This window comes from Pedobacter sp., assembly GCF_031119335.1.
Taxonomy (GTDB): Bacteria; Bacteroidota; Bacteroidia; order Sphingobacteriales; family Sphingobacteriaceae; genus Pedobacter.
Map to the genome: position 1 here is coordinate 1 of NZ_JAVHXT010000018.1, position 57,671 is coordinate 57,671.

At 37.2% G+C, this 57,671-nt stretch carries 57 protein-coding genes (1 of these 57 running past the window's edge); 35 read left to right on the top strand and 22 right to left on the bottom strand.

What is annotated here, in order from left to right; genetic code table 11:
• Positions 1-268: 268 nt before the first annotated feature.
• The gene (gene metK / locus REI64_RS16130) at positions 269-1,555 is read right to left on the bottom strand and encodes a methionine adenosyltransferase (protein WP_308851174.1); all 1,287 of its coding nucleotides are present in this window, start codon (positions 1,553-1,555) and stop codon (positions 269-271) included.
• 224 nt (positions 1,556-1,779) lie between these two features.
• Between metK and REI64_RS16135 the strand changes: the two genes are divergently transcribed.
• The 30 genes from REI64_RS16135 to REI64_RS16280 all read left to right on the top strand — a co-directional run bounded on the left by REI64_RS16135 (position 1,780) and on the right by REI64_RS16280 (position 28,718).
• Positions 1,780-2,667 carry a diacylglycerol kinase family lipid kinase gene (locus REI64_RS16135; protein WP_308851175.1) on the top strand — a complete coding sequence of 296 codons (888 nt, stop codon included), beginning with the start codon at positions 1,780-1,782 and terminating at the stop codon, positions 2,665-2,667.
• 120 nt (positions 2,668-2,787) lie between these two features.
• The gene (locus REI64_RS16140; RefSeq protein WP_308851176.1) at positions 2,788-3,144 is read left to right on the top strand and encodes a translation initiation factor; all 357 of its coding nucleotides are present in this window, start codon (positions 2,788-2,790) and stop codon (positions 3,142-3,144) included.
• Between the two features lie 134 nt (positions 3,145-3,278).
• On the top strand, positions 3,279-4,886 hold the full coding sequence (pckA, locus tag REI64_RS16145) for a phosphoenolpyruvate carboxykinase (ATP) (RefSeq protein ID WP_308851177.1): 1,608 nt from the start codon (positions 3,279-3,281) through the stop codon (positions 4,884-4,886).
• 268 nt (positions 4,887-5,154) lie between these two features.
• Positions 5,155-5,985, top strand: a complete 831-nt coding sequence (locus tag REI64_RS16150) for a MotA/TolQ/ExbB proton channel family protein (RefSeq protein WP_308851178.1) — start codon at positions 5,155-5,157, stop codon at positions 5,983-5,985.
• Positions 5,986-6,073: 88 nt separating this feature from the next.
• Positions 6,074-6,691, top strand: coding sequence for a biopolymer transporter ExbD (locus REI64_RS16155; RefSeq protein ID WP_308851179.1), 618 nt, complete (start codon positions 6,074-6,076; stop codon positions 6,689-6,691).
• Positions 6,692-6,701: 10 nt separating this feature from the next.
• Complete coding sequence (locus REI64_RS16160) at positions 6,702-7,250, top strand: biopolymer transporter ExbD (protein ID WP_308851180.1); 549 nt, start codon at positions 6,702-6,704, stop codon at positions 7,248-7,250.
• A 29-nt stretch (positions 7,251-7,279) separates the two neighbouring features.
• On the top strand, positions 7,280-8,095 hold the full coding sequence (locus REI64_RS16165) for a TonB family protein (protein ID WP_308851181.1): 816 nt from the start codon (positions 7,280-7,282) through the stop codon (positions 8,093-8,095).
• A 7-nt stretch (positions 8,096-8,102) separates the two neighbouring features.
• Entirely contained in the window at positions 8,103-8,336 is a 234-nt protein-coding gene (locus REI64_RS16170; RefSeq protein WP_308851182.1) for a hypothetical protein, read from the top strand.
• Positions 8,337-9,257: a substrate-binding domain-containing protein gene (locus tag REI64_RS16175; RefSeq protein WP_308851183.1), complete on the top strand. Its 921-nt coding sequence runs from the start codon at positions 8,337-8,339 to the stop codon at positions 9,255-9,257.
• A 69-nt stretch (positions 9,258-9,326) separates the two neighbouring features.
• Positions 9,327-11,057 carry a hypothetical protein gene (locus tag REI64_RS16180; protein ID WP_308851184.1) on the top strand — a complete coding sequence of 577 codons (1,731 nt, stop codon included), beginning with the start codon at positions 9,327-9,329 and terminating at the stop codon, positions 11,055-11,057.
• A gap of 78 nt (positions 11,058-11,135) precedes the next feature.
• Positions 11,136-11,507, top strand: a complete 372-nt coding sequence (locus tag REI64_RS16185; RefSeq protein WP_308851185.1) for an NADH-quinone oxidoreductase subunit A — start codon at positions 11,136-11,138, stop codon at positions 11,505-11,507.
• Between the two features lie 122 nt (positions 11,508-11,629).
• The gene (locus REI64_RS16190; RefSeq protein WP_308851186.1) at positions 11,630-12,172 is read left to right on the top strand and encodes an NADH-quinone oxidoreductase subunit B; all 543 of its coding nucleotides are present in this window, start codon (positions 11,630-11,632) and stop codon (positions 12,170-12,172) included.
• Complete coding sequence (locus tag REI64_RS16195) at positions 12,172-12,672, top strand: NADH-quinone oxidoreductase subunit C (RefSeq protein ID WP_308851187.1); 501 nt, start codon at positions 12,172-12,174, stop codon at positions 12,670-12,672. Before REI64_RS16190 ends, REI64_RS16195 begins: the two co-directional genes overlap by 1 nt.
• 1 nt (position 12,673) lies before the next feature.
• The gene (locus REI64_RS16200) at positions 12,674-13,888 is read left to right on the top strand and encodes an NADH-quinone oxidoreductase subunit D (RefSeq protein WP_308851188.1); all 1,215 of its coding nucleotides are present in this window, start codon (positions 12,674-12,676) and stop codon (positions 13,886-13,888) included.
• Positions 13,881-14,393 carry an NAD(P)H-dependent oxidoreductase subunit E gene (locus REI64_RS16205; RefSeq protein ID WP_308851189.1) on the top strand — a complete coding sequence of 171 codons (513 nt, stop codon included), beginning with the start codon at positions 13,881-13,883 and terminating at the stop codon, positions 14,391-14,393. The genes REI64_RS16200 and REI64_RS16205 overlap by 8 nt, the downstream gene beginning before the upstream one ends.
• Positions 14,393-15,766, top strand: coding sequence for an NADH-quinone oxidoreductase subunit NuoF (gene nuoF, locus REI64_RS16210; RefSeq protein WP_308851190.1), 1,374 nt, complete (start codon positions 14,393-14,395; stop codon positions 15,764-15,766). Before REI64_RS16205 ends, nuoF begins: the two co-directional genes overlap by 1 nt.
• Before the next feature lie 2 nt (positions 15,767-15,768).
• Positions 15,769-16,779, top strand: a complete 1,011-nt coding sequence (locus tag REI64_RS16215; RefSeq protein WP_308851191.1) for a 2Fe-2S iron-sulfur cluster-binding protein — start codon at positions 15,769-15,771, stop codon at positions 16,777-16,779.
• Entirely contained in the window at positions 16,779-17,816 is a 1,038-nt protein-coding gene (gene nuoH / locus REI64_RS16220) for an NADH-quinone oxidoreductase subunit NuoH (protein ID WP_308851192.1), read from the top strand. The genes REI64_RS16215 and nuoH overlap by 1 nt, the downstream gene beginning before the upstream one ends.
• Positions 17,817-17,823: 7 nt before the next feature.
• Positions 17,824-18,324, top strand: coding sequence for an NADH-quinone oxidoreductase subunit I (locus REI64_RS16225; protein WP_308851193.1), 501 nt, complete (start codon positions 17,824-17,826; stop codon positions 18,322-18,324).
• A 94-nt stretch (positions 18,325-18,418) separates the two neighbouring features.
• Positions 18,419-18,925: an NADH-quinone oxidoreductase subunit J gene (locus REI64_RS16230; RefSeq protein ID WP_308851194.1), complete on the top strand. Its 507-nt coding sequence runs from the start codon at positions 18,419-18,421 to the stop codon at positions 18,923-18,925.
• Positions 18,918-19,247 (top strand): NADH-quinone oxidoreductase subunit NuoK, encoded by a 330-nt coding sequence (nuoK, locus tag REI64_RS16235; RefSeq protein WP_308851195.1) that lies wholly within the window; start codon positions 18,918-18,920, stop codon positions 19,245-19,247. Before REI64_RS16230 ends, nuoK begins: the two co-directional genes overlap by 8 nt.
• 18 nt (positions 19,248-19,265) lie before the next feature.
• The gene (nuoL, locus tag REI64_RS16240; RefSeq protein ID WP_308851259.1) at positions 19,266-21,164 is read left to right on the top strand and encodes an NADH-quinone oxidoreductase subunit L; all 1,899 of its coding nucleotides are present in this window, start codon (positions 19,266-19,268) and stop codon (positions 21,162-21,164) included.
• A gap of 20 nt (positions 21,165-21,184) precedes the next feature.
• Positions 21,185-22,651, top strand: a complete 1,467-nt coding sequence (locus tag REI64_RS16245; RefSeq protein WP_308851196.1) for an NADH-quinone oxidoreductase subunit M — start codon at positions 21,185-21,187, stop codon at positions 22,649-22,651.
• 2 nt (positions 22,652-22,653) lie between these two features.
• Entirely contained in the window at positions 22,654-24,027 is a 1,374-nt protein-coding gene (locus tag REI64_RS16250; protein ID WP_308851197.1) for an NADH-quinone oxidoreductase subunit N, read from the top strand.
• A 47-nt stretch (positions 24,028-24,074) separates the two neighbouring features.
• Positions 24,075-24,746 (top strand): VTT domain-containing protein, encoded by a 672-nt coding sequence (locus REI64_RS16255; RefSeq protein ID WP_308851198.1) that lies wholly within the window; start codon positions 24,075-24,077, stop codon positions 24,744-24,746.
• Positions 24,739-25,281, top strand: coding sequence for an inorganic diphosphatase (locus tag REI64_RS16260; RefSeq protein WP_308851199.1), 543 nt, complete (start codon positions 24,739-24,741; stop codon positions 25,279-25,281). Before REI64_RS16255 ends, REI64_RS16260 begins: the two co-directional genes overlap by 8 nt.
• A 6-nt stretch (positions 25,282-25,287) precedes the next feature.
• Entirely contained in the window at positions 25,288-26,709 is a 1,422-nt protein-coding gene (locus REI64_RS16265) for a hemolysin family protein (RefSeq protein ID WP_308851200.1), read from the top strand.
• Positions 26,710-26,791: 82 nt separating this feature from the next.
• Positions 26,792-27,499 (top strand): 16S rRNA (uracil(1498)-N(3))-methyltransferase, encoded by a 708-nt coding sequence (locus REI64_RS16270; RefSeq protein WP_308851201.1) that lies wholly within the window; start codon positions 26,792-26,794, stop codon positions 27,497-27,499.
• 127 nt (positions 27,500-27,626) lie between these two features.
• Entirely contained in the window at positions 27,627-28,211 is a 585-nt protein-coding gene (locus REI64_RS16275) for a DUF4159 domain-containing protein (protein WP_308851202.1), read from the top strand.
• A gap of 6 nt (positions 28,212-28,217) precedes the next feature.
• Positions 28,218-28,718 (top strand): biotin/lipoyl-containing protein, encoded by a 501-nt coding sequence (locus REI64_RS16280; RefSeq protein ID WP_308851203.1) that lies wholly within the window; start codon positions 28,218-28,220, stop codon positions 28,716-28,718.
• A gap of 58 nt (positions 28,719-28,776) precedes the next feature.
• Here the strand turns inward: REI64_RS16280 and REI64_RS16285 are convergent, their stop codons facing one another.
• Positions 28,777-30,348 carry an SUMF1/EgtB/PvdO family nonheme iron enzyme gene (locus REI64_RS16285; protein ID WP_308851204.1) on the bottom strand — a complete coding sequence of 524 codons (1,572 nt, stop codon included), beginning with the start codon at positions 30,346-30,348 and terminating at the stop codon, positions 28,777-28,779.
• A 442-nt stretch (positions 30,349-30,790) separates the two neighbouring features.
• Here REI64_RS16285 and porV point away from each other — a divergent pair, with 442 nt between their 5' ends.
• Complete coding sequence (gene porV, locus REI64_RS16290) at positions 30,791-31,963, top strand: type IX secretion system outer membrane channel protein PorV (RefSeq protein WP_308851205.1); 1,173 nt, start codon at positions 30,791-30,793, stop codon at positions 31,961-31,963.
• A gap of 9 nt (positions 31,964-31,972) precedes the next feature.
• Entirely contained in the window at positions 31,973-32,458 is a 486-nt protein-coding gene (ispF, locus tag REI64_RS16295) for a 2-C-methyl-D-erythritol 2,4-cyclodiphosphate synthase (protein ID WP_308851206.1), read from the top strand.
• 88 nt (positions 32,459-32,546) lie between these two features.
• Here ispF and REI64_RS16300 read toward each other — a convergent pair whose 3' ends face one another.
• The 9 genes from REI64_RS16300 to REI64_RS16340 form a co-directional block, all read right to left on the bottom strand.
• Positions 32,547-33,419 (bottom strand): pirin family protein, encoded by an 873-nt coding sequence (locus REI64_RS16300; protein ID WP_308851207.1) that lies wholly within the window; start codon positions 33,417-33,419, stop codon positions 32,547-32,549.
• Positions 33,420-33,437: 18 nt separating this feature from the next.
• Positions 33,438-33,968, bottom strand: coding sequence for a YceI family protein (locus tag REI64_RS16305; RefSeq protein WP_308851208.1), 531 nt, complete (start codon positions 33,966-33,968; stop codon positions 33,438-33,440).
• 127 nt (positions 33,969-34,095) lie between these two features.
• A complete protein-coding gene (locus REI64_RS16310) occupies positions 34,096-34,683 on the bottom strand; it encodes a Crp/Fnr family transcriptional regulator (protein WP_308851209.1) in 588 nt (195 codons plus the stop codon).
• 3 nt (positions 34,684-34,686) lie between these two features.
• Entirely contained in the window at positions 34,687-34,848 is a 162-nt protein-coding gene (locus REI64_RS16315) for a FeoB-associated Cys-rich membrane protein (RefSeq protein ID WP_308851210.1), read from the bottom strand.
• 222 nt (positions 34,849-35,070) lie between these two features.
• Positions 35,071-36,267, bottom strand: a complete 1,197-nt coding sequence (locus REI64_RS16320) for a hypothetical protein (protein WP_308851211.1) — start codon at positions 36,265-36,267, stop codon at positions 35,071-35,073.
• 83 nt (positions 36,268-36,350) lie between these two features.
• The gene (locus REI64_RS16325; protein ID WP_308851212.1) at positions 36,351-37,175 is read right to left on the bottom strand and encodes a GMP synthase; all 825 of its coding nucleotides are present in this window, start codon (positions 37,173-37,175) and stop codon (positions 36,351-36,353) included.
• Between the two features lie 4 nt (positions 37,176-37,179).
• Entirely contained in the window at positions 37,180-38,280 is a 1,101-nt protein-coding gene (locus tag REI64_RS16330; protein ID WP_308851213.1) for a carboxylate-amine ligase, read from the bottom strand.
• Between the two features lie 22 nt (positions 38,281-38,302).
• A complete protein-coding gene (locus tag REI64_RS16335) occupies positions 38,303-39,373 on the bottom strand; it encodes a hypothetical protein (RefSeq protein WP_308851214.1) in 1,071 nt (356 codons plus the stop codon).
• 146 nt (positions 39,374-39,519) lie between these two features.
• On the bottom strand, positions 39,520-40,224 hold the full coding sequence (locus REI64_RS16340; RefSeq protein ID WP_308851215.1) for an alpha/beta hydrolase-fold protein: 705 nt from the start codon (positions 40,222-40,224) through the stop codon (positions 39,520-39,522).
• 186 nt (positions 40,225-40,410) lie between these two features.
• On the opposite strand from REI64_RS16340, the gene REI64_RS16345 reads away from it, so the two are divergent.
• Complete coding sequence (locus REI64_RS16345) at positions 40,411-41,172, top strand: alpha/beta hydrolase-fold protein (RefSeq protein WP_308851261.1); 762 nt, start codon at positions 40,411-40,413, stop codon at positions 41,170-41,172.
• A 304-nt stretch (positions 41,173-41,476) separates the two neighbouring features.
• Positions 41,477-41,926, top strand: a complete 450-nt coding sequence (locus REI64_RS16350; RefSeq protein WP_308851216.1) for a VOC family protein — start codon at positions 41,477-41,479, stop codon at positions 41,924-41,926.
• A 7-nt stretch (positions 41,927-41,933) separates the two neighbouring features.
• Here the strand turns inward: REI64_RS16350 and REI64_RS16355 are convergent, their stop codons facing one another.
• From REI64_RS16355 to xerA, 9 genes are all read right to left on the bottom strand, one after another.
• On the bottom strand, positions 41,934-42,107 hold the full coding sequence (locus REI64_RS16355; RefSeq protein WP_308851217.1) for a hypothetical protein: 174 nt from the start codon (positions 42,105-42,107) through the stop codon (positions 41,934-41,936).
• A gap of 119 nt (positions 42,108-42,226) precedes the next feature.
• The gene (locus REI64_RS16360) at positions 42,227-43,138 is read right to left on the bottom strand and encodes a hypothetical protein (RefSeq protein ID WP_308851218.1); all 912 of its coding nucleotides are present in this window, start codon (positions 43,136-43,138) and stop codon (positions 42,227-42,229) included.
• A 635-nt stretch (positions 43,139-43,773) separates the two neighbouring features.
• The gene (locus tag REI64_RS16365; protein ID WP_308851219.1) at positions 43,774-44,241 is read right to left on the bottom strand and encodes an effector binding domain-containing protein; all 468 of its coding nucleotides are present in this window, start codon (positions 44,239-44,241) and stop codon (positions 43,774-43,776) included.
• A 369-nt stretch (positions 44,242-44,610) separates the two neighbouring features.
• Positions 44,611-46,359, bottom strand: a complete 1,749-nt coding sequence (locus REI64_RS16370) for a helicase HerA domain-containing protein (protein WP_308851220.1) — start codon at positions 46,357-46,359, stop codon at positions 44,611-44,613.
• Between the two features lie 6 nt (positions 46,360-46,365).
• Complete coding sequence (locus tag REI64_RS16375) at positions 46,366-47,385, bottom strand: SIR2 family protein (RefSeq protein ID WP_308851221.1); 1,020 nt, start codon at positions 47,383-47,385, stop codon at positions 46,366-46,368.
• Positions 47,386-49,224 (bottom strand): Eco57I restriction-modification methylase domain-containing protein, encoded by a 1,839-nt coding sequence (locus REI64_RS16380; protein WP_308851222.1) that lies wholly within the window; start codon positions 49,222-49,224, stop codon positions 47,386-47,388.
• Between the two features lie 4 nt (positions 49,225-49,228).
• Entirely contained in the window at positions 49,229-52,339 is a 3,111-nt protein-coding gene (locus REI64_RS16385) for an Eco57I restriction-modification methylase domain-containing protein (protein ID WP_308851223.1), read from the bottom strand.
• Positions 52,336-52,647 (bottom strand): helix-turn-helix transcriptional regulator, encoded by a 312-nt coding sequence (locus tag REI64_RS16390; RefSeq protein ID WP_308851224.1) that lies wholly within the window; start codon positions 52,645-52,647, stop codon positions 52,336-52,338. The genes REI64_RS16385 and REI64_RS16390 overlap by 4 nt, the downstream gene beginning before the upstream one ends.
• Before the next feature lie 347 nt (positions 52,648-52,994).
• A complete protein-coding gene (xerA, locus tag REI64_RS16395; RefSeq protein ID WP_308851225.1) occupies positions 52,995-54,047 on the bottom strand; it encodes a site-specific tyrosine recombinase/integron integrase in 1,053 nt (350 codons plus the stop codon).
• A 236-nt stretch (positions 54,048-54,283) separates the two neighbouring features.
• On the opposite strand from xerA, the gene typA reads away from it, so the two are divergent.
• Entirely contained in the window at positions 54,284-56,092 is a 1,809-nt protein-coding gene (gene typA / locus REI64_RS16400) for a translational GTPase TypA (RefSeq protein ID WP_308851226.1), read from the top strand.
• Between the two features lie 312 nt (positions 56,093-56,404).
• On the opposite strand, the gene REI64_RS16405 is transcribed toward typA, so the two are convergent.
• Together REI64_RS16405 and REI64_RS16410 are read right to left on the bottom strand one after the other, a co-directional pair.
• Positions 56,405-57,556, bottom strand: coding sequence for a TonB family protein (locus REI64_RS16405; protein WP_308851227.1), 1,152 nt, complete (start codon positions 57,554-57,556; stop codon positions 56,405-56,407).
• A 79-nt stretch (positions 57,557-57,635) separates the two neighbouring features.
• Positions 57,636-57,671 carry the 3' portion of an energy transducer TonB gene (locus REI64_RS16410; RefSeq protein WP_308851228.1) on the bottom strand. 381 nt of this gene lie beyond the right edge of the window, so the window shows 36 of its 417 coding nt (coding positions 382-417); its start codon lies off the right edge, out of view — the gene reads right to left on this strand; it ends in the stop codon at positions 57,636-57,638.

A 57,671-nucleotide genomic window follows, 5' to 3' on the forward strand; every position in this document is an offset into this window, starting at 1 on the left:
CGCAATGTCATTATTTAAGGAAATCCGTAGGATTTTAATGTTTATAGCATAAGGTTAATGTGTTTTATGATGCGACCCCATCGGGGTCGAACGGGTAAAATAATGCTTTTCTATAAATATTGGACCCCCGTTGGGGTCTGCTACACACTTAACTTAATGACATTGGACGCAAGCGTCCGCTCATGCCAAGTATAAACAAAACAGCCACAGATGCGCAGAATTAATCTGTGTATCTGTGGCTAAATCTATGTTCCTATGTGGTTAAAAACTACAAACCGAAAGCGGCCTTCACTTGATCAACAAAATCTAGTTTCTCCCAAGTAAATAACTCAACACTTACAGTTTTTTCTTCACCATTTGGTGATTTGAAAGTTTTGGTAACTGTTTCCGCTTTGCGGCCCATGTGCCCATAAGCAGCAGTTTCGCTGTAAATTGGGTTTCTTAACTTCAAACGTTGCTCAATAAAGTAAGGGCGCATATCAAAAATGCTTTCTACTTTTTTGCTGATTTCTCCATCAGTTAAGTCAACTTTTGAAGTGCCATAAGTAACTACGTTAATAGAAGTTGGTTTGGCCACGCCGATAGCATAAGAAACCTGTACCAAAACTTCATCACATAAACCTGCAGCAACCAAGTTTTTAGCAATATGACGGGTAGCATAAGCCGCACTTCTATCTACTTTACTTGGATCTTTTCCAGAGAATGCACCACCACCGTGAGCACCTTTACCACCATAAGTATCTACAATAATTTTTCTGCCGGTTAAACCAGTATCACCATGTGGACCGCCAATTACAAAAACACCCGTTGGGTTAATGTGGTAAGTGATATCATCATTAAACAAATGAGCGTATTGCGGGTATTTTGCCTTAACTCTAGGAATTAAGATGGAAATCAAATCGCTTTTGATTTTAACCAACATCTCATCGTTAGCCGCGTTTTTGTCTTCTTTCGAATCAGATTTAGCTTTTACGAAATCATCATGCTGGGTAGAAATTACAATCGCATCAATTCTTTGTGGTTGGTTATCATCAGCATATTCTAAAGTAACTTGAGATTTCGCATCTGGGCGCAAATAAGTAATTTCAGTATTTTCCCTTCTCAAAACTGCTAATTCTCTTAACAAAGCATGAGATAAATCTAGCGCCAATGGCATATAGTTTTCAGTTTCGTTAGTAGCATAACCAAACATCATACCTTGGTCGCCAGCGCCTTGCTCTTCTTTGCTGCTTCTGTCTACACCTTGGTTAATATCTTGAGATTGCTCGTGAATGGCAGATAGTACCCCACAAGAATTGGCTTCAAACATGTACTCGCTTTTGGTGTAACCAATTTTCTTGATCACATCTCTAGCAATTTGTTGTACATCTAAATAGGTTTTTGATTTAACCTCGCCGGCCAAAATCACCTGGCCAGTAGTTACCAAAGTTTCGCAAGCTACTTTAGATTCTGGATCGAAAGCTAAGAAATTATCAATTAATGCGTCAGAAATTTGGTCAGCAATTTTATCTGGGTGACCTTCAGATACAGATTCTGATGTGAATAAGTACGACATTTTAAGTTTTTTATTAAAATAAACAAAACAATAAAGTTAAAATGAAAGACCCCTTTACAGGCTGTAAAACAGAAGTGTAGAAATACATTAGCACTTTTTTTTACGTGGTTGCAATCAGTCCCGATGTAATCGGGATTAGCAAATCGATCCACTCTAACGGCGCAAAACTACTATAATAAATTTTAATACTCAAAAATTATCAATTATTTTGTGCGCTAATAAATATGTCGTCGAGCAAGTCAAATATCCTTTTTATCATTAACCCTATTTCTGGCGGCAAGAAGAAAACTGACCTGCCGGTACTGATAGATCAATATCTTGATAAAGAGAAGTTTGCTCCCATATATGCTTTTACCGAATACGTTGGTCATGCCGCAGAACTTACTGAAGAAGCAGACAAGAAAAACTATGACATTATTGTGGCTGTGGGAGGCGATGGAACCATCAATGAAGTAGCCAGTAAATTGGTGCATAGCGATAAAGTATTGGCAGTTGTTCCGTTTGGTTCTGGCAATGGATTGGCGAGGTTTCTAAACATCCCCCTAAAAGCAAAAAAAGCAATTGAATTAATTAATATAGGAACAAGCCAAACCATAGACACTGCTGAGCTAAATGGAAAAAAGTTTTTTAACATGGCAGGAATGGGATTTGACGCACATCTGAGTTCGGTTTTTGCAGGAAATAAAAAACGCGGTTTAAAAAGCTACGTAGAGCTAGGCTTTAAGGAAATTACTACCTACAAAGCGCAATCCTACCATATAGAAATAGACGGTAAAGCTTACGACAAAGATGCTTTTGCTATCAGTATCGCTAATTCGTCGCAATACGGCAATAATGTATATATTTCGCCGAAATCTTCATTAACAGATGGTTATTTAGATGTCTGCATTATTCATCCGATATCATTGGTGAAGTTGCCGATCCTAGCTTTTCAAATGATTACCGCTAAAACGCACCAGTCTAGTTTGGTAAAAATCATAAGAGGTAAACATATTAATATCATAAGAAAAGCTCCAGATGCTGTTCATTTAGATGGCGAGCCTTTGCAATTAGGCGAACAACTTGAAATAAAGATAATTCCCGCATCGTTAAAAATATTAACCGGAGTTTAGGCAGCCAAGCAATTAACCAATTTAAACGATTAAACAATTAACCTAAAGCAAAAAAACAGGTAGACGATTTGAAAGGCAAACATTACAACCTTCCAATCTTCTAACTTTTCAACCTCCAAAATGAGTAAGCAAAAGAAAAATACATTCAACGATTTTAGCGGCATCATGTTCTCTACGGATCCCGATTTTGTGTACGAGGATCATTCGGCAGAAAAGCAGGAAACTTTGCCAAATGCCCAACAAGATTTGCGGGTAATGTTAGATCGCAAAAACCGTGGTGGTAAAACAGTAACCCTTATTACAGGTTTTGTAGGTGCCGATGCCGATTTGGAAAAATTGACTAAAACGCTTAAAACTAAATGTGGTGTTGGTGGTAGTACCAAAGACGGAGAAATTATCTTACAAGGTGACTTTAAGGAAAAGGCATTTTTATTCCTTCAAAAAGAGGGTTATAAAGTAAAAAAATCTGGCGGATAATTTCTGTTTAATTTATTGAAAATCAATTAGTTAATTCTTAGTGTAATTGCCACAATAAGTAAAATTTTTGTGGCAAAATGGTTGTTTTTTGGATAAATATCTCTTTAGCTTTGCGGGATATTTAAACCAAAAATATGACCAAATATAGTGTTCAAAAACCTCATTTAGATTATCTGGGAATGGGCTCGCTGAAGTTTAAATATCAGCTCAGCATCCCAGAACTTGTAGAAGATGCCGTCAATAACGGAGAAGGTACATTAGCCGATTCGGGAGCCTTGGCTATCGATACGGGGAAATTCAAGGGGCGTTCGCCTAAAGACAGATTTATTGTTGCCGACGATGTAACTAACGATACCGTTTGGTGGGGCGATGTCAATATCAAAATTAGTACCCAACATTTTGATCAGCTTTATCAAAAAATGCTTAGCTATATAGGTAATAAGGAACTATATGTAAGAGATGCTTATGCCTGTGCCAATAAAAACTATAGCACAAGTATCAGGGTAATTACAGAACATGCCTTCCAAAGTATTTTTGCTAATAATCTATTTTTAAGATATCAAGATGGCGAAGAATTGCCTCAACAGCCAGAGTGGACAATTATTGCTATTCCATCTTTTTTAGCAGATCCTACAACAGATGGTACTAGACAATCTAACTTCTCCATTCTTAATTTTTCTAAAAAGATAATTCTAATTGGCGGTACAGCTTATACTGGAGAAATCAAAAAGGGAATATTTTCGGTCTTGAACTTTGTTTTGCCTGAACAAAAGAACACACTTTCTATGCACTGTTCTGCCAATGTGGGTAAAGACGGAGACTCTGCTGTGTTTTTCGGTCTGTCTGGAACTGGAAAAACTACGCTTTCTGCCGATCCAAATAGAGCATTGGTTGGAGATGATGAGCATGGATGGGGCGAGGGCACTATTTTTAATTTCGAAGGTGGTTGTTATGCGAAGTGTGTAGATTTAACTGCTGAAAAAGAACCGCAAATTTACAACGCCATCAAATTTGGTGCGTTGCTAGAAAACATCAACTACTTTCCTGGTACACGTTCAGTAGATTTTGCCAATATTGATAAAACGGAAAACACGAGGGTAGCGTACCCATTACATCATATAGAAAATGCATTGGAACCCTCTGTAGCGCCAGTTCCTAAAAATATTTTCTTTTTAACAGCTGATGCTTTCGGTGTATTGCCGCCAATTTCGAAACTAACTCCCGGTCAAGCGATGTTCCATTTTATTTCTGGTTATACAGCTAAGGTAGCTGGTACAGAAACCGGGGTAACCGAGCCTCAGTTAACATTCTCGGCCTGCTTTGGTAAGGCCTTTCTGCCCCTACATCCAACTGCCTACGCAAAACTGTTAGGCGAAAAAATGAAAAAGCACCAAGTAAATGTATGGCTTGTAAATACCGGATGGAGCGGAGGCGCCTATGGCGTAGGTAACAGAATGAAGCTTTCGTATACCAGAGCAATGATTACAGCAGCTTTGAACGGAGAACTGGAAAATGCAGAATTTGTGCAGCACCCAGTTTTTGGTTTGGCAATGCCGCAAGCCTGTACTAATGTTCCTTCAGAGATATTAAATCCTAAAAATACTTGGAGCAATCCGCAAGAGTACGATACCAAAGCGAATGAACTGGCATTGGCATTTTTAAATAACTTTAAGGATTTTGAAGCTTTTGCTGACGAAGAAATGAAAAAAGGGATGCCTAAACTAGCGGAAATAGTCGCTTAACACTTTTTTTTCTTTCAAAAATTTGCATTTAATTAAATTTTTAGTTTTAATTGCGTTAAGATTGCCTCTGCGGCAATCTTTTTTAGTTATACACTTTTTATAAAAGCTTAAGTAACGAATTAATTGTGTAATGAATATTTAATTTGTAATTTAAATCAAAATTATAAATTTGCTTCCGCAACAATTCGGCCTAGGCTGCGTTGAGTGTATTAACTTATATTTATTTAGAAATTTTAAAAACAAGTACTAAAACTAAAAATCAAAAAAAATGGCAAACGCACCAAAACCTACACCAGCTAAAAAAGAGGGGAGCTCATCAGCATCTAACTTATTTGCAACGCTAGTTATTCCTATTTGTATCGTTATTGGTATTTTAATCTTCAAATTCGTTTTGGGTGATGCAAATAACTTTATCGATAACAATGTTGACAACCTACCTAAGCAAGGAAACTATGCTGGTATGGCTTACAAAGGTGGTCCAATCGTGGCAATCTTAATCGGATTATTATTAATGACAATCGTTTTCTCTGTAGAGCGTATGATCGTTATTGGTAAAGCAACTGGTAAAGGAAGTTTACAAGCTTTCGTTACTAAAATTCAAGGTTTCTTGAAAACTAACAACATTTCTGCTGCTATCGCTGAGTGTGATAAACAACAAGGTTCTGTAGCTAACGTAATTAAATCAGGTCTTAAAAAATATAGCGAAGTAGAAGGCGACGACAGATTAGATGTTGAGCAATCAGTATTAGCTATCCAAAAAGATATTGAAGAGGCAACTACTTTAGAGATGCCAATGTTAGAGCAAAACTTAACTGTAATTGCTACATTAGTATCTATCGGTACGTTAACAGGTCTATTAGGTACAGTAACAGGTATGATCAAGGCCTTCGCAGGTTTAGCAAACTCTGGTGCTCCAGATCAAGCAGCGTTAGCGGTAGGTATCTCTGAGGCCCTAATGTGTACAGCTACTGGTATCGGTACTTCTACATTAGCGATCATCATGTATAACATCCTTACTTCTAAAATTGATAAGTTAACTTATGCTATCGACGAAGCTGGATTTAGCATTGTTCAAACTTATGCTAGTACCCATAAATAAGAATTATTAAAAAATCTTTTCCCGGCTTTATGGAAAACCGGAACAATTAACATCATTAATAAAAAAAGATTTAAATAATTTATAAATTATGGCTAAAGCAAAAGTAAAAAGAACCAGTACCTCGATTGATATGACCGCTATGTGCGACGTATCCTTCTTGTTACTTACGTTCTTTATCTTAACGGCTACGGCTCGTCAGCCAGATCCGTTAGAAATTGCAACGCCTTCCTCTACAGTGCAATATAAATTGCCAGATAAAGGTGTTGTAATTGTAAGCGTTGGTAAAGGCAAAGTGTTTTTAGATATCGTTGGACAAGACGTTAAAAGAGCTACGCTTCAGAAAATGGGAGCTGCTTACAATGTTAATTTCACCGAGGAAGAATACAAACGTTTTTCTGTATTACCAGCATTTGGTGTTCCTTTTGGAAGCCTGAAGCAGTTCTTGGCAATGGATGGCCCAGCCCGTGAGAAATCTGGTTTGCAAAGTGGTATTCCGTTAGACTCTACAAAAAACAACGAACTTTTCAATTGGTTGAAAGAAGCTCGTATGGCAAATGGAGAGATTTATGGTATTGACTTGAACGCAGCCATTAAGGCAGATTCAAAAACAGAATATCCTGCAGTTCGTAAAGTGATTGAGGTGTTCCAGAACCAAAAAATTAACAAATTCAGTTTAATTACATCGTCGGAAGGCGGCGGAGAATAATTTTTAAGCTATGGCAGAATTAGACACCTCGTCCGGCGGAGGTAAAAAAGGCGGTAAGGTAAGAACCAAGAAGCAGGCTACCAAGGTAGATTTAACTGCGATGGTTGATTTAGCTTTCTTGTTAATTACGTTCTTCATGCTAACCACATCATTATCTAAGCCTGCTGCTATGGAAATAGCGAAGCCAGATAAAGATGCCAAAGATGAGAACAGATTAGAATTGAGGGAATCTCAAACTATGACCATTTTGTTAGGAAAAAATGATAAAATAGCATGGTATATGGGGCAGCCTTCAGCTACAAATGCTCCAACAATTGAAGGTTTTGGTGATATCAAAAGTTCATTGTTGAAGAACAAAAAGGAAGTTAAGGATAAAACAGGTCGTGATATTGTAATTATCATTAAACCAACAGATGGTTCTACTTATAAAAACTTTGTAGATATCATGGATGAAATTGCTATTACAAAAACCAACATCAGTGCGCCTGCTGTTGATGATGATCCTGCTCATATTTTGGATGGGGAGAGAGATTTCATGAAATCTAACGGAATTTGGTAGCGATTATTAACAAATTAAAAAATTGAACAATGTCTAAAATAGATTTATATAATAAGAAGTGGATCGACGTTGTGTTCGAAGACAAGAACAAAACTTACGGAGCATATAAGCTTCGTCAGGAGAATTCTTGGAACACAACCAAGTCATTGCTTATGGCTGGTTCGGTTTTCATTTTCCTTTTCTTTACACCGAAAATTTATGCGTTGTTAAAGGGAATGGCTCCAGAGCCACCAGAGGAAGTGATAACAGAAGTGGTTATGGCACCTCCACCACCAATTAACCCTGAGGTTCAAACACCTCCACCGGTTGAGCCACCACCACCAAAACAGGATCAAATTAAGTTCCCTCCTCCGATTGTAAAACCGGATAACCAGGTAACTGATGAGAAACCACCAACCGTTGAGGATTTGAAAAAAGCAGATCCTGGACAAAAAACAATGGAAGGTGACCCAACCGCAGATGTAGTGCAAATTACTGCTGCTGGTGAAGGACCTAAGCAAGCGGTTGTTGTAGAAGATAATACCGTATATAGCTTTGTTTCTATGGAAAACCCTCCAATGTTCCCAGGTGGTATCGATAAATTCTACAAGTTTTTGGGAGATAATATTAAATATCCTCCAATGGCTGCAGAAAACAATATCCAGGGTAACGTATTCGTTTCTTTCACTGTTGAGAAAGATGGTTCTTTAACCGATATCAAAATTGATAGAAAATTAGGATATGGAACAGACGAAGAAGCTATTCGTGTATTGAAATTGAGTAAACGTTGGAACCCGGGTATGCAAAATGGTAAGCCTGTGCGTGTTAAATATAACATTCCAATTAAATTTAGCTTAGCTAACTAGTTAAAGCATGTTTAATTCAGATTCTTCAAAGCAGAAATCGCCTCAACAGCGATTTCTGCTTATTTTAGGGGTTGCGATGATTATTCTCTTTTGTACCCTAGCTGTTGTGGTTGCTTTTTTTGGTGATTTGATTAACTTAGACCCACTGAAATTTCCACAAGAATATCGAGTAGCATTTGCTGTGGTATTGATGATTTATGCTGCAATCAGATTTTTCAGGATATTAAGAGATAATAGATAGATGAGAAGAATATCATTTTTAGCGCTCATTCTAATCTCTGTATTGGTATGGACTTCTTGTAATAGAAATGCAAAGGAAAATGTAGGCGAGAAAAGAACTTCTGGTAAAACAACAATATTGGTCGACGAAACGTATTCACGAATTTTGGATGATCAAATTTTAGTTTTTTCATCCGACTATCCAGATGCAAAAGTAGAAACCATTACTGGCAATGAGAGTGAGATCCTGACCAAGTTTAGAAGCGGTGAAGTAAAGATGATCGTGCTATCCAGAGTATTGAAGCCGGCTGAGGAAGCTTTCTACAAAAAAAGGGAAAGCGGTATTTATACAAGTAGATTTGCGATAGATGGCTTGGCATTGATTACAAATGTGGCCGACAAAGACTCTACAATAACAACAGAAGAAGCCTACAAAATTATGCAGGGAACTTCTACAAGCGGTAAAAAATTGGTATTTGATAATGCCTATTCTAGTACCATAAGATATTTTATAGACTCCGCACGTATACAGGAATTGCCTAAAACGGGAGTTTATACCTTAAAGACAACTAACGATGTGATTAAATATGTAGCTGACAATAATGGTTACATTGGTGTAATAGGGGTAAACTGGTTGTTAAAAAATGTTAAAGAGTCGTCGGCCTATTTGCCTAAGGTGAAAGTATTGGCAGTAAAGAATACGAAGGCAAAAGAGGGTGCTGACGCCTTCTACAAGCCTACTCAAGAGAATTTGATCAATGGAAAATATCCCTTTTTAAGGAATGTGTGCATTATCAACGCAGAAGGAACTAACGGTTTGGGCACGGGTTTTGCAAACTGGTTATTAAGCCCTAGAGGACAATTGATAGTACTGAAGTCGGGACTAGGTCCACACGAAGTAGCGAGCAGAGACATTAAATTAAGAACTAACAACAAAAACTAAAAACTAATTATCAACTAAAGAAGTAAAAACTGTATGATAAGTGCAGTGAAAGTTATTTCAAATTAACAAATGCAGACAATGAAAATGATTAAGAAGAACATAGCCTTGGCCACAGGCTTATTATTGATGGGTAGCACTGCCTCATTTGCTCAGAGTTTAGCTGATGCCAAGAAGGCAATTGATGCTGAACAATATCAAAAAGCAACATCTATGCTGAAAACTTTGGTGGCAAACCAAGCTAAATCTGGAGATAACTACTTTAACCTAGGTAAAGTTTATTTATTAACAGACGATATCGATTCAGCTAGAGCAGCTTTCACTAACGGAACAACTGCTGACCCTAAGAATGCATTGAATTTTGTAGGTTTAGGACAAGCTGATTTAGCACAAGGAAATGCAACAAATGCAAAAACCAACTTCGATAAAGCAATTAACCTAAGAGGTAAGGATCATACTACGTATTTAGCCATTGGTAGAGCGTACATCGATCAACCAAATGTTGATTATGCACAAGCATTGCCAAACTTGCAAAAGGCTGATGAATTGGATTCGAAAGATAAAGATCCAGAAACCTTCTTGGCTTTAGCTGACTATTACGCACAGCAAAGGAAAAATACTGAAGCTTATCCAATGTATTTAAGAGCTTTAGATATTACACCAAATCTGTCTAGAGCACACGTACAAATAGGTAAGATGTACAAAGATGCTTTCGCATTTCCAGAAGCCGAAGCAGAAGTGAAGAAAGTTGTAGAGACTGATCCTAACTATGGCCCTGCTTATAGAGAGTTAGCAGAAATTCAAATGCGTTGGTCAGATGCAGACCCTAAAAATGGTCCAGCTAAAAAAACGGAAGCGTTGGCTAACATGAGAAAATATCTAGATTTAACTGATAAATCTTTTGATTCTCGTTTACGTTATGCGCAGTTTTTAGTGTATGCAGGTGATTTTGCGACATTAGGACAAGAGGTTGCTACGTTGAATGCTCCAGATCCTAATAACCCTAAAAACTTTGTTGTAGCAAGGATGAGAGGTTATTCAGCTATCGAGAACAAAAATTATGAGCAAGGTGTAAAGTATATGAACGAGCTTTTTGGTAGAACGCAAGATGCTTCTCGTATCATCGGTTCAGATTATTTATACTTGGGTAAGGCACAACAGAATTTAGGACAAGATAGTCTTGCTGTTATTAACATTACTAAAGGTGTAGAGCTTGATTCGACTAAAGTAGAAGAATTAGCAGCAATTGGCTTGAAATATTTTACAGACAAAAAGTTTCCTAAATCAGCTCAGGTATATGATAAAGTGGTGAACATTAACTCTAAGAATCCTAACATAGCGATGAACTACTATTATTTAGGTGCTTCTCATTATTTCGCTTATGCTTTTGATGTTAGAGATAATAAAAACCCAACTAAAGATGCATTGGTAAAAGCGGATACAGCTTTTTCACGATTGATTAAGCTAGCTCCTGAATATGAAACAGCACATTTATTTAGAGCTCGTATCAATAAGAATTTAGATGATGCTGAAAGCACTCAAAAATTAGCTGTCCCATTTTACGAAAAATTCATTGAATTGGTAACTGTTACTAAGCCAGAGAAAGCAGCTGCTAATAAAACAGGATTAATTGAAGCTTATAACTATCTAGGTGCAATTTCAGCATCAACGGATAAAGAAAAAGCCAAAGAATATTTCAACAAAACTTTAGCACTAGATCCAGCTAATGCTTTAGCAACAGATAACTTAAAATATTTAGCTGGTCCGGCCACTCCAGTAAAAAAGGCTCCTATTAAGAAATAATCTTTATAAGCAATATCAAAAAGGCAGGATTTGTAATCCTGCCTTTTTATTTTAATTTTGCCACAAATCATTATTATTATGCAAGCACATAGTACAGCACAAGATTTCATTCCTATTATATTTCAGGTAATTGTAGCCTTAGGTTTCGTGGTAGTTACCTTACTTGCAACCCATTTGCTTGGCCCAAAAAGAAAAACAGATGATAAGTTAACTACTTTCGAATCTGGAGTTAAAGTAATAGGTAATGCTCGTCAGCCATTTTCTATTAAGTATTTTTTGGTGGCGATATTATTTGTGCTTTTTGATATAGAGGTAATCTTTATGTACCCTTGGGCGGTTAACTTTAGAGAACTGGGATGGAATGGTTTAATAGAGATGTTTATATTCATGGGTACACTCTTATTAGGTTTCATCTACATCTTAAAAAAGAAGGCATTAGATTGGCATTAGAAAGGTAAAAACAATTATTTAGATTGTTTCTAAATGATAAGGATGTGAGCTAAATCATCCTAAATATCGTAGATTTGCTGCTTGTCCTAATTATATTTGGACAAGCATTTTTGTTTATAAGCATGAGTGAAATCAAAATAGTTGAGGCGCCTCCAGGCATAGAAGGAAATGGCTTTTTTGCTACTTCTTTAGACAAGGCTATCGGTTTGGCCCGTTCACATTCGTTATGGCCTTTGCCCTTTGCAACCTCTTGTTGCGGTATCGAGTTTATGGCTACCATGGGGTCGCATTATGATTTTGGACGTTTTGGTGCAGAAAGGTTGAGTTTTTCTCCTCGTCAGGCCGATGTTTTAATGGTAATGGGAACTATTGCTAAGAAAATGGGGCCTGTATTGAAGCAAGTTTATCTTCAAATGGCCGAGCCTCGTTGGGTAATGGCAGTTGGAGCTTGTGCCTCTAGCGGTGGTATTTTCGATACCTATTCGGTATTGCAAGGTATAGATGAAATTATTCCTGTAGACGTTTACGTGCCGGGTTGCCCACCAAGACCAGAAGCAATTTTGGATGGTTTTCAGCGCATCCAAGATTTAGTGAAAAACGAATCTGGCAGAAAAAGACATTCTCCAGAGTATAAGGAACTTTTAGCAAGTTACGGAATACAATAATGGCTAAAGCAACAAATACAGAGTTAGTAGAACTTTTAGGCGATAAATTCGGCGAACAGCTTTTTGATGTTTCTGAACCTTATGGATTGCTTACATTTTCTGCTGTAAAAGATAAAGTAATTGAGGTGCTGTCTTTTTTGAAGGAGAACGGCAGGATTAACTTCAATTTTTTAACTGATATCACTGCGGTACATTATCCCGAAAAGGAGCAAATTGCAGTAGTTTATCACTTACATAGCATGGTAAGTGGTATTAGGGTAAGGTTAAAGGTTTTTTTGAACGAAAAAGATCCCCGTATTGCTACTGCTACAGTGTTATGGAACGGTGCTAACTGGATGGAAAGAGAAACCTACGATTTCTTTGGCGTTAAGTTCGAAGGGCATCCAGATTTGAGAAGAATATTAAACATGGACGACTTAGGTGTGCATCCAATGTTAAGACAATATCCGTTAGAAGATCCTAACAGGGTAGATAAAAAAGACGAATATTTTGGTAGATAATATGAGTGTAAATCAACCAGTATATACAGATAACGATCCGCAAAGCGAATTGGTAACCCTAAACTTAGGGCCTACGCATCCTGCAACACATGGTGTGTTCCAAAATGTTTTGCAAATGGATGGCGAGCGAATTGTAAGTGGTGTTTCTACCATTGGCTATATTCACAGAGCTTTTGAAAAGATTGCTGAGCACCGTCCATTCTATCAAATTACTCCATTAACCGACCGTTTAAACTACTGTTCGTCGCCTATCAATAATATGGGCTGGCACATGACAGTGGAGAAACTTTTAAATATCCAAATCCCCAAAAGGGTAGATTATTTAAGGGTGATCATTATGGAGCTTTCTCGTATTGCCGATCATATCATTTGTAATACCATCATTGCCCAAGATACCGGCGCAACAACTACTTTCCTTTATCTTTTCCAATACAGAGAACACATCTATGAGATTTTTGAGGAAATCTGCGGTGCTCGTTTAACAACTAATATTGGTCGTATTGGAGGTTTAGAAAGAGATTTTAATGAAGTAGCTTTTGCTAAAATCAATAAATTTCTAAAAGAGTTTCCTATTGCGTTAAAGGAGTTTGAAAGCTTGTTGAATCGTAATAGAATTTTTATTGATCGTACTAAAGGTGTGGCTGAAGTAACCGCAGAAAATGCATTAAGTTACAGCTGGACAGGACCTTTATTGCGTGCTACAGGTATTGATTATGATGTTCGAGTAAGCGAGCCATATTCGTCTTATCAAGATTTTGATTTTGAAGTTCCGGTAGGTACAAGTGGCGATGTTTTTGATCGCTATTTGGTACGTAACGAAGAAATGTGGCAAAGTGTGCGCATTATTGAGCAAGCTTTAGAAAAATTAAAATCAGAGCCAAAAGGGATATTCCACGCTGACGTTCCTGATTTTTACTTGCCAGGAAAAGAAGAAGTTTATAATAATATGGAAGCATTGATCTATCACTTTAAAATTGTGATGGGTGAAATTGATGCGCCAAAAGCAGAAGTTTACCACGCTGTAGAAGGTGGTAATGGTGAGCTTGGTTTCTATTTGATTAATGACGGGGGAAGAAGTCCTTATCGTTTGCACTTTAGAAGACCTAGTTTTATTAACTACCAAATGTACGCGAAAATGAGTGAAGGCATGCTGTTATCAGATGCCATCATTAACATGAGTAGTTTGAACATTATTGCAGGAGAATTAGATGCTTAAAGTAGAAGAAACACAGCCTGTAGAATTTTCATCAGCTTTGCTAGCTAAGTTTGATGAAATTATAAAACGCTATCCAGAAGGAAAGCAAAAATCAGCTTTGCTACCATTGTTACACTTGGTACAAGCAGAATTTGGATGGACGAGTGTACCAGCAATGGATAAAGTTGCGGAGTATTTAAACATTCAACCAATTGAAGTATATGAGGTGGCGAGTTTTTACACCATGTACTTTTTGCAACCAAAAGGAAAATATGTTTTGGAGGTTTGCCGTACTGGACCTTGTTGTTTAGTGGGTGCCGAAAAAATTATGGATCATCTAGAGAAAAAACTAGGTGTGAAGGAAGGCGAAGTAACTGAAGATGGCTTGTTTAGCTGGAGAGGTGTAGAGTGCTTAGCAGCGTGTGGTTTTGGTCCGGTTTTACAAATTGGCCCAGCATATACTTTCTACGAAAATTTAACCGAGCAATCGGTAGATCAATTAATTGACGATTTACGCAAAAAATAATGGCTCGTAAACTATTATTAGAACATATCAATGTGCCTGGCATCAATACGCTGGCGGTTTATCGTGAAAAAGGCGGTTACCGTGCGGTTGAAAAAGCATTGAAAACCTTAACTCCAGAAGAGATTGTAGAAGAGGTAAAGAAATCTGGATTGAGAGGTCGTGGTGGTGCAGGTTTCCCTACAGGCATGAAATGGAGCTTTTTGGCTAAGCCAGAAGGTGTGCCTCGTTATTTGGTTTGCAATGCAGACGAATCTGAACCAGGTACTTTTAAGGATAGATATTTAATGACACACATTCCTCATGCCTTAATTGAGGGAATGATTGTTTCTAGCTTTGCTTTGGGTGCAAATACTTCTTACATCTACGTAAGAGGTGAAATGATGCCGCAAATTAGAATATTAGAAAGAGCAATTGAAGAAGCGAAAGCTGCTGGCTTGTTAGGTAAAAATATCTTGGGAACAGGATATGACCTAGAACTTTATGTTCAACCAGGTGGTGGTGCTTATATCTGCGGTGAAGAAACTGCGCTTTTAGAATCGCTAGAAGGAAAAAGAGGAAATCCTCGTATTAAACCACCATTCCCAGCTATTGCGGGTTTGTATGGTTGTCCAACGGTTGTTAACAACGTAGAATCTATTGCAGCTGTAGTTCCAATTATCAATGATGGTGGTGATGAATACGCTAAAATCGGTATTGGAAGAAGTACAGGAACGAAATTAATATCAGCTTCTGGCAACTTGGTAAAACCAGGAGTTTACGAAATAGAATTAGGCTTACCGGTTGAAGAATTTATCTACTCTGATGAATACTGTGGTGGTATCGCCAATGGCAAAAGACTAAAAGCAACTGTTGCTGGAGGTTCATCGGTGCCAATTCTGCCTGCTAACTTAACCTTAAAATATGCTAATGGCGAGCCTCGTTTAATGAGTTACGAGTCGTTATCTGAAGGTGGTTTTGCTACAGGTACCATGTTGGGTTCAGGTGGTTTCATCGCTTTTGATGAAGATCAGTGTATCGTTCGCAACACTTGGAATTTCTCTCGTTTCTATCACCATGAAAGTTGCGGACAGTGTTCGCCTTGTAGAGAAGGAACGGGTTGGATGGAGAAAATCCTTCACAAAATTGAACACGGACATGGTTCGATGGAAGACATCGATCTTTTATGGGATGTACAACGTAAAATTGAAGGAAACACCATTTGTCCGCTAGGTGATGCGGCAGCTTGGCCGGTAGCTAGTGCAATCAGACATTTCAGAGATGAGTTTGAGTGGCATGTGAAAGAGCCTATGAAGAGCCAAAGCACCAATTACGGTTTAGCGAATTATGCTAATCCAATCGAAAAGAAAGAAGAAGTTAAACAGGAAAACCTTTAACCATGAGTGATTTAGTTAAAGTAACCATAGATGGAATAACAGTAGAGGTAGAAAATGGCACCACCATTTTAAATGCTGCCCGCCAAATTGGAGGAGACATTGTGCCTCCTGCAATGTGCTATTATTCTAAATTGAAGGGTAGTGGAGGTAAATGTCGTACCTGCATTGTGAAAGTGAGCAAAGGTTCTGAAAAAGATCCTCGACCGATGCCGAAATTAGTAGCCTCTTGCCGTACTACAGTAATGGATGGCATGGAAGTACTTAACATTACTTCTCCAGAAGTTTTGGAAGCTCGTGCTGGTGTTGTAGAGATTTTGTTGATTAACCACCCCTTAGATTGCCCTGTTTGTGACCAAGCTGGTGAGTGTGATTTGCAGAATTTAGGTTATGAGCACGGTTTACAAAAAACAAGATACGAGTTCGAGCGTAGAACGTTTGATAGAATTGATATTGGTGATAAGATCCAGTTGCATATGAACCGTTGCATTTTGTGCTACCGTTGTGTGTTTACTGCTGATCAAATCACAAACAAACGTGTTCACGGTATCTTAAATCGTGGAGATCATTCAGAAATCTCAACTTATATCCAAACAGCGGTTGATAACGATTTTTCAGGAAACGTAATTGATGTTTGTCCAGTTGGAGCTTTAACCGATAGAACTTTCCGTTTCAAAAACCGTGTTTGGTTTACAAAACCCGTGGATGCACATAGAAACTGCTCACACGAAAAATGCAATGGCAAAGTAACGTTGTGGTACAAAGGAGAGGATGTTTTACGTGTTACAGCAAGAAAAGATCAGTTTGGTGAAGTAGAAGAATTTATCTGTAACGAGTGTCGTTTCGATAAGAAGAAAACTTCAGATTGGACTTTAGAACATCCAACACACATCTCTGATACTTCGGTGATTGCATCAAATCATTACGAAACATTTAAGCCACTTCCTGTAATTAAGGAAAACCTGGCTTTACAAGAAGCAAATCAACGCGAATTAGAAAAAACCTTTAAAATCTAATGGAAATCGATTTCGTCATAGAGAAATTTATATTGGTTACTGCCATATTTGCGATTAGTTTGCTAATTGCAATGTATTCTACCTACGCTGAGCGTAAGGTGGCAGCTTTTTTACAAGATAGGCTTGGTCCAGATAGAGCTGGTCCTTTTGGTATTTTACAGCCTTTGGCCGATGGTGTAAAGATGTTCATGAAAGAGGAAGTTATTCCGGCAAATGCCAATAAATGGTTATTCATGTTTGGTCCTGGTTTAGCAATGCTTTGTGCTTGTATTGGTACAGCGGTTATTCCCTGGGGACAAGACATGATGATAGGGGATAGACTGGTAAAATTACAAGTGGCCGATATTAACGTTGGCTTACTTTATATTTTCGGTGTTATTGCTTTAGGTGTTTACGGTGTGATGATTGGTGGTTGGGCATCTAACAATAAGTATTCGTTGTTAAGTGCTATCCGTGCGGCGTCGCAAAATATCAGCTACGAAATTGCGATGGGTTTATCTATCATCGCTTTGCTATTGGTTACCAATTCGCTTAGTCTAAGAGAAATTGTAGCACAACAACACGGTTGGCATTGGAATGTGCTTTATCAGCCGCTAGGCTTTATCATTTTTATGGTATGTGCTTTTGCAGAAACTAACCGTGCACCATTCGATTTGCCTGAGTGTGAAGCCGAGCTAAACGGTGGATATACCATTGAATATTCGTCAATGAAATTGGGTTTCTACCTTTTCGCTGAGTATATCAACATGTTTGTGTCATCAACAATCATGGCGGCTTTATATTTTGGAGGTTACAATTATCCAGGGATGGATTACATGGCTGAGTTGCTAGGACCAACTTGGGCTCCACTTTTCGGTACTTTAATCTTCTTCCTAAAAATATTTGGATTCATCTTCTTCTTCATGTGGGTACGTTGGACCATCCCTCGTTTCCGTTACGATCAGTTGATGAATTTAGGATGGAAAGGTTTAATCCCTTTAGCTATCGCGAACATCATTATCACAGGTATCGTTATCGCTATCGTAAACAAATTTTAAGAGAGACATGGAATCATTAAGCAATAAGAAAAAAGTATTGGTTTCCAAGCCGCTTAATTTGGCAGAGAGACTGTATCTGCCTGCTATTGCAAGTGGCATGGCAACTACTATTGGTCACTTTTTTAAGAAACCAGCAACGATTAAATATCCAGAGCAAGTGCGTGAATTCTCTATCAACTGGAGAGGAATGCACTCGTTGAAAAGAGACGAGCAAGGTAGAGAGCGTTGTACTGCATGTGGTTTGTGTGCATTGTCTTGTCCGGCAGAAGCAATTACCATGATTGCTGCCGAACGTAAGAACGACGAGAAGCATTTGTATCGTGAAGAGAAATACGCATCGGTTTACGAAATCAACATGTTGCGTTGCATTTTCTGCGGTTTATGTGAGGAGGCTTGCCCTAAAGAGGCGATTTACTTAGATGGACCAATTGTGCCAGCAGATTATTTACGTAAAGATTTTATTTACGGTAAAGATAAATTGGTAGAAGCTCCTTTAGAGGTAAAATAGTTTGTCATTCTGAGCGCAGCGAAGAATCTCTATCAAAACAGATGCTTCCTTCGTCAGCATGACAGTTGAACAAATAACAACTAAATAAAAATTAATGGGTACATCAGTATTCTATTTCGTAGCAACACTAAGCGTAATTTGTGCGCTAATGGTGGTTTTTGCAAAAAATCCAATCCATAGTGTGCTATACTTAATTCTAACGTTCTTTACGTTTACAGTTCACTATGTGCTTTTAAACGCACAATTCTTAGCGGTAGTTAACTTCATCGTTTACATGGGAGCCATCATGGTACTTTTCCTTTTTGTACTGATGTTGCTTAACCTCAATAAAGAAAGTGAACCCAATAAATCGGTTTTCCTGAAAATTATTGGTGTAATTGCTGGCGGATGTTTAGCTGTAACCCTAATTGGGTCTTTAAAATCAGTAGCAATTACTAGTCCTTTGGTATTGAAAAACCCAAGTTTAGGTTTAGTAGAAAGCTTAGGTAAAGAGTTATTCGGTCCGTTTATGTTACCATTCGAGTTATCGTCATTACTATTGTTAAGTGCAATGGTTGGTGCGGTACTTTTAACCAAGAGGGAGGAAAAAACTAATGGGTAGTTTATTCGAAAATATGCAAGCTGTGCCATTGAACCATTATATTTGGTTCTGCGCACTTATTTTCACCATTGGTGTTATTGGTGTGTTGGTACGTAGAAATGCCATCATCATTTTCATGTCGGTAGAGTTGATGTTGAATGCAGTTAACTTGCTTTTAGCAGCATTCTCGGTTCATCACAATGATCCATCGGGACAAGTATTTGTGTTTTTCATTATGGCTTTGGCTGCTGCAGAGGTTGCAGTTGGTTTAAGTATCATTGTGATGGTTTACCGTAACACACAATCAGTAGATATTAATGTATTAAATCGCCTTAAGTGGTAATTCTAATAAAATAAAATGATTACAAGTTTACTTTGGTTAATTCCAGTTCTTCCGCTTTTAGGCTTCGTGATTAACGGTTTAGGCCGTAATACATTGAGCAAAGGTGCCGTTGGTTTCATCGGCAGCGGAGTGGTTTTAGCTTCATTTATCCTAAGCGTTTGTTTTTTCTTCGAATTAAATTCAAGTGTAGAAAAACAGTTTACCGTTAATTTCTTCGATTGGATTAGTGTTGGAGATCTAAAAATTCCTTTGTCGTTTTTATACGATCCATTGAGTGCAATTATGCTCTTGATCATCACTGGAATTGGCTTTTTAATCCACATCTACTCTACAGGCTATATGCACGAAGATGCTGGCTTTGGAAAGTTCTTCGCCTACTTAAACCTATTTATCTTCTTCATGTTGATTTTGGTTTTAGGATCAAACTACATCGTAATGTTTATTGGATGGGAAGGCGTAGGTTTATGTTCATACCTATTAATCGGTTTCTGGTTTACCAACAGCAGTTATGCAAGTGCAGCTAAAAAAGCATTTGTAATGAATCGTATTGGCGATTTAGGTTTCCTTTTAGGTGTGTTCTTAATGTTCCAAGTTTTTGGAAGTTTAGAGTTTGCAAAAGTATTCCCTCAAGCAGCTAACATGTTGCCAGGAAATGATACGATAACCATCATCGCGATATTGTTATTTATTGGTGCTTGTGGTAAATCTGCACAATTGCCTTTGTTTACTTGGTTGCCAGATGCAATGGCTGGACCAACTCCAGTTTCAGCGTTAATCCACGCAGCAACGATGGTAACTGCAGGTATCTACATGATTGCTCGTTCTAGCGTAGTGTTCGACTTGGCGCCAATTGCACAAAATATTATTGCTATTGTAGGTGCAGCGACTGCTTTGGTTGCGGCTTTAATTGCCTTAACACAAACAGACATCAAAAAAGTATTGGCTTATTCAACCGTATCTCAATTGGGATATATGTTTTTAGGCTTGGGCGTTGGTGCTTATACAGGTTCATTCTTCCACGTATTAACTCACGCATTCTTCAAAGCTTTGTTATTCTTAGGTGCTGGTGCGGTAATTCACTCTTTACACCACGAGCAAGATATGCGCCACATGGGTGGATTGAAAGTTAAGTTGAAAACTACTTTCGCAACCATGATGGTGGGTACCATTGCCATTGCGGGTTTACCTCCATTCTCTGGTTTCTTTTCAAAGGACGAAATTTTAGCCCATACTTATCAATTCAGTCCGGTACTTTGGGGCGTAGGTGTGTTGACAGCATTTTTAACTGCTTTCTATATGTTCCGTATGATGTTTTTGACTTTCTACGGGAAATTCAGGGGTTCTCACCATACAGAAGAACACATTCACGAATCACCAAAAGCTATGACTATTCCATTGGTGGTACTGGCAATTTTGGCTGCTGTTGGTGGTTTATTAAATATACCTCATGTATTCGGTGGAAACGAGTGGTTAGCACATTGGTTAACGGGAGCGAAGGTTACTCAGAACCATTTGGAGCTAGACCACACTACAGAATTTACTTTGATGACCGTTTCGGTATTGGCTGCAATTGTTGCAATACTTTTAGCTTACAGCAAATACGTTAAAAAGGCAGATATTCCGGTAGCGGATGAAGCACCTCGTACTGCTTTAGAAAAATTATCGTACAACAAATTCTATTTAGATGAGATTTACGATACCATTATTAGAAAACCTTTAGATGCATTCTCTAACTTCTTCTATAAAATCATCGATAACAAAGTAATTGATGGTTTGGTAAACGGTTTAGGCTGGACTGCCAATGAAGGGAGCAAGAGTTTACGATTATTGCAGTCGGGTAACGTTGGTTACTACATCATTATGATGGTTGTTGGTGTTGTGGCACTGTTGCTTTACACTTATTTGTCTATCGCTTAAAACTAGTTCAAATATCATAAATGGAACTTTTAATACTCATATTTCTACCCTTAGTTGGCGCAATTGCCACCGCTTTATTTGCCAAGCAAAACACAGCTAAGGTAGCAGCACTAGCTTTTTCACTTTTCTCATTGGCTATTGCCATTGGCGTATTGTGTAAATTTACTCCAGATGCAAGCACGCAGTTTGTTGTTAATTTCCCTTGGATTGAACAATTAGGCATTAACTTCCATGCAGGAATTGATGGAATTAGCATGATTACCGTTTTGCTAACGAATGTTTTAATGCCGTTAATTATTCTGGCTAGCTTTAAACATGAATATAAAAATGCGAATGCTTTTTATGCACTAGTATTATTTATGCAGACTGGTTTGTTATTGGTATTTACGGCTTTAGATGCTTTCTTGTTTTACATTGGATGGGAAGCTGCTTTAATTCCAATTTACTTTATTTGTGCTACTTGGGGAGGTAAAGACCGCATCAAGGTTAACATGAAGTTTTTCGTATACACCATTGCAGGTTCTCTATTCATGCTTTTGGGTATCATTTACTTATATCTACAAAACCCAGCTAACAATTTCGAGCTAGCTGAATTTTATAAAATTGAATTGGACGCTACACACCAAGGCTGGATTTTCTGGGCTTTCTTTATCGCTTTTGCTATTAAGATGCCAATTTTCCCATTCCACACTTGGCAGCCAGATACTTATACCACAGCACCAACGCCAGGAACAATGTTGTTATCAGGTATCATGTTAAAAATGGGTATTTACGGTGTCATCAGATGGTTGTTGCCAATTGTGCCTCAAGGTGTTCAAGACTGGAGTTGTTTAGTAATGATTTTGGCAATTATCGGCGTGGTTTATGCCGCTATCATTGCTTTCATGCAGAAAGATGCTAAACGTTTGGTTGCTTATTCATCAATCAGCCACGTTGGTTTAATTGCAGCAGGTATTTTCACTTTAAGTCACCAAGGCTTACAAGGTAGCATGATACAGATGTTAAGTCACGGTATCAATGTTATCGGTTTGTTTTTCGTATTGGATATCATTAACTCTCGTTTAGCAACTAACAAAGTTGATGAATTGGGTGGTTTAGCTAAAGGGGCCCCACAATTAGCAATCACTTTCTTAATCATCCTTTTAGGTACAGTAGCTTTACCAGGAACTAATGGATTTATTGGAGAGTTTTTATTGCTGATGAGCGTTTATAACTATAACGCTTGGTTAGGTGCAGTAGCAGGTTTAACCATCATCTTCGGAGCGGTTTATATGTTCAGAAGCTATCAAAAAATTATGCTAGGCGAAACGAATGCGCTTACCGCTAGCTTTAAAGATATCAACGGAACGGAGAAAGTAGTATTGTACACTATCTGTGCATTGATCATTGCAATTGGGGTTTATCCAAAACCATTGATGCAGATTTCAGACGCTTCGGTACAACACTTATTGGAACAGATTAATCATAAATTAACAGGGATTAACTAAGCATGAATATCATTATCACCATTGCCGTAACGGCATTAGTAGTACTTTATACAGGTTTATTTAAAGCTAAAAAAGCTTTGTTGCCTATCACCTTGCTTGGTCTTTTGGTTGCTTTAGGCTTCACTGTTTGCTCTTGGGATCAACCAACGGTTCACTTCCAAATGATGCAGATAGATAACTTTGCATTAGCTTTTGCAGCAATTTCTATTATAGGAACATTCTTAATTTTCCTTTTAACACAGCGCTATTTTGCTGAAAACAGCCCTAACACAGCAGAATATTTCACGTTGATACTTTTTGCTTTGTGCGGTATCATCATCATGGTTTCTTACAAGAACCTTTCTATGCTGTTTGTGGGTTTAGAAATCATGTCGGTATGTCTATATATCTTGGCGGGTATCAGAAAGCAAAATTTTGCCTCAAACGAAGCATCGTTGAAATACTTTTTAATGGGTGCTTTTTCAACAGGTTTCTTGTTGTTTGGTATCGCTTTAGTTTATGGCGCTACTGGCTCGTTTGATATCGATGTAATTCAGACCAATTTGGTAAATAACGTTACTAATGTATCGCCTTTATTTTATCCAGGTATTATTTTAATGATGGTAGGCTTGTGCTTTAAAGTTGGTGCGGCTCCTTTCCACTTCTGGACACCAGATGTGTACGAAGGCTCTCCTTCATTAATCACTGCTTTCATGTCTACGGTGGTTAAAACTGCAGGTTTTGCAGCTTTCTTAAGATTGTTTGCGGGTGCTTTTGAGCCACTACACGATTTCTGGATGCCAGCATTATTGGTAATTGTTATCATCACACTTTGCGTAGGGAATATTACAGCCTTGTTCCAAAGGAACTTCAAGAGGATGTTGGCTTACTCAAGTATTTCTCACGCAGGTTATCTGTTGTTCTCACTAATCGTATTAACAGCAAATTCTGCAAGTAATGTATTGGTTTATGCAGCGGCTTATACTTTTGCAAGTATTGTTGCGTTTGCAGTATTGATCAACGTAAAGCAGAAAACAGGTAGCGATGATATCGAAGCTTTTGATGGTTTAGCAAAACGTAATCCACTAGCTGCATTGGCTTTAACCATTGCTATGCTTTCATTGGCAGGTATTCCGCTAACAGCAGGTTTTATTGGTAAATATGTGATGTTTCTGAACGTTTTAGAAAACTATCAAGTTATTTTAGTAGTAATTGCTATCCTAAATGCTTTGATTGGCTTCTATTATTACTTCAGAGTAATTATAGCCGTTTACTTTAAGGAAGGTAAAGAAGTAGAGTTAGATACACCTATGCAGTACAAAGTGGTGCTGGTTGTTTCAACAATAGTGATCTTAGTTTTAGGTATTTATCCTTCGCTTATTTTAAACTTGATATAGCATAGCGATATAGAATTTTATTTGTAGTTTTACGAATAATCGGAACTATGCAACAATTCTGGAATCATCTACAACATCTCATAGATCCTGAGAAACTGCTGCACCAAGGCGGTTTCTATCTTGTTGTGTTCGTGATTTTCGCAGAGACCGGGCTGTTTTTCGGTTTCTTTTTACCTGGAGATTATCTACTCTTTTTGGCAGGAATGTTTGTTGCAACTGGTAAGCTAGATGTAAATATTTATGTATTAGTTTTCTCTTTGATCGTTGCCGCTATCTCTGGAAATTTCACAGGCTATTGGTTTGGAAGAAAAACAGGGCCAGTATTACATACCAGAAAAGATACTTTCTTCTTCAAGAAAAAATTCCTTAAAACCGCAGAAGAATATTATCGTAAGCAAGGTGCTTTTGCCTTAATCATGGGAAGGTTTGTGCCAATAGTAAGAACCTTTGCGCCAATTGTAGCTGGAATTATCAGAATGGATTTTAAGAAGTTTGTACTCTATAACGTTTCGGGTGCACTTTTATGGATTTGTTCCTTAACTTTGCTGGGCTATTTTTTAGGTAAAAGTTTTGCCAAACAGATTGAAGAATATTTGGGTTATATCATTTTTGGATTTATTGCAATAACAACTATCCCATTAGTGATTACCTTTGTAAAGAATAAAATAAAAAACAAGAATAATTTAGAAGAAACAGAGTTTCAAAAGAAAGATGATTAAAGAGGAAACCCATCCGTGGCACAGCGTATCTCCTGGTGAAAATTTACCAGAAACAGTAAATGCAATTATAGAAATCCCAAAAGGATCAAAAGCGAAATACGAAATAGATAAAGATTCTAACCTAATTAAGTTAGACAGAGTATTGTTCTCATCAGTAATGTATCCAGCAAACTATGGCTTTATTCCACAAACTTATTGTGATGATAAAGATCCATTGGATATATTGGTATTGTGTTCGGTAGATGTATATCCAATGACTATTATCGAAGCTAAAGTTATTGGTGTAATGCACATGATTGACAATGGGGAGCAAGATGATAAAATTATCGCGGTAGCTAAAAACGACCCATCAGTTAATTACATTAACGATTTGGCCGAGTTACCTCCACACACCATGAAAGAAATTGTAAAGTTCTTTCAAGATTATAAAGCGTTAGAGAATAAACAAGTTACCATTGAGCATCTTTTAGGCGTTAGATATGCCCACAAGGTGATTAATGAGAGCATTGAGCTCTATAATAATACATTTAGATAATTCTTAATGATTTACTCCGTCGGTACGCCCCTAGTGGCACTATTAAATGCATATTTTCCAACATCGGTATTGGCAGTGGTTACTCCTGCTGATAGCGATGGAGGATCGATTGGACTACGCGTTTTATTCGCGTTGTTTTTGGTGTTTTTGAACGGCTTCTTTGTCGCCGCCGAATTTGCAATTGTAAAGGTTAGAGCTTCCCAAATAGAAGTGAAGGCTAAATCAGGTAGCAGAATTGGTAAAATGGCAAAAAACATCGTTCATCATTTAGATGGCTATTTGGCGGCCACACAGTTAGGTATTACACTAGCTTCGCTAGGTTTGGGTTGGGTAGGTGAAGGTGTAATGCACACCATCTTTCTAAACATGTTTAATAGCTTCGGTATCGAAGTTAGCGATGCGGCTTTACATACAGCTGCCACAGTAGTTGCGTTTTCGGTTATTACGATTATGCACATCGTTTTTGGTGAGTTAGCGCCAAAATCATTAGCTATACAAAGGCCGGTTGCCACGACACTTTTTATTGCAGCTCCTTTGCAGGGCTTTTATATTCTGTTTAGGCCCTTTATTTGGGCATTGAACGGTTTAGCTGCCATTATTTTGAGACCTTTTGGGATAGATACCAGTGCTGGGCACGAATCTATCCATAGTAACGAGGAACTGCAATATATCTTAGACCAAGGAAAGGAAAGCGGCGCTTTAGAAGATAATGAACACGAATTGATTAAAAACGTATTTGATTTTAATGAGCGTGTAGTGAAGAATATCATGGTGCCACGTACCAAAATTTCGGGAATTGAAAAGAGCGCTCCTAAAAATGAAGTGGTAGAAAAAATCATTTCTGAAGGATATTCTAGAATGCCGGTGTATGATGAAATCATTGATAAGATTATCGGAATTATCCATGCTAAAGACGTACTTCCATTGTTAGCCAGTCAGAAAGATTGGACACTGGCAGATATCATCAGAAAACCCTATTTCGTTCCTGAAACAAAGAAAATCAATGATTTGTTAAGTGAACTGCAACAAAAGCGCATTCAAATTGCTATTGTTTTAGATGAGTTTGGTGGCACCGCAGGTATGGTTACACTAGAAGATATTGTAGAGGAAATTGTAGGTGAAATACAGGACGAGTACGATGAGGAAAAACCTATTGTTGAGAAAGTAACAGATACAGAGTTTATTGTAAATGCATACGCTACCGTTTATGATGTAAATGAGTATTTGCCACACGATTTGCCAGAAGATGAAGATTTTGATACCGTAGGGGGCTTAGTGTCCCATGCTTTCGGTAAAATTCCTGAAGTTGGCGATAATGAAGAATGTTATGGATATCTGTTCACCATCCTTAAAAAAACAGAGCAAAATATTGAAACCGTAAAGCTTGAAATTTTAATTAATAAGAGCGATATGGTCGACTTGCACTAGACGCCCCTCTAAATCTCCCCAAAGGGGAGACTTTTTTAGAAGTCTATAGATATTTTGTGCTCTTGGTTACTTTATTTTTACTATGTACTTATTCTATACTCCAGATATTACTTCAAATAGTTATACCTTAAATGAAGAGGAGAGTAACCATTGTAATAAGGTACTTCGCTTAAAGCAAGGTGACAAGGTGCATTTGATAGATGGTGTAGGAGGATTATATACGGCAGAAATTTCCGAAGTAACCAAAAAAGCTGTTCATTTAATCGTTATTGAAAAGCAAAGCGAATTTGGTAAACGTAACCACCACCTTCATATTGCTATTGCGCCTACGAAGAATAACGATAGGCTAGAGTGGTTCCTCGAAAAAGCAACCGAAATAGGAATTGACGAGATTACACCAATCATTTGCGAACGCTCGGAGCGAAAAATCGTTAAAGAAGAACGTTTGGAAAAGGTAGTTACTTCGGCGGTTAAACAATCGTTAACGGCGTATCATCCAAAAATAAACACAGCCATTTCTTTTAAAGATTTCATTAAACAGAGCAAAGCAGATGATAAGCTGATTGCACATTGTATTGATGAAGACGACAGAAAGGCAATTTCACAGCTCATCAAACCTCATCAACGATATTTAATTTTAATAGGTCCCGAAGGCGATTTTACTCCCAAAGAAATTGAACTTGCTTTGCAAAACGGATTTAAACCAGTAACTTTAGGCAACACCCGCCTACGTACAGAAACTGCTGGTTTGGCGGCTTGTTTTGAAGTTAATTATACCAATAGAGATTAAGTTGTCAGTTATCAGTTATCATTTGTCTGTTTTCAGGACTTTGGTCTTTAGGCCTTGGTGTTTGGTCTTTAGTCTTTTTGCTTTAGTCTTGCTCCTCTCTGCTTTTACCTGCCCGCCAACCTACAAGATGGGTAAACTGAAATATGCCGGTGGTGGCGATTGGTATGCCAACAGAACTGCTTTACCCAACCTTATCGCTTTTTGCAATAAAAATATTTCTACCAACTTTGCCGCAGATGAAGGTATCGTTGATGTGGGCAGTGCCGAGTTGTTCAATTATCCATTTGTGTATATGACTGGCCACGGAAATGTGACTTTTAATACGCAGGAAACGGCCAATCTTAGAAAGTATCTAATTGGCGGAGGCTTTCTTCATATCGATGATAATTATGGCTTAGATAAGTTCATTCGTCCGCAAATGAAGAAGGTATTTCCCGAGTTGGATTTTGTAGAATTGCCAGCTAACCATAAAATCTACCATCAAAAATTTAAGTTTGCTAACGGCTTACCAAAAATCCACGAACATGATAATAAACGTCCGCAGGGTTTTGCGTTAGTTTACAAAGGAAAGGTAGTTTGTTATTATTCGTATGAAACGGATTTGGGCAATGGCTGGGAAGATTATGGCACTTACCCTTCCGATACGCAAGAAAGTAGAACTAGTGCGCTTAAAATGGGTGCAAACCTAGTGCAGTATGCGCTAACCAATTAATAGCTTATGAACAAAGTTATCGTTAACGATCACTTCCAATTTGATATTGATATTGTGAACGACGTTTTACAAGTCAATCAGCAGTCCGTAACAATAGATAAACTAAAATTAAGTGGTAGTTCTAGCCATATTATCCATCAAAACCAATCTTACAACGTAGAGGTGGTTAATTTTGATGCTTCGGAAAAACTGGCTAAAATTAAAGTGAACGGAACCGAGTATGATGTTCAGGTTACTACCGAATTAGACCAATTGTTGAAGCATTTAGGTATGGATAATTTGAATGCCAATAAAATTGCCCAAATTAAAGCACCTATGCCGGGATTGGTGTTAAACCTTTTGGTTAAAGCGGGCGATGAAGTGAAAAAAGGAGATAGCTTAGTGATATTGGAAGCCATGAAGATGGAAAATATCATTAAAGCTCCAGTCGATGCTGTTGTTAAAAAAATAGAGGTTGCCAAAGGCGATAAAATAGAAAAGAATACTGTTTTAATTCAGTTTACTTAAAAAGATATTCCAAAAGAAAGGCCTTTGCAAACGCAAAGGCCTTTCTTTTTAAGTTAAACTATTTAACCTTGAAAGGTTTAGTAGGTTTATTTCTAAATTGTGCTTTTCCTGCAGATTTTACTTCAGAGGCACCTAACATGGTCATGGCACAACGGAAACCAATATCTGCTGTAGATTCGTCTTCTTGCAAATATCTTCTTGCAGCTGGGTTTAACCACATGGCCTGATCGTTCCAAGAACCACCTTTGTAAACTCTAGATTTATCATTGTACAGCGTTATTACCTCACCGCCTAAGTTTTTCTCTTCGTCTTTAAATCCACGTTGATCGGCCTTGTAAGCAGAATCTACATAATTAGCTTGTAGTTGTGCCCAAGTTTGTTTAACTCCAGATACAGCAGCTTTCATTACTGGACGGCCTTTGCCATCGATCTTAATTACATTAGATGCAGCATCTCTCTCCTTATCTGAATATTGATTACCTCTAAAAGGGTTTAAGCCTTCTGTCGCTTCAAACGTATTAGGACGATAAACATCGTTCACCCATTCGTTTACGTTTCCAGCCATGTTGTAAAGGCCGAAATCATTTGGTGTAAAGCTTTTAACTTCTGATGTAATACCAGCCTTGTCATTTAACGAGCCGCCAACACCCATATAATCGCCTTTGCCACGTTTAAAGTTGGCCAAAATCATCCCTCTGGTCGATTTTCTAGGAGATGTAATGCCCAAGCCGTTCCAAGGGTACACTTTTTTCTCGTTAATGTTAGCATACTGCGTATTGCCAATTAAACCCAAAGCTGCATATTCCCACTCTGCTTCTGTTGGTAAACGATATGGCTGAAAAATCTCTCCATCTTCCAATCTTACGTTTCTCAATGCTTTTCCTCTGTTTCCAGCAGCAGCTGCATCTGCACTTAAATCTACAGGTGCTTTTTTGCCTAAATCTTTAATCTGACCGTTTAAATAGATGTCTGTATTAAATACGGTATCTGATTTTTTTACTGGAGCACCACCTCTTGCAGTAGGTCTATTTAACTCCTTGAAGGGAGTCATAATACCTTTTTCTCTAAGGATAAACTCATTTACCCTATCGGTACGCCAAACAGCATAATCAGTAGCTTGTTGCCAAGTTACCCCAACAACCGGGTAGTCGCCATAGGCTGGGTGTCTTAAATAGTTATTTACGTAAGGTTCGTTATATGATAAAGGTCTTCTCCAAACTAAAGTGTCTGGCAATGCCGTATAATAATACTCTGCCAGTTCGGCTTTACCTTTAAATGTAGTTTTAATCCAATGAAGATATTCTAACCAGTCTGTATTCGAAACCTCAGTTTCGTCCATATAGAAAGAGCTTACGGTAACTTGTCTTTTATGATTGTAAGTGCTCATATCCTGCCCAGGAATTTCGATAGCACTGCCACCCATAATAAATTCACCACCTTCTATTTCGATTAAGCCAGGACCTGGACCTCTTTTATAACCCTTTTTTACCTCGAAACCGCCGTTTTCTCTTTTGTTGTACGCATAGCCAGTTTTTTCAGATACTGCGCTGCCTTTTTTAGAGCCACCGCAAGAGCTTAACGTTCCAACACCGATAAATGACACTAATGCGTATAAGTAAAATCTATTCATATATTGCAAATTGCACTTTAGTCGTTAAAATTACACAAAAAAAGAACGAGAAATAAAAAAATCTTTTTTAATCGACAAAAAACATTCAAAAAAGGAGTATTAAAAATGTTTAAGCCAATTCGGAACTTTCTCGTTTAAAGGTAGTAAACGTACAAATATTTGTAATATTGTTAGTATCTTTCTAAATAATCTTCTTGTGGAATATTTTCCCTATTTTGAGTGTGTGTTGGTATGTAATTCTGTTTTTTACTATCGCTTTTTGTAATTTTTTCTTCGCCGACGAGCCATTAGAATAATTAAATAATAAAGTATCGGTGTAGTCTTTGTGGTGGGGAACAATAATTTTCAAATTTTTACGTTTTGCAGCAAGAACTTAGCAGCAGAGGGAATACTTTTTTGAAATTACCAAACTCTATACTAAATTGCGCAGATTAACTATTTAATGATGAAATTAAACTACTTGAGTAGAACCTTATTGCTTTTATCCCTTTTTGTGTTTGTAAAACAAGATGCTTCTGCTCAAACAAGCACGGGAAGCAGTACTCGCCAAACAAATGGTGTATATCCAGATGTTCCATTTCTATTAATTACCCCAGATGCAAGGGCTGGAGCCATGGGCGAAGCTGGAGTTGCTGTAATGCCAGATGGAAATGCAATGAGCATTAACCCTGCAAAATTGGCTTTTTTGGATAAACCTTACGGTGTAAGTTTGTCTTACAGCCCTTGGTTGGCAAATTTGGTGCCTGATATTAATTTAGCTTATTTGAGTGGTTTTTATCAAGTAGATGATAGAACAGTAATTGGGGCTTCGTTAAGATATTTCTCATTGGGAGATATTTCATTGACAAATGATAACGGTGGTAACGAAGGCACTTTCAATCCTAATGAGCTAGCTTTTGACGCTACTTATTCTCGTAAATTTGGCGAAAATTTCTCTTTAGGCACATCGGCTCGTTTTATCCGTTCAAATCTTACATCAGCACAAATTGGTGGTAGCCAGCAAAAACCAGGAATGGCAGTAGCGGTAGATGTGTCAGCGTTTTTTAAAAAACCTACAGTTTTGTTTGGCAAGGATGCGATCTTGTCGGCAGGTTTGAATTTATCAAACATAGGGACGAAAATGAGTTATGCCGAAACTCAAAATAGAAGATTTTTGCCGGCAAATATGAAATTAGGTGGTGCTTCTACTTTTATTATTGATGATTACAACCAATTCACTTTCGCACTCGATTTTAACAAATTGATGGTGCCAACAGACCCTATTAGAGATATTAACGGAGAGATTGTTGCGGGAAAAGATCCATTTCGATCGGTACCTTCCGGAATATTGGGCTCATTTGGTGATGCGCCGGGAGGTTTTAAAGAAGAACTTAAGGAAATTGGTATTTCAACAGGTATCGAATACACCTACAACCAACAATTTGCAGTAAGAGCCGGTTATTTCTATGAAAATCCTGATAAGGGAGATAGAAGATATTTAACTGTAGGAGCTGGATTGAAATACAATGTTTTCAATCTTGATTTCTCGTATTTAATTGCCAATGCACAAAATAGCCCATTGGCAAATACTTTGAGGTTTACTTTGGCTTGGAATATCGATAAGGTAAGCAAATAAGAAATTTTAATGGGTATAAAAGTAGGTTTTGGCTTCGATGTTCATCAGCTAAAAGATAATCATCCGTTTGTAGTAGGTGGTGTAAATTTAGATCACCATAAAGGTGCATTTGGTCACTCTGATGCAGATGTGCTGCTTCATGCCATTTGTGATGCTTTGTTAGGCGCAGCAAACCTGCGTGATATTGGTTTTCATTTTAAGAATACCGATCCGCAATGGAAAGGCATTAGCAGTATTGTATTGCTTAAGGAAACAGTAAGACTGCTAAAGGAAAAAAACTACGAGATAGGAAACATTGATGCGATGCTTTGTTTAGAAGCGCCAAAAATTAATCCTCATATTCCGCAAATGCAAGAAAATATTGCTGCTGCAATGGGACTTTCTGTAGACGATATTTCTATTAAAGCAACCACGAACGAAACTATGGGTTTTATTGGTAGGGAAGAAGGTGTGGTTGCTTATGCAGTATGTTTGATAGAAAAGAAGCCCCTCTAAATCTCCCCAAAGGGGAGACTTAGCAAAGACTTTTAATAATTTTATATTCTCTCCCTTTTGGGGAGAGATGCCAACGGCAGAGAGGGGCTTACTCCTCCAAATACCCAAATTTTCCGGTGTTGTAATCTTCAATAGCTTGTTGCAGCTCTTCTGGTTTGTTCATTAAAAACGGACCGTATTGTGCAATTGGTTCATTAATCGGTTCCCCAGATAAAAACAACACAACCGAATTTTCGCTTGCTTCAATTGCTATATCTGTCCCTTCGTGGGCAAAATGCACCATCTGATTTACCGATGCCTTTTCTGTACCGTTTACAATTATAGCACCTTCAATCACAATCATTGCGGTATTGTAATTTGCAGGCGTGTTTAAACTTACTTTTGCACCAGCTTGTAGCTTTAAATTGTACAACTCAATGGGTGTAAAAGTAGATGCACTGCCTTTAGTACCATTGTATTCGCCTGCAATTATCTCTACAACTCCGTTTCCATTAGGCAGGTTGTATTTAGACATACCTTCGTTAGGCAGAGCCTGATATTTTGGTGTGCTCATTTTGTCTTTCGCGGGCAAGTTTACCCACAATTGTACCATTTGAAATAAGCCACCTTTCTTGCTAAACTCTTCTTCGTGGTATTCTTTGTGCAAAATTCCACTGGCAGCTGTCATCCATTGCACATCACCTGGATAAATTACACCACTGTTGCCTGCGCTATCATGATGCGCTACTGCCCCGTGGTAAGCAATGGTTACGGTTTCAAATCCGCGGTGTGGATGTACGCCAACACCTCTAAGCTTGTTGGTTGGTGAAAACTCAATTTTTGCATTATAATCGAGTAAGTAAAACGGATCCATTTTAATTTTATGTCCGCTTGGGAAGAAGTTGTGCACTCTAAACCCATCTCCAACCATGTGAGGCGCAGGTGGGTTTAGAATAGCCGCAACTTTTTTTAATGTAGGCATAGTAGCCTCCTTTCTAAATTATGCTTGTTTAACGAATTGTAGTTCGCCTAAGATTTTCACTTCTTCACTCACCATTACACCGCCAGTTTCCAAAGCTGCATTCCATGTTAATCCAAATTCTGTACGGTTAATTTTTCCGCTTAAAGTAAAGCCAGCTTTCGTATTTCCCCAAGGATCTGTTGCAATACCACCAAACTCTGCGTTTAATTTTACCGACTTAGTAACGTCTTTGATGGTTAAATCACCTTTTACGATATAGTCACTGCCATCTTTCTCAACGCTGGTAGACTTAAATGTAATTGCTGGATATTTCTCTGCATCGAAGAAATCACCGCTTTTTAAGTGGCCATCTCTGTCGCCGTTACCAGTGTCAATAGAATTGATATCACCAGAAAAAGAAATATCAGCATTAGTAAAATCATCACCTTCAGAAGCTAATTCTGCACTGAAAGACTTGATGTTTCCAGTTACAGTAGTGATCATTAAGTGTTTTACTTTAAACTGAAGTTCGCTGTGGGTTGGGTCTAAAGCCCATTTTGTAGTTGCCATAATATTTTAAATTTTGTGTTCTTTAATTTGATAACACAAAGTTATGGCGGCAGGTTTAGTTAAACGTTGATGTATGTTAAGAAAACCCCTAAATCCCCTGAAGGGGACTTTTGAACAGTTAACCTGTCTACTTAAAATGCTTTTTCGCTAGATCTTTACGTACTCGGCTTAAAGATTCGGGTGTGATGCCTAGATAAGATGCAATCATCCATTGTGGTACGCGTAAAGTTAAGTTTGGATATAGTTTGATGAAGTCTAGGTAGCGTTCTTCTGCTGTAGCGCTCAATAACATATTAATGCGTTTCTGCATAAAACGGATGGAATTGTGCAACATCAAGATATTCAATTCTAAGATATGTGGTAATAGTTTTTGGATATCTGCAAAGAAATGATTGGGAACAATAAGCACTTCGGTGTTTTCAATAGCATCGATAAAAAAGACAGATGGCTCGTTAAATACAGAACTGTTACGGTCAGAAATCATCCAGTTTTCTGGAGCGAATTGTAAAATGTGCTCTTTTCCCTTTTCATCTATAGAGAAGTAACGCAATAAACCATCGTTAATGAAATAATTTTCCGAACGCAAATCTCCTGGGCTCAACAGGATCGTTCCTTTTTTGAAGCTTTTGCTTTTTAGGCAGCTAGTTGCTTCTTGCGCTTGTTCATCGGTAATAGAAAGGCGCTCTTTTAAATATGCTTGAAATTTCTCTAGCATCAATTAAGATTTATTGTCAGGGACTTTGCTGAAATCTGCACTGCATTTACCACAACCAGTTGCGCATGAGTCTTTCTTCGCTGCAACACTGCGGTAGATAATTCTGCCGAGGTAAACTAATGCAAGAGCGAAGACTATAATCATTAAAACGAACTGGACATCCATACTTACAAATATAGGTTAATTGTTGTATCGCTAAATTGTTTGATTGTTGAGAGATTGTAAAAAGCCTCTCCCTTTTAAAGCAAGTGCTGAAATTAATTTCTGCTGTCCCTCTCCAAAGGAGAGGGAGTGAAAGATTGTGCTTTAATTTATGGCTAATCCTACTGTACGATAAATCCCTCTCTTTTGGCGAGGGAGAAACAAGCTGGAGTTGAAGCAGCGACTTTAATAGGGAGAGGCTTCCATCAACCCAACCGTACCACCAACCCAATCAAAATCTGCGTTGTAGCGTACCCCGATCATTTTACCCCGACTTAAACGTGCAAGGTTTACACAAAGTTTCGGATCCTCGCCGTCTGGCCATAAGTACATTAATCTAATTTCGGCTTTTACGCCGCCATCTGGAGCTTGCACCACAGGCTCGTAAGTTACCTTGCGTTGTAAAATCCAATTTTCTGGGTCACTAATTGCCGCAATATCACTTTCTTTTACATCGATAATTACACCCATGCCAGCGAAGGAGAACAGTGGTTTCAACACGTAGTTTTCTAGATCTGAAGGAATGGCTTCCACTTCGTTTAAGAACCTAGTTTCGGGAACAAATCTTCCGCTCAAAAATGGCATAGTGTATTTACTGATGCGATAGAACCAATTTGGATGGGTAATCCATTCCACTTCCAGCTCTTCACGTGGATCAAAACTGTTTTCAAAAACCGAAACATCATCAGCTATTTCGTCAAAAATTAATCGGTTGTAAATTCTTTTGATTTGGACTTTTTCATCGCCCTGCGTGTAAAATAACTTATTTCCTTCCCTTCGGATGTCTTCTAATGGAAGAATTTTAATACCGATTTTATTGGCCGTAACAAAGAAGTCGATTGCTGTTTTTTGGTTAAGCGCATCGATATCCATTAATACCACCTCATGAGGCTGATGGTTGCCAACAATTACTTTTTTTAGTAATTCGAAATAACCTTTTTCAGTTAGTTCGTTAAAAAATGGTGTAAGGTTCTCGTTTAACTCATAAGCAGATTTGTATTGCTTAGCTAAATGCGTTTGGAAACCATATAATGAAGGGAAGCCCTGCATTTCTATGAGCATAGGCGATATTGTTCCATCTGTGTCCTTACAAAGCCCGAAATCAAAAGTTAAAAAATGGGGGTGACTGTTTTCATTCGGTACTTCCCACTCTTTTGGAATGGCGTTTTTGGTAAGCTCTTTAAAATTATCTTGCTTAATTAGGGTAATAATTTCATCGCCGGCGGCAATTAATTTTTGCTTTAAATCTTCGGGAATGAAGATAGGAGATTCGGCTACTCTGAAAGTTATTTCTGGATATCCTTCACTCAATTGCTTTAAAAAATCTTGATATTTTTCTTGGCTGAAGTTTGCGTTGAAGGTTTGTCGGTGGTGTGGTGTCATAGGAAACGATTGAAGCCCCTCTCTGTCCTGTGGACATCTCTCCCCGAAAGGGAGAGAAATGTTTTTAGTAATGAAGGTGCGGTTTAAACTACTTGTAGCGCATTAATAGCCTGGTCTAGAAAATTCGGTAAAATCACACTTTGTGTAAGCATAATTCTATCCGGATTTTCTAAGCTATCAATCATATCATCGTACTTTTCTTGGCCGTGGTTTTTAATGATCAATTCTTTTTTCTCTTCTAGCAGCAGGTACATTTTCATCCCGATAGGATCTGCTTCTGGATGAAATTGTGTGCCAATCATGTAAGGTGAAAAGCGAATAGCCATCATACAGCGTTCTAAGTCTACATGCGGACGTTCTTTTTCTATTGCCAATAATTTAGCACCCATTTTTTTGAAAACACTTTCGTTAGGCTGTACCACTTGCCAATCTCTGCTGTCTACAGAAAAGAAAGGGTTGTAAAGTCCTTCGAAAACATGTTCATTTTCTCCAGCTTGGGTTAAGGTAATTGGAAAAATGCCAAAAGCGTTCGATTTACGCTGTGTCACTTCGCCCAAACCGTATTTTCTGCAACCCAATTGGAAGGAATGACAAATTAAGAAAACGTGTTTTTTGTCGTTATTGCTCAGGTTGAAATCATCAATCCTGTCTAATAAGTCGAAAAAATCTGCCTCCCATTTTTGTCCTTCACCATCGTAAGGATTGCCTGGGCCACCACTAGAAATGTAAATGTTGTAGCTTAAATCTGGTACTTCTCCTTTTTGCCTAATGTCGAAAACATCTACCGTTAGGTTAAGCTGATTGTAAATTTTGTATCGGTGTAAAATCTCTTGTATACCCCTCATTCCCTGGTTGGGGAACCCGTTATTCATATCTATAACGGCTACCTTTATGTTAATATCGTTCATTTTTTTATTTAGCACCGATTAATGTTTGCGTAGTAATGTAGTCTACTACTGATTCGTAACTTTTGGTTTGCTCGTAAACTGCTAGCTGTCTGTCGGCTCCGGTGCCATTAGCCAAGATGGTTTGTACATACTCGATTTCCTTTCTGCTGCCCAATTCATCTACCACATCATCTACAAAGTCTAACAATTCGAGCACCAAATTTCGGCAATTTACTTCCATTTCCTTGCCAAAGTCTATCAAATTTCCGTCAATTCCGTAGCGGGCAGCTCTCCACTTGTTCTCGTTGATGAGTGCTCTGCTGTAAGAAATGAAGTTCAAATTTTGTAAACGCAGCTTGTACAATTTGGCACATAAAGCTTGAAATAATGCTGTAAAAGCCATGGTTTCGTCAATCAGCATTGGGCAATCGCACACTCTAAATTCAATGGTTTCGAAGAAGGGATGAACACGAATGTCCCACCAGATTTTTTTTGCATTGTCGATACAGTTAGTCTTAATCAACAATTTCACGTAGTTATCGTAATCTTCGATACTGTTAAAAATATCGGGGATGCCGGTACGCGGAAACTTATCAAAAACCTTGGTACGGAACGATTTGTAGCCTGTGTTTCTGCCTTCCCAAAATGGAGAATTGGTTGAAAGCGCAAAAACGTGCGGCAAAAAATAACGTACCTGATTGGCTATATGTATCGCTAGTTCCCTAGATTGGAAACCCACGTGAACGTGCAAACCAAAAATAAGGTTCGATCTGGCCGCTTCCTGTAATTCGTTCACAATCTCATTATAGCGAGGATGCTCTGTAATTAACTGTTTTTCCCAATGCGAAAAAGGATGCGTGCCGGCAGCACCTATACGCAAGCCTTGTTCTCCAGCTAATTCGGCAACCGTTCTTCGCAACTGCGAGATTTCCTCCCTCGCTTCGTCGGTGTTTTTGCAAATGCCCGTGCCCACTTCCACCACAGCTTGATGCATTTCTGCCTTTACTTGGTCTTTATGGATTTTCTGCGCTGCCTCAACAATTTTCTGGTCATGAGAGGTTAATTCCCTTGTTACGGGATCAACGATCATGTACTCTTCTTCAATCCCTAAGGTGAATTCGTTCATAGATAGTTTAGGTTAACGTTGTTTATTTGGTTGATTTTTTTGTAGTTGATTTGGCTGCTGCTTTTGGTTTAGCTGCAGGCTTTTCCTTCACCGCTACGGGTTTTGCTGCAGGTTTGGCAACTGATTTCGAAGCTTTAGCAACAAGTGGCGTTCCAGCTGCACTAGATTTTACATAGGCACCCCAAGTAAGATTATCCTTGCCAAATTCTTGCGCTAATGCTTTTTCAATAGCGTAATTTGCAGCAGTTTCTACTACCCATTCAAAGTTTTCTTCGCCAACGCTTTCTAAAGCTGCATCTGGCGCAGGGTTGCAGAAATCAATAGCAATAGGTACGCCATTACGCACAGCAAATTCTACCGTGTTAAAATCGTAACCTAAGTACTGGTTCAGTTTTAAGGTGTATTCTTCTACCGTTTTTAAAAGTGCTGCACTTGGTTTAGGTCCATCAACTACGTAACGTAAATGGTGCGGGTTGCGAGGTTCGTACTGCATAATGCGCACATGTTTGCCACCAATGCAGTAACATCTAAAGTATTCGTCAAAAATGATTTCCTCTTGCAGCATCATTACCGTTTGTTTGGTTTCGCTGTGTTTTTCAAAGAATTCTTCTTTGCTACGCAGTTTGTAAACTTCTTTCCAACCACCACCATCAAAAGGTTTCATGTAAGCAGGGAAGCCTGTATATTCAAAAATCGCATCCCAATCAAAAGGCATAACCAAATTGCTGAACGAATTTTCGTTGGTATCATCTGGATGTTCTCTTGATGGAATTAAAGCTGTTTTAGGTACAGGAACACCAATATTTTCTGCCAGTGCATTGTTAAAGAATTTCTCGTCGGCGCTCCACCAAAATGGATTGTTAATTACTGCGGTACCACCCATAGCAGCGTTTTTCAAATAAGCACGGTAAAATGGTACATCTTGCGAAATACGGTCTACGATTACTGCATATTCAGGTTTTTCTGCTTGAAACACCTTATCGATTTTTACAAATTCTGCAGTAATTCCTTTTACTGCTTTTTGGTTAACTCTATCTACGAAAGCTTGCGGAAATGAACGCTCTTGGCCAAATAAAATTCCTATTTTCTTCATTGGTATATTATGTTTTTTAAGTATTTGAATTATGGTTAACCGTTTAAATTGTTTATATTAATGATTCCTAAAGTTGAATGTTAAATTTTTATTTTGTTGGTTAAGGATACATTTATTCATTCTCTCATTCAAAATTTAATCATTTTTTAAAGCTGATAAATATATTCAGGAAACATGTCTCTCCAAATTGGCCAATCATGGTCGGCATTTGGCCTAATATCTAGCCAATGCTGAATTCCCTTTTGGTGCAAAATGCCTGAAAGGTTTTCGTTATCTGCTCTGCAAATGTCTCTGTCCGATGTTCCCAAAACTATTTTCAGTTGCCAAAGTTCGGGATTTATGTTGTTAGGTAGGTAGTCTACGGGGTTGTTAAAGTAAACATCATCGTTGTAAAATCCATCTAGTTGACTTCTGATATCGAAAGCGCCGCTCATACTGAACAAATGACTAACCGCCCAAGGGTGGCGAAAGGCAAAATTTGCAGCGTGAAAACCACCAAAACTACATCCGGCAGTTACTACTTTATCTTTTCCTGTCTCGCTTTTAGCTAACGGAAGCAATTCTTCTAGCAAAAATTTATCGTACCAAATGTGGTTTCTAACTCTTTCTGCAGGGTGGATGTTTTTATTGTACCAGCTTAGCGAATCGATGCTGTCTGGACAATAAATCTTGATTTTTCCTTCGTTAATAAAGTTTTGTACAGAATCGATCAGTTTAAAATCTTTGTTTTCGTAATAACGGCCCATACTTGTTGGGAACAAGATGACAGGCGTACCACTATGTCCGAAAACAAGTGTTTCTATGTCCTTACTTAAACTGGGGCTGTACCATTTATGTAATTCTTCTCTCATTGGCATAATGTTTAGACCTCTTAAGTTAAGTAAATCATTCTCAACGACAAAAATATCTGCGAAATATTTTAACAAGTAAAAAGCAGCTGTAGATTTGCCTGTTTTTTAGGATATTGATAACTTTGCCCCAGAATTGAAGATTTTCTTCATCGAACTAATACCTCTGTTATTAAAACTACCTATCAAATAAAGTCTAAATTTCTTCAACGAAGCGTTGATGTAGATATCTATGTGCCCGAAAATTTGCTGGGAAATGAAACCGTGAATCTCCTTTTGGTAAATGATGGTCAAGATTTAGCCCAAATGGAGATTGAGCAGTCCCTTTCATCTTTGTACACAAAGTGGAAAATAGAACCCGTAGTTGTGGTAGGTATGAAGGCTAATGAAGAGCGTTTGTTAGAGTATGGTATTGCCCACAGACCAGATTTTAAAAATCGCGGAAGCAAAGCGCATCTTCATACCAGTTTTGTAATTAATGAGCTTTTGCCTTTCGTAAAAAAGGAAACTGGAATTAACATCAATGGAAAGAAAGCATTTGCAGGTTTTTCTCTAGGAGGATTGACCGCTTTTGACATAGCTTGGCATAATAGTGCCGTTTTTGATTTAGTTGGGGTGTTTTCAGGTTCGTTTTGGTGGCGTAAAAAGGATTTAAGTGACGGCTATACTGATGATGACCGCATTTTGCATGAAATGGTGAGGAAAACCGCTACCAAACCAGATTTGAAGTTCTGGTTAATGACCGGTACCGAAGATGAAAAAGCCGATCGTAACCAAAATTTTATTATCGATTCTATTGATGATACCATTGATGTGGTGAAGGAGCTAGTGAGCAAAGGATACCATCGTCCGTCGGAAGTTTTTTACTACGAAATGGTAGGCGGTAAGCATGATGTACCTACTTGGGGCAAAGCGTTCCCTAAGTTTTTGGAGTGGGCTTTTGGGAAATGATTGAGTGAAGGTTGAAGGTAGGAGGGATGAAGGTTGGAAGTTGAGCGTAGCGATATCTCAATACTAGGTAAAAAACCAAAGCGATTTAATTCGTTAAAAAAATCTAAAAAAAATACAACACCTATACAATAAACTAAAAGTTTGCGAGTTTATATATTCGAGAGCGTTAATTTAGATGGCGGGGACAAGGCGGTATGCTAAGTCCCCGTTTCTTTTTAAGGTAAATTTCATTCATAGATTTTCTTGATGGTCGGATTGAAAGAAGTGATTTTCTTTGCGCCAATCTCTGGCGTAACTTCACCACATGATTAAAGGATTATTTGAAACGCATATTTTTGTGGAAGACTTAGAAAGGTCTATTAATTTCTATAAAAATGTATTAGGTTTAATCGACTGCGGTTACAACGAGGCCAGAAGGGTAGCTTTCTTTTGGATTGGCGAACCCAAAGGGGCGATGTTAGGTTTGTGGGAAAAACCAAAGAGCGAGATTGATGTTCGTCATTTTGCATTTAGATGTGATGTAGATGACGTGTTGAACAAATCTGTAGCTTTCTTGAAAGAGCGCAACTTAAAGCCTTACAATTTCCTTAAAGATGGTAATGAAGAACCAATGGTGTTTGCTTGGATGCCAGCAATTGCAATTTATTTTAAAGATCCTGATGGGCACGAATTAGAATTTATTGCTATGCTAGAAGGAGACGGCAAACCAGAATTGGGAGTGCTTAGCTACAAAAAATGGTTAGCATTGCGATAGGTTTTGTTTATGGTTTCTTAAATAGGTTGATGGTATAATCTAATAATTTGGCATTGCCACATTCGCACTTTCCTGGTTTTAAGTGTTCCAATGGATCACTTAAAACTAAGATGAAAATCAAGGTCTCTAGACCGAAATAGGTTTCGGTTAATTGAATTAATCGAACCTCCATTTTGCTCATGGCTCTATAGTGGATTATTTCCAGACAAAGTCTTTGGTTTTCTGTATTAATTTAAGTGACCGCTGAAATAGCGAACACTTAAACTAGTTACGTTCAATTGTCTCTGTTTGGTGCCATTTTTATATTTTTATTTTACACTTGTAAATCTTGCTTAACCCATTTTCGCTACCTGTAATCTTTTCAAGATATTGCTTTATATTCTTAAATTTTTTAGGAGAAAGATTGGCTCTTCTGCTCGTAAAGTATAGCGTATTTGTTTTGCTGTTATAAAACGGGCAGTATTCCATGTATTTGGTATTAATGGCGTTGCCCATATTTTCTGCAGATTTCCATTCACCATTTTCATCTTTTTTGGAAATATATAAGTCTCCACTGCCTAAGCCACCTTTTGCATTATATTTTGTATAAATGATAAAACTTTCATCTTTAGAAATGAAAGCATTAAACTCATAACCATCGCTATTGATATTATTATTTAGTAATATGGGTTTGGTATATTCGATTCCGTTCCATTTACAATAATAGATGTCGTCTTTTCCTAAACCAGTTTTGGCGTCCATTGTAAAATATAAATTGCCATTGTTTGCAAGTGTTGGGTAAAACTCATCATTCTCAGAATTAACTTGAGGACCTAAGTTTATAGGTTTTGACCATTTGCTTTTTTTGTTTTCTCTTTCTACATACCAAATATCAAAGTCACTTTTTATGGTGTCGGTTTCATTCTTGGGTCTATTAGATGCAAAGTAAAGCCTTTTACCATCGCTCGATAAGAATGGCTCCAAATAAGAATAGCCATCACAAAACGGAAGTAATGAGGGGTTTTCCCATCTATTGTTCTCTACCCTTACGATTTGTGATAAATCCTGATTGGGACTTTGAATGGTGAAATATGCTTCATCTTCATTGTCCGAGATACAAAAGTCTCGGATATTGGGAAATTTATTTAATTCTGAACTAAGGATTGTAACCTCTTGCCCAAAAATAAAATTTGGGATAAAGAGTGCTAATAAAATAAGGATTTGTATTCTCATTGTTTTGTTTTTTAAAAAAGGTTACTGCTTGTTACTATTGTCTGTTGTTGTATACTATGCTACAAATGCTTCCTGCGTAAGTGCTATAATTCCGCTAAATAACTAAAATTGTACATTGAACCAACCACAATAAAATTCTTTGTCTCAATTAAGTTGTGATGCAATTGCCAATTTACATATATTTCTGTAAGATATATTTTCCATATGGAAGTCCAGCCGCAAAAGCAACAATAACCGTTGTCATAATTGATTAATTGTTGAATAAAACATTAGTTTATTATATTAATGAATCAAGTCTTACAAGTCCAAGAGTTAGCCGAAAGGAAAGTCCCATCCACCAAGTTGCAAAGAAAATCAACTATCGAAACTTCCTTTTCTGTTTTAAGTGTTCCAAAGGACCATTTAAATTAAGGATGAAAACCAAGGTCTCCAGACCGAAATGAGCTTATGTTGTTTGAGTTAAACGAACTTCCACTTTGCCCATAGCTCTATAGTGGATTATTTCCAGACAAAGTCTTTGGTTTTCTATATTAAATTTAAGTGACCGCTGAAGTAGCGAACACTTAAGCTAGTTGGGCTATACTAAAATGAAGAGGACAAAGTGTTGTTGCTAAGTCCTCTTCATTTTACATCTATTATTCTTTTACAGAGATAAAGGTTTCCACTTCGGCATTGTTTCCGTCGTAATACTTTTTCCCGTGTATCGTGAAGTCTGCTCTGTATGCTCGCTTTGTATTTAATTCTTCATTTCTCCATATTTCTAACCAGGTGTTAACTACGGCTTCGGGCATTTTACCTTTAGAAACAAATTTCTGGTAGTTATCCGTCTCAATAGTTAAGCCAACAAAGCCTTCTGGAATGGTTGCTAATGAACTTACCGGTAAACCGATGATGGTGGTGTAGTATCCAGTAAAATCTGTTTCGTAGTCTGTATAAACTGCATAAATTTCGTCGCTAACCTTATTTGGAATTTGCTCTTGGATGTTTTGGTCCCAAAATTTAAGCCACAATGCTTCGATGTCTTGAGCAGCTTGCCCATTGTTGTTCGTGGTTCTTATTGAGATCCCGATGATGTCAAATTTTTGAATGTTTTGGTTCTTCATTTTTTTAAAATTAAGCAGCAAATATGTGTCACCGTTGTGACAACCCTATGTCAGTGCTGTATGAAGATTTTTAAAAAGTAGCGTGCACGCAAATTCAGTTAATCAAGTTCAACCAACGGCTCGGGTATTGGCGTAGTGGCGGATTTTAGCACAGAAGTTGAATAGAATTACTACCGTTCAATCTTGCACAAATGTCCAATCAAGGCCGTTCAGCCGCCATTACGCCAATACCTTGTTATCTGCTGCCCCTTTTCTCGGTTGCTTTTGTTGTCGGTTGGCTGAACGTTGGAACGAAGCACACTCTTTTGCAAGCTTTGGTCTGTGCGTTGGCTTTGTGCGGCTTGCAAATGTGTGTGCTTGTGTGGTGGCTTATGTCTTGGATTGTTTACGAAGTCCAACTACTGCATTTTTAATATCTTGTTTAGCACCTTTATTGCTCCATTCTTTCCAAAATTTAATGGTTGCACTATCAGGCTTGATTGTCGGCTCCGAAATCAGCACCCTTGTTGGAAGTAATGAAGCATCTCCAACTATCAATGCTTCTCCAATGTCTAAGATTGGAAGAACTTCTGTCAATCCTGTAAGATTGTCTGGTAAAAGTTTTTTGATAACAGCTTGGTCTTCTGCATTGGCAAGTCGTAACGAAATAAAATTGTTGCACTGACTTAAAACAGTTCGGTTTACTTCGGCTGGTCGTTGGCTGATTACAGTTAAGCTTACGCCATATTTTCTGCCTTCTTTTGCAATTCTTTCAAAACTTTTTAATCCAAGTTCGGAAGCACTGTCCTGATTGGTTCTTTCAGGAATATACAAATGAGCCTCATCACACATCAAACAAATTGGATGTTGATTTTCTTTTGCAGTCCACTGTTGAACGGTAAAAACAATTCTTGCAACCAACCCAATTACTAAGGGTAAAACATCTGATGGTACTTCTGAAAAATCTATAATTTTTACACCCGATTTTTTGCCGTTAAGTTCAGAACCGTGCATCAATGCACTACAAAAATCGTTTAACCAATCTAATTGCAATTCATCTTCGGATATTTGAAATAAAAAACCTAAGCGTTTATCCTCTTTCTTTGCTTCAAGACGCTGAATAAAACGGGATAGCTTGCCGTTAAAATCTCCATTCTTACCTGCTGCCGTTGAACCTGCAACACGTTCTGTGTCTAATCGTTTAAGTTCATCTAAAACAGCATCCAATTTATAAGGTATTGGACTGTCAATCGTTAAGTTATCGATAAATACGGTATCTCTAATTGAAGTAAGGTAATTTTTCTTTTCTGTATATACTGTTCTTGAAAAAACCATTGCTTGATTTGGTGCATTACTGTCGCTTCTATCAAGAAGCATAGCCAACATTTCTTCATAAGTCAATAGCCAATAAGGTAACATCAAAACACCGTTGGCAAGATTTCCCTTTTTGCCTAAATCAGAAGGATTTGCAATTCTGAAATGTTGTATTCCGTCAGCTTTAAAATTTGCTCCGCTGTATTCTCCGTGTATGTCAAACAAAATAGAATTTGCCATTGGCAATTTGGCTATCTGTTCAATAATTTTTGCTACACACCAAGATTTTCCTGAACCTGTACTACCTACAATTACAGCGTGGCGTTGAAAAAGTTTATCTCCGTCCAAAAATGCTTCTGCATTTTCATCTATTGAATATTTTCCGATTGAAAGCGGAATTTCATAATTCTCTTTGGTGGAAATAGTTTGCATAAACTTGGTAATATTCTCTCCGTCTATCGGATAACATTTAGCTTCGATTTCGGGAACAGTATCCAGTGTTCTTTTGAAAACATTTTCTTTTTCTCCGTGTTTATTCAACAAAGTGCCAATCAAATTCACTTTCAAAATATTTTCAGTGAAAAGGAAATTGTTTAATCCTAAATCATCTCCTGCTGGTTGTTCTTCATCGGAAGCTTTCCGAGTTATACGATTTATAATTCCGATTAAGTGTTGTCCCGCTTTTGAACTTTGAACTGCTACCAAATGATTGACTTGTAACTTTCTTAGTTTTTCAAGTTCATCAACTTTTATGATTAATGTTGCTGTATCAACACTAAACACTGTTCCGATAGAAGAATTGTCTTCAAAAGTGAATATTGCCATATTTTGTTATTGTATTCGTTTTAGGTATTCCGTCAAGTTCCAATAGCTAACATTTTCAATGATATGATCTCCTTGACTTGATGAATATATTTTGGTGTCTTTATCGTTGCTTTCTTCTATTAAGATATAATTTTTACAGCCTCCATCAATTATTGTTTCTTTTGTTTTTGGTGTTAATTCTTTTGTGATAACAATGATTGGCTTGGTCTTTATTTGCTGAATGAGTTTTGGTTGTACGTGAACATCATTAAAGCCGTATCCAATGCACAAATAGCCATTTGCATTTTGGATTTCCGTATCTGCTTGTGCGAAAATGGTTCTATAAGGTTCATTATGCGTTTCGGCATATTTACTAAGTCCTGGCGTTACAATCAGTGGTTTGTAATCTTGTGGAATGTTTCTACGTAAGGGCAAATGAATATTTTCTTTTACTGGTGTTTCAAACCAATCTAATGAACCGTGAACTTTCCAAATATTGACTTGTCCGCTATATCCTTTTATGTTTGATAAAGCATTAGTGTGAATGCTGTCTGAAAAATGTCCAATATAGTTTTGAGCATATCCTGTACAAATAAATGCTTCCGCAGTACTTGCACTATATTCAGCAATGCGGTCGTAGTTGGTTGTAACGATGGAAAGTTTTCTATTCGTTGTTGAAAGCAGGTGTTTCATCAATATTACCAGTGGCACTTCTTTTCCGTTCAAAACAAATTGTTCGTATGCTTGTAAATCTGCTTCTGCAATCAATCTCCACGTAGCTTCAATTACTGCTCTTAGAACATTGTCATTGAGTTGTATTCCTAACAAGGCTTTTTCTAAATCTTTGTTATCTTCAAGACTTTTCTTAAATGCTTCAAGTTGAGCATTATCAATATCATTGTCAAAATGCAATGTGTTTTTCAAATATTCCCCAAGTTTCCACATTGATGGTAAGCCAAAAGGAACGGAAGCTCCACTGCCTAATATAATCAATGGAACTTTATTTGTCCAATCTTGAAGTTGTTTTAATAATGCGTCAAAATCCATTTATATCGTTATTTCATATTTCTCTATCAAAAATTTATCTACTTCTTCTTTTGTAGCTCCATTCGATAAAAAATATCTGTCTTGTTCGTTTAATTCACAAATTCCAAAATTTTTCACATAGTTTTTAGCGTATGAAAAAAATCCTCCTGAATATGGTTTACTTGTATTTTCCATATAGTATTCAAATACCTTTGATTCCAAAATTCGTTTCAGTATTTTAAGTTCCTGATGTGATTCGTTAAAAATTGCATATCCGCAATAAATCAACATATCTTTTTGGTCTGTAAAAACGAAGTGTGGATTTTTTGTCATATAAGGAAAAAGTAGTTTGTAGCCTTTATCGGACAATGCTTGCGTTCGCCCAAAAGCATACCAAGCTCCGTAATCTCCATTTCCTTTATCCCTTGATAGTAAAGTTTTCTTATTGTCCGACAAATATTTATAGGTTTTTGGGAAGTTGTTTTTTAGATACTTTTCATTCATTAGAGTAAGCGGACTTATTCCGTTTGTGTACGGATAAATCAGTTTCTCTTTTACAGCTTCAATTTCGTGTTCGTGCTTGAGAATATTCGGTTTGATTATATCTCTACAAATCCCTTTTTCTATTTCATATTTCTTTCCATTTTGTTCAAGTATGAAATGCTCTTCCGTTTCAGAAACAGGTTTGAAAATATAAATGTTATTACTTAGAGTCGCTATACCATTTCTTATTTTGTATTTTTCACCTAATGGCTTTCCTGCACTTTCAATTCGTTTGATGTTTTCAATAATTGCATTGTCATTAAGTAACCAACCCTTATGAGAATCCAAATCTTGGTAAGGAATTTTATTGAAAGATTTAAGTCCGTTTGGGGTTAATGTAGAACTACTTTCTTTCTTGAAAGATACTGTTGTTGATTGTTTTTTAGATATTAAACAAATACAAGTATATGCGGACTTCTTTCCAAATAATTTTTCGTGTCCAAAATCTATAATACTCAAATCATATTCCTTTTCTTGCAGGTATTTTCTTAGTTGTCTTGCATTTACACTTTTGTAGAATGAATTTACGGTTATGTAACCCAAAACACCACTGTCGTTTAGTTGCGTTAATCCAATTTCAAAAAATGGAATATACAAATCTGGGTTTCCTGATTTTGTAACCGTCCAATTTGATAAAAGTAATTTAGAAGCTATGTCTATATTTTTGGCTCTTACATAAGGTGGATTTCCTATAATTAAATCAAATCCATTATTTGCTTTAATTCTTGTTTCATTTTTAAACCAATCAAATGAAAGAGCGTCACCACAATGCAAATTAAATTTAAACTCTTTTCTATCTTCATCATTCGCCAAAGCCAAAAGTGAAAGCAAAATTTCTGTTCTTCTGATGCTACTTTTACTAATATCTAAACCAAATATGTTTTCACTGAATATCTGATAATAAGTCTTGTTGGTTTCCAATTTTAATTTTTTGGAAACAGTATATAAAAATGCTCCGCAACCACAAGCAATATCTGCAACTAAAGCATCTTGATGTGGTTTTTCAATTTTTGAAAATGAATTTTCTATAATAAAAATTTTGATATAGTTTGGCGTATAAATGGCTCCGTTAATGACTTGTTCATTTTTAGGAATAGCCAGCTCAAACGCTTCAATCAGGTCATCAAAAGTAAGTTTAACGTCTAATTGAGTGTATTGGCTCAAAGGCGAATTATCTGAAATAGTCAGTGATTTAATTAAGGTATTATTTCTGACTTTTAGAGTATTTGCTTTAATAAAAGCAGAAACAATAATCTTATTCAGAGAAGTTTCATCTTCGCTGAATTGATTAATGATATTTTTAAATTCTTTCTGCATTTTATCAATTTAAAATTTGAATTCGGTCAATGTTTCTACCTCTGTCGCTAAAGAATACTTTTTCTTCATCAGTTAATCCATATAGCTGATAACATAATTCATCTAATGTATTCCATTGTGTTGAAAGTAATCTTGAAATACTTCTTTGCTGTGTAGGTGAAGATGATTTATAGTTGGTCTGTAATTCGTCAATTCGTTTGGCAACTACTGCCAAATCAGACTTTAATTGCTCATTTTCTCTGAAATTTGAAACAGGGAAAGGAACAGGTTCAAGAAATTGTTTATTGAATTTGAAATATCCGTTTGATTGTGGATTAGCTATTGACCTTGCTAAAACAGAATATACGGTTGAGTTGATGACAGCCGATAAAGCATAAAGACTGTTTTCGTCTTTTTGAGGAATGTCTATAAAAAAGACATTTGCATTGTCGCAATAAGTTCTAACGGAAAATGTAACGGTAGCGAAAGTGTCCAAAGCCGTCATTGGTACTAATATTTTAGGATATGTAGCACCGTGATTTTGCACTCTTGTAAACAAGTGCCAATTGTTATCATCGTATTTTTCAGGAAATTTCTTTGGTAATGTTTCGACAGTAGATTCAATTGTAGCCTTGTTCCTTTGTAAATATTCAGAAGCAAGCGGAAACCTTTCTCTGAAATCAGAGAATTTTATTTCAGTTACAATTCCGTCTGTAACATCATAAGGGAATATGACAAATACATCTGCATTATCTTTCCTGTATGGATAGAAGTTTTCATTGCAGATAAGTGGTCTGCAAGCCTCGAACTCAATTTCAAAATCTTCTTCAATGTGCGATTTTCCTCTGATAATTCCATTTTCAACAGAAATCGGTCTTATGTGATAAGCTCTATCCCAAAGCACCTGAACACCAACACGTACTTTTGCATAATCTCCTAAACTGCCATTTTCCAATAATCTTGTTTTGATTTCAATAAGTTGGTTGTCATCAAAACTCCAAGGATTAGCTGATACGGCAGATGCTGGTATAATAGAATATTGTTCGGGTGCAATATCTGGTGTTTCTGTTTCTCTTAATTGTGAGGGAAGTGTTTCAGGGGTTCCGTCATATAATTTGAAACTAAAATTATCGGAAGATGATTTGTCCAATAGGAGTACTGCTACATAAGTAATACGGTCTTTAAATATACTCGTTGCTTCAAAATCAATAACAGACGAAAGATAGTTAGATGTTGTAATTATTTCTCTAATTTTCTTTCCGTATTCTGTTTTGAAAAACCTTTTTTGAACAATATATCCAAGTCTCCCTGTCGGATTTAACAATTCTATCCCTCTTTCAATGAAAGGAATGGCTAAATCAACTTTCCCATTTTTTGAAGATGGAAACCTTGTTTTGATATATAGGTGCATATAAGGCAAATCAATATTATAATGTTTTACCTCAACATAAGGCGGATTACCAACGATATAATCAAAACCTCTTTTTTCCTCAAATATTTTACTAAAGCCCTGCTCACTTTCCCAATCAAAGATATTTGTATTTAAAAACTCATCTTCATTATGTTCGAGTGCTGGAAATTTTTCAAGAATATCGGATTCAACTAAAGAATTACCACAACGAATATTGTTCCCAACTCCGTTTAATATTTTGTTGCCAAAAAGCCCAATTTCATTGTATGATTCAAGATATTCAGAGGTGTCAATTATCTTTAAAGATAAGGACATTTTAGCAACTTCTACAGCTTCGGGGTCAATATCAATACCGAAAATGCAATTATCCATAATGGCTTTCTTACCCAATACATTGACAATCACATCATCATTTGTAGCAACAAAATATTTTTGGAAATCGGGGTGATTTGAAATGAAAAATAATTCTCGAAAAATCTCCTCGATATAATCATACACCTCAATAGCAAAAACGCCACTTCCACAAGCTATGTCTAAAATCTTTTTATCAAAAAGAGCTTCAATTCCTTCTTCCAAAAGTTTTTGTTTAGGAATTGTTCTTCTGATAATTTCTTGAACGATGTATTGAGGTGTACTTACCGCACCTTTAGTTTTTAAATATTCGCTTTTGATTTCGTCTTTTACCTCATTGTTTTCAATTAGAAGTTTTTTAGACAAGAAAATCTCATAAATATCGCTAAGTACCTTTGTTGGGATTACATCAAAACGATAAGGGGACGGATAGTAAATAACTTGGAGTAGTTGGTCGAAAACTTCGTTTGAAATCTCAATTTCGTGAATTGCATTTATTCGATCAAATAAAGGTCCGTCATAATGTTCAAAGAAATCGAAATAAGAAGAATTTTTAAATTCATTCCAAAATCCTTTTTCTTTGAATGATAACAATAGTCCCTCTTCTTCAATTTTGCGAGCTTCACAAACCCGAATAAATAATATTCTGTTTATGATGATTTGAACAATGTAGCTAAGGTTTGCTGAATTGTTTCTTATATAATCTGCATTGTTGTTCAGAATGTCCGTAGCTAAAGCTAAACGAAAATCAGAAAGTTGTTGGGCAAATTTAAAATCGGGAGTTGTTTTTTCAACATAACGATTTCCTTGAAAAGAAGATGAATAAATCTCGTCAAGTTTGCCTTTGTAAATATTTTCTTTAAGAAGATGTGCTTCTAAAATTTCAAATTTTTCAATGTAGTCGTCAAGGGTAAAATACAATCTTCCTAAATTGGCGTTTTGTTCTCTTTTAGGTGTATAAGTACAATCGTAAATTGCAAATTCTTCAAAATTTGAAATGAAAGCACAAGGTGCTAAAATTGACCAACCGTAAGATTTTATTTGAAAAGCGGCTTCTGTATCGTCAAGAATTTTTACAGAAATATCTTTTGCATCAAGAAATGTCAATTTCTGTCTTGCGACTTTGAATGTATAATCAGGTCGTGTATTTTGCGAGCCAATTCCTTTTAGTTTTTCTTTTTCAGCTTTTGATAAAACTTTTTCTTGAAGAATTTGAGAAGTATCCCGAACGTCCCAATCAAATATGGCTAATAATTCATTTAGCCAAGTTCTGATTGTTTCTTCCGAAGTTAAATCAAGTTTGCCTTGCTCTTTGAACTTATTGTATTCAGTAATGAGTTCAGCTAATTTTTGTTTACGTTGTTCTGAACTCATTTTCTATTCTTTTTTGTTTGATATTTGATTTCTTCTTCTGCTGCTATTAAAATGTCTTTGGCATATTTTTCATCTGCAAGTTGATACGCAACTTGTCTACTCATAAATGCAATAACAAGTTCTTTCTCGTCCACGTTGAAAGTCTTAGCAATTATCGGGAGCATTTGCCTATTTACAGGTCTTTCTCCACGTTCTAATTTACTTAATGTGCTTTGGTCTATATCGAGTAAAGCAGCAAGTTTTCGTAAAGGCATTTCTGCCTTTTCTCTAAGTTGTCTGATATGGTCGCCTAAGTTTTCTATTTGCATCTTGAAAAATATTTCTTGACATTCTTGTCAAATTTATTTTAAAATTTCATTCTACCAAAATTTTTAGCAACGTTTTTCTGTCGGGGTGGTGGGTGGGCTTGGGTGCGTAGGCAAAATTGCAGCTCTTTTGCAAGCTTGGGTCTGTGCGTTGGCTTTGTGCGGCTTGCAAATGTGCTGCAATGTGCGGTGGGTTGTTGAGGTTTTTGTCTGTCAGTTGATTGTTGTATGGTCGCTCGGTTGGGGTTGCAGATAACTTATTTATACCGGAATCTTTTTCTTGAAAAACTTCCTCAAGCCCGCGGTTTTATAAATATAGGAGGAAGTTTTTGAATAATATTTGTCCACTATCATTTTATTCCTAATTTATCTAAGGGGCTAACAATCTTTTGCAGAGATTTTTGACTAACATGCGTGTAGATTTCGGTAGTCCTGCTACTCTTGTGCCCAAGCAGGGCCTGTATGTAGCGTAGGTCGGTGCCAGCTTCGAGTAGGTGCGTGGCATAGCTATGTCGCAGCATATGCAGATTTACCGCTTTTTTTATTCCCGCTATGGCACAGGCCTTTTTTAGTACTAGCGCCAAGCTTCTCTCGCTGTATCTGCCATGGTTTAGACCCTCAAATAGATACGTTTTGGGCTTGTAATCTTTATAATAATTGCGCAATAGTATTAGGGCGGTATTGCTTAAGGGTATATTTCGGTCTTTTCTGCCTTTGGCATTTTTAATTAAAATTTGCATCCTTTTGCTGTCTATATCTGTAAGCTTTAAATTTAGTAATTCGCTGCGCCTAAGTCCTGCGGCATAAATTAAGCTAATCATACATTTATGTTTGCTGTTGGTTAAAGCGTTAATTATGGCCGCTACTTCTTCAATTGCCAATACTTTTGGCAGCGCATTGTATTTTTTAGGCCGCTGTATAACGCTGATATCTATTTTGGTTTGCTCAATTTGAGCAAAAAATAATTTGATGGCATTAACGATTTGGTTTTGGTAGGAAGCGCTTAGTTTTTTTTGGAGTATATAATCGTTATTGAAATTGTCGATATCGTTGCTTGTTATTTCCGCTACTTCTTTATGTTTATAAAAATTTAGGAAGGTTAAGAGCGCTTCGCTATAGGTTTTGACGGTGTTTTGGCTATATCTTTTTGTACTGAGGTAAAGGATAAACTGTTCAAGTTTTATCTTCGTGTCTGCGGCTAGGCTAGCAACGTTGCTGTTGGTTGTTTTAATTTTAAACTTCTGAAGGTTTGCTGGGCTTGCTGGCAAGTGCCAAACTTTAAGGCTGGCACTCCATTTAGCGCCGGCCAGCTTTTTAAAGCGTGCAATAAGGTCGGGTTTGTTATCAAAATAAACCGCAATACGATTTAGCCCCTTGTGTTTAATGAGTTTGGCTTTGTACATAGATAGTAAGGCTGATGCTAATTTAAATGTAGTAAAATTTGGTTAATAAACCCGATTGAGCGGATTAGCCCGCAAGCGAGTGTAACGAAGCTGAGGACTATGAGCGAAAGCGGGGCCACAGCAACCAACTAGCAATGCAATTGATTTACAAAAACTTAACACATTTTACAAGTCGGTTTTCTTTCGGTTTTAAGGATTTTTCACTACCTTTGCGCCCTAAAATACAATCGCATACAATGCAAAAGATAAGAAACATAGCTATTATAGCCCACGTAGACCACGGTAAAACTACTACGGTAGACAAAATTTTACATGCCTGTTCTATTTTTCGTGACAACGAGCAAACTGGAGATTTAATTCTTGATAACAACGATTTAGAGCGTGAGCGTGGTATTACCATCGTGTCTAAAAACGTGTCGGTTAAATACAAAGATGTTAAAATCAACATTATTGATACTCCTGGTCACGCCGATTTTGGTGGTGAGGTAGAGCGTGTATTGAAAATGGCTGATGGTGTACTTTTGTTATGTGATGCTTTTGAAGGTGCGATGCCTCAAACTCGTTTCGTTACGCAAAAGGCTTTGGCTTTAGGCTTAAAACCAATTGTGGTTGTAAACAAAGTTGATAAAGAGAACTGTCGCCCAGAAGAGGTTTATGAGCAAATTTTTGAGTTGTTCTTTAACTTAGAGGCTACAGAAGAGCAGTTAGATTTTCCTGTAATTTACGGTTCGTCTAAAAATGGTTGGATGAGCACTGATTACACTAAACCAACTGATAACTTCTTCCCATTGTTAGATGCAATTGTAGAACACATTCCTGCAGCGCCAATTAACGATGGTACGTTGCAGATGCAAATTACTTCGTTAGATTATTCTTCTTTTGTAGGCCGTATTGCAATTGGACGTGTACACAGAGGCACTATTAAAGAAAACCAACCTGTTACTTTAATTAAACGTGACGGTAAATTGGTTAAATCTAGAGTAAAGGAACTATACACTTTTGAAGGTTTAGGTAAGGTTAGAACCACTGAGGTTAAATCTGGAGATATTTGTGCTGTTGTTGGTATTGATGGTTTTGATATTGGTGATACTATCGCTGATTTTGAGTCACCAGAACAATTACCAGTAATTAGCATTGATGAGCCAACAATGAACATGTTGTTCACCATCAATAACTCACCTTTCTTCGGTAAAGAAGGTAAATTGGTTACTTCACAACGTATCAAAGATCGTTTGATGAAGGAGATGGAGAAAAACTTGGCATTAAAAGTTGTTGAAACTCAAGGTGCAGATTCGTGGTTGGTTTACGGTCGTGGTATTCTTCACTTATCTGTATTGATCGAGACAATGCGTCGTGAAGGTTATGAGTTACAAGTAGGTCAGCCGCAGGTTATTGTTAAAGAAATTGACGGTAAAAAACATGAGCCGGTTGAGACATTAATTGTTGATGTACCTGGTGATGTTGCTGGTAAGGTAATTGAATTGGTAACTCAGCGTAAAGGTGAGTTGTTAATTATGGAGCCAAAAGGTGATTTACAACACTTAGAATTCGAAATTCCTTCTCGTGGTATTATTGGTTTACGTAACAACGTATTAACGGCTACTGCTGGTGAGGCAATTATGGCGCACCGTTTTAAAGCTTACGAGCCTTGGAAAGGTACAATTCCTGGTCGTTTAAATGGTGTATTAATCTCTATGGATAAAGGTACAACTACCGCTTATTCTATTGATAAATTACAAGATAGAGGTCGTTTCTTTGTAGATCCAGGTGTGGATATTTACGAAGGACAGATTTTAGGTGAGCATATTCGTGATAACGATTTAGTGATTAACATTGTTAAAGGAAAAGCATTGACTAACATGCGTGCTTCTGGTACAGATGATAACACTCGTATTGCACCAGCAATTAAATTCTCGTTAGAAGAATGTATGGAATATATCCAAGCTGACGAATATATTGAGGTTACGCCAGCGAGCATCCGTTTACGTAAAATTTTCTTAACTGAGAACGAGCGTAAAGTAAAAGGCAAGATCTTCCAATCTTAATTGGTTGAAGGTTAAAAACCTTAACTTGATACTAAAAGCCCTCTTTATATTTTTAGATGAAGAGGGCTTTTTATTTAAATGTGAATCAATACCCTCTCTGGTTACACCATCTCTCCCAAAGGGAGAGAATTGCATAATCTATTTTCTCTTCCTTTGGGAGACGCCCAACAGGCAGAGAGGGAGCTTGTAAATAGTTGTATGCTAGCATAATAAATTCGGAAAATTGAAATTAATTGTTTAACTTTAGTTTGTCCGAGACATAGGAGAATTACAAGGCCCTTCCGATTTTTTGTCGAGAGGGCTTTTGTCTTTTTAAGGATTGAACTTTACTGGAATTGCTATCTGCGTTCTTGTAGGTATGCCGTTTTCCATTCCGGGGTTCCAGCGTTTTAGCTTAGATACCACCCGCAAAGCTTCCTTTTTTGTGCCATAACCTAGGTTATCAATCGCTTTTAATTGACTCAAGCTGCCATCCATTTCTATCACAGCACTAATTACTACTATACCTTTAATTTGTTTGTTGGTTAAATTTGAGTAATTGATATTGGTTTTAATAAACTCAATTAACCTTTCTTCCCCTCCCGGATATTGGGGTGGATATTTTAATTGCTTTAGCTGATAGATCTTTATTGGTTTTGGGTTTTTAAAAGGGCGATCTGGCTGAAACGAGATATGGGTTCGATAGATTGTTCTTACTGGTTTGCCATTTTCATACCCAGGCTTCCATTTTTGACTTAGTTTCAAAACTCTGATGGCTTCTTCGTCAGTACCATATCCTAACGATCGTTCTACCTTTGCACTGCTTAAACTGCCGTCTTTTTCTATTACGAAAGAAACGTAAACATTTCCCTGCACTTGGTTTTCAATGGCCGCTTTTGGATAGTTAACGTTTGCTTTGATAAATTTGATAAAGCCTCTGTAATCGTCGTTTGGATAAACTGGAGGGATTTGTAATTCATAAGGAGCGTGTAAGGTATTTGGTTTGCAATAGAGATGAGGTGCACCTGGATCACAGCTTGGAATACCTAGTAAAATTTCTAAGTAAGGTAAATCGATGTAACTTTTATGAACAGCAATTTCTGCGTTATGAATTTTTGTGACCACATTAGCGATCCTGAAATTAATCGGCAAACCATAAAATCCATTTTTCAAATCGTTGGTTTCGAAATTTTTAAAGGCTTTGATGATTTCGTTTTTAAAATCTATAGTGAGTTTTGGCGCTACAGAAAGTAAGGTGATTTTGCGGTTGTAAACTTTAAAATACGCAATGGTATTTCCTTGGGTGTAAGAGTGTTCAGCTTTATTGGGGTATTTTATACTGTTGAATAAATGCCTTTGCAAATCTATCGGATAGGTTTTTTCTAATTTACGGCCATAATGTTTGGGAAGTTGACCAATAGCGCTTATTCCAATAAGTAAAATTGCGAAGGTAAGTTGAAATATTTTGTAGTTCCTAAAAAGCATTATTAGTTTTTGAGAGAATGATGTCATTAGCAGCACCATTCCATAAAAAAATCCGCAGTGTTAGTTGCGGATTTAGAATTTAATGCGTTTGTTTATTAAGACTAAACTTGATGGG

Excerpts from the sequence above, each read along its gene's own strand:
- metK (WP_308851174.1), bottom strand. The coding sequence starts at position 1,555 with ATGTCGTACTTATTCACATCAGAATCTGTATCTGAAGGTCACCCAGAT.
- REI64_RS16135 (WP_308851175.1), top strand. The coding sequence starts at position 1,780 with ATGTCGTCGAGCAAGTCAAATATCCTTTTTATCATTAACCCTATTTCT.
- REI64_RS16140 (WP_308851176.1), top strand. The coding sequence starts at position 2,788 with ATGAGTAAGCAAAAGAAAAATACATTCAACGATTTTAGCGGCATCATG.
- pckA (WP_308851177.1), top strand. The coding sequence starts at position 3,279 with ATGACCAAATATAGTGTTCAAAAACCTCATTTAGATTATCTGGGAATG.
- REI64_RS16150 (WP_308851178.1), top strand. The coding sequence starts at position 5,155 with ATGGCAAACGCACCAAAACCTACACCAGCTAAAAAAGAGGGGAGCTCA.
- REI64_RS16155 (WP_308851179.1), top strand. The coding sequence starts at position 6,074 with ATGGCTAAAGCAAAAGTAAAAAGAACCAGTACCTCGATTGATATGACC.
- REI64_RS16160 (WP_308851180.1), top strand. The coding sequence starts at position 6,702 with ATGGCAGAATTAGACACCTCGTCCGGCGGAGGTAAAAAAGGCGGTAAG.
- REI64_RS16165 (WP_308851181.1), top strand. The coding sequence starts at position 7,280 with ATGTCTAAAATAGATTTATATAATAAGAAGTGGATCGACGTTGTGTTC.
- REI64_RS16170 (WP_308851182.1), top strand. The coding sequence starts at position 8,103 with ATGTTTAATTCAGATTCTTCAAAGCAGAAATCGCCTCAACAGCGATTT.
- REI64_RS16175 (WP_308851183.1), top strand. The coding sequence starts at position 8,337 with ATGAGAAGAATATCATTTTTAGCGCTCATTCTAATCTCTGTATTGGTA.
- REI64_RS16180 (WP_308851184.1), top strand. The coding sequence starts at position 9,327 with ATGCAGACAATGAAAATGATTAAGAAGAACATAGCCTTGGCCACAGGC.
- REI64_RS16185 (WP_308851185.1), top strand. The coding sequence starts at position 11,136 with ATGCAAGCACATAGTACAGCACAAGATTTCATTCCTATTATATTTCAG.
- REI64_RS16190 (WP_308851186.1), top strand. The coding sequence starts at position 11,630 with ATGAGTGAAATCAAAATAGTTGAGGCGCCTCCAGGCATAGAAGGAAAT.
- REI64_RS16195 (WP_308851187.1), top strand. The coding sequence starts at position 12,172 with ATGGCTAAAGCAACAAATACAGAGTTAGTAGAACTTTTAGGCGATAAA.
- REI64_RS16200 (WP_308851188.1), top strand. The coding sequence starts at position 12,674 with ATGAGTGTAAATCAACCAGTATATACAGATAACGATCCGCAAAGCGAA.
- REI64_RS16205 (WP_308851189.1), top strand. The coding sequence starts at position 13,881 with ATGCTTAAAGTAGAAGAAACACAGCCTGTAGAATTTTCATCAGCTTTG.
- nuoF (WP_308851190.1), top strand. The coding sequence starts at position 14,393 with ATGGCTCGTAAACTATTATTAGAACATATCAATGTGCCTGGCATCAAT.
- REI64_RS16215 (WP_308851191.1), top strand. The coding sequence starts at position 15,769 with ATGAGTGATTTAGTTAAAGTAACCATAGATGGAATAACAGTAGAGGTA.
- nuoH (WP_308851192.1), top strand. The coding sequence starts at position 16,779 with ATGGAAATCGATTTCGTCATAGAGAAATTTATATTGGTTACTGCCATA.
- REI64_RS16225 (WP_308851193.1), top strand. The coding sequence starts at position 17,824 with ATGGAATCATTAAGCAATAAGAAAAAAGTATTGGTTTCCAAGCCGCTT.
- REI64_RS16230 (WP_308851194.1), top strand. The coding sequence starts at position 18,419 with ATGGGTACATCAGTATTCTATTTCGTAGCAACACTAAGCGTAATTTGT.
- nuoK (WP_308851195.1), top strand. The coding sequence starts at position 18,918 with ATGGGTAGTTTATTCGAAAATATGCAAGCTGTGCCATTGAACCATTAT.
- REI64_RS16245 (WP_308851196.1), top strand. The coding sequence starts at position 21,185 with ATGGAACTTTTAATACTCATATTTCTACCCTTAGTTGGCGCAATTGCC.
- REI64_RS16250 (WP_308851197.1), top strand. The coding sequence starts at position 22,654 with ATGAATATCATTATCACCATTGCCGTAACGGCATTAGTAGTACTTTAT.
- REI64_RS16255 (WP_308851198.1), top strand. The coding sequence starts at position 24,075 with ATGCAACAATTCTGGAATCATCTACAACATCTCATAGATCCTGAGAAA.
- REI64_RS16260 (WP_308851199.1), top strand. The coding sequence starts at position 24,739 with ATGATTAAAGAGGAAACCCATCCGTGGCACAGCGTATCTCCTGGTGAA.
- REI64_RS16265 (WP_308851200.1), top strand. The coding sequence starts at position 25,288 with ATGATTTACTCCGTCGGTACGCCCCTAGTGGCACTATTAAATGCATAT.
- REI64_RS16270 (WP_308851201.1), top strand. The coding sequence starts at position 26,792 with ATGTACTTATTCTATACTCCAGATATTACTTCAAATAGTTATACCTTA.
- REI64_RS16275 (WP_308851202.1), top strand. The coding sequence starts at position 27,627 with ATGGGTAAACTGAAATATGCCGGTGGTGGCGATTGGTATGCCAACAGA.
- REI64_RS16280 (WP_308851203.1), top strand. The coding sequence starts at position 28,218 with ATGAACAAAGTTATCGTTAACGATCACTTCCAATTTGATATTGATATT.
- REI64_RS16285 (WP_308851204.1), bottom strand. The coding sequence starts at position 30,348 with ATGAATAGATTTTACTTATACGCATTAGTGTCATTTATCGGTGTTGGA.
- porV (WP_308851205.1), top strand. The coding sequence starts at position 30,791 with ATGATGAAATTAAACTACTTGAGTAGAACCTTATTGCTTTTATCCCTT.
- ispF (WP_308851206.1), top strand. The coding sequence starts at position 31,973 with ATGGGTATAAAAGTAGGTTTTGGCTTCGATGTTCATCAGCTAAAAGAT.
- REI64_RS16300 (WP_308851207.1), bottom strand. The coding sequence starts at position 33,419 with ATGCCTACATTAAAAAAAGTTGCGGCTATTCTAAACCCACCTGCGCCT.
- REI64_RS16305 (WP_308851208.1), bottom strand. The coding sequence starts at position 33,968 with ATGGCAACTACAAAATGGGCTTTAGACCCAACCCACAGCGAACTTCAG.
- REI64_RS16310 (WP_308851209.1), bottom strand. The coding sequence starts at position 34,683 with ATGCTAGAGAAATTTCAAGCATATTTAAAAGAGCGCCTTTCTATTACC.
- REI64_RS16315 (WP_308851210.1), bottom strand. The coding sequence starts at position 34,848 with ATGGATGTCCAGTTCGTTTTAATGATTATAGTCTTCGCTCTTGCATTA.
- REI64_RS16320 (WP_308851211.1), bottom strand. The coding sequence starts at position 36,267 with ATGACACCACACCACCGACAAACCTTCAACGCAAACTTCAGCCAAGAA.
- REI64_RS16325 (WP_308851212.1), bottom strand. The coding sequence starts at position 37,175 with ATGAACGATATTAACATAAAGGTAGCCGTTATAGATATGAATAACGGG.
- REI64_RS16330 (WP_308851213.1), bottom strand. The coding sequence starts at position 38,280 with ATGAACGAATTCACCTTAGGGATTGAAGAAGAGTACATGATCGTTGAT.
- REI64_RS16335 (WP_308851214.1), bottom strand. The coding sequence starts at position 39,373 with ATGAAGAAAATAGGAATTTTATTTGGCCAAGAGCGTTCATTTCCGCAA.
- REI64_RS16340 (WP_308851215.1), bottom strand. The coding sequence starts at position 40,224 with ATGAGAGAAGAATTACATAAATGGTACAGCCCCAGTTTAAGTAAGGAC.
- REI64_RS16350 (WP_308851216.1), top strand. The coding sequence starts at position 41,477 with ATGATTAAAGGATTATTTGAAACGCATATTTTTGTGGAAGACTTAGAA.
- REI64_RS16355 (WP_308851217.1), bottom strand. The coding sequence starts at position 42,107 with ATGAGCAAAATGGAGGTTCGATTAATTCAATTAACCGAAACCTATTTC.
- REI64_RS16360 (WP_308851218.1), bottom strand. The coding sequence starts at position 43,138 with ATGAGAATACAAATCCTTATTTTATTAGCACTCTTTATCCCAAATTTT.
- REI64_RS16365 (WP_308851219.1), bottom strand. The coding sequence starts at position 44,241 with ATGAAGAACCAAAACATTCAAAAATTTGACATCATCGGGATCTCAATA.
- REI64_RS16370 (WP_308851220.1), bottom strand. The coding sequence starts at position 46,359 with ATGGCAATATTCACTTTTGAAGACAATTCTTCTATCGGAACAGTGTTT.
- REI64_RS16375 (WP_308851221.1), bottom strand. The coding sequence starts at position 47,385 with ATGGATTTTGACGCATTATTAAAACAACTTCAAGATTGGACAAATAAA.
- REI64_RS16380 (WP_308851222.1), bottom strand. The coding sequence starts at position 49,224 with ATGCAGAAAGAATTTAAAAATATCATTAATCAATTCAGCGAAGATGAA.
- REI64_RS16385 (WP_308851223.1), bottom strand. The coding sequence starts at position 52,339 with ATGAGTTCAGAACAACGTAAACAAAAATTAGCTGAACTCATTACTGAA.
- REI64_RS16390 (WP_308851224.1), bottom strand. The coding sequence starts at position 52,647 with ATGCAAATAGAAAACTTAGGCGACCATATCAGACAACTTAGAGAAAAG.
- xerA (WP_308851225.1), bottom strand. The coding sequence starts at position 54,047 with ATGTACAAAGCCAAACTCATTAAACACAAGGGGCTAAATCGTATTGCG.
- typA (WP_308851226.1), top strand. The coding sequence starts at position 54,284 with ATGCAAAAGATAAGAAACATAGCTATTATAGCCCACGTAGACCACGGT.
- REI64_RS16405 (WP_308851227.1), bottom strand. The coding sequence starts at position 57,556 with ATGCTTTTTAGGAACTACAAAATATTTCAACTTACCTTCGCAATTTTA.